Here is a 55188-nt window from a genome sequence, read left to right on the forward strand (position 1 = left end):
GTCTCGTTCTGGCTGAGCTGACTGCGTTCCAGGCGAGCGCTGAGATCCGCCGCCTGGACGAGTGGCGCGAGCAGCGCCAGGGGCAGCAGCAATGGATAGGACTTCATTGCAGCGCGTTCTCCTCGCGTTGTTGCTGCTGATACCAGAACTTGCGGCGCAGTAGCTCGGCCGGGTTGTCGGGGATTTCCCGCAGCCACTGTTCGGCGGCCTGGTGCTGTTCTTCCGCCAGGGAGTCGTCAGGCACGGACGGGCTGACGAGCCAGTCCGCACCGGGCTGGGCCTGCTGCTGCGGGTTGGCCGCAGCAGTGGCGTCCGGGGTAGCGGTGCTGGCGCTGGCAGGTTCGTCGGCTTGGGCGCTGCTCTGGTTGGCGGCTTGGGCCTTGCGGCTACGCGCGGCGGCGTCGGCCTGCGCCGCGGCGGCGCGCTGGGCAAGCAGACGCTCGAGGCGGTTGCGATTGCGCAGTGCCGCGGTCAGATCCGGACGCAGCACCAATGCCGCACGATAGGCGAGCAGGGCTTCTTCCAGGCGACCGGCCATGGCCAGCGCATTACCACGATTGTAGTGACCGTCCGCCGAGGGATCCCGGGCGAAAGCCGCGGCGGCGCCAGTGAAGTCACCGGCCCGGTAGAGCGCCACACCGCGCCAGCGCTCGTCGGTAAACCGCTCGACGGCCGCACCGGCCTGGTCGTCGCTGAGCAGCTGCAAGCCCTGCTGGTCACGGCGCAGCCAGAGATCGTCCCAGCTACCCGCGTGGACCGGAGGTGGCGTCAACAGCAGGCAGAAGGGCAGGCACAGCAGCCAGCCGCGGCGTGCGCCGCAGGCCACCAGCACCAACAGGGGCAGGAGCAGCAGGTAACCCTGGTCGCGCCAGTCGGAAGGCCCCTGGCCAGCGCTGGCGCGGACATCATCGGGCCGCTCCAGCAGTCCGAGCCGGCGCAGATCGCCGTCATCGCGCTGCAGACGCTGATAGCGTCCGCCCAGTTCGCGGGCGATGCCTTGCAGGCGACCCTCGTCCAGTCGCGCGATGCGGATGCCGCCTGCGGCATCGCTCAGATAATTGCCTGTCTCGGCGGCCACCGGGGCACCCTGGGGCGTACCTGGTCCGAGGATGGCCAGTTGACGCAGACGGCCTTCCAGCTGGCGTTCGATACCCAGGCGCTCACGGTCGTCCAGCTCGCTGGTGATGAGCAGCAGCCGGGCGCTGGCACTGGGCGCAGGGCCGAGCAGCTCCAGCGCCTTGGCGATCCCCAGATCGGCGCGCTGGCCGGGCACCGGCATGATCGAGGGGCGCAGCGCTTTGAGCAGGTTGTCCATGGTCGGCAGGTCGTCGGTCAGGGGCACCAGGGTATGGGCGCTACCGGCATAGACGACGATGGCGGTCTCACCGTCCTGGCGCGCCTTGAGCAGGTCCTGCAGCTTGCGCTGCACGGCCAGCAGGCGGTTGGGGACGACATCGGTGGCGAGCAGGTCCGGCGTCAGGGCCAGGACCACCACCAGGGGATCGTTGCGCCGGAAGTTCTGGGGTTCGCCCTGCTGCCAGCTGGGGCCGGCCAGGGCCAGGCAGGCCAGCAAGCCCGCCAGGCCCAGCAGGATCAGTCCGAGGGGGGAGCGCTGGCGCTCGCTGTCGGCGAGCAGCCAGGGATGCAGCGCTGGCGGCAGCAGCACCTCCCAGCGCCCGTGACGATGGCGACGCTGGCGCAACGACCAGATCACCAGGGCGACTGGCAGCAGGGCCAGCAGCCAGTAGGGACGCAGGAACAGCGGTAGCCAATCGCTCATGTGGCCTTGCCTCCGCGCCGCCAGCGGCGGGGCCACGGCAGGCGCCCGAGCGCTAGGGTCAGGCCGAGCAGCAGCGCCGCGGCCAGGGGCCAGGCATAGAGCTCGCGAGTGGGACGGGCCTGGTCGGGTTGCTGACGGATGGGTTCGAGGCGGTCGAGTTGCCGCGACACGGCTGCCAGTTCGGCGCTGGATCTCACCCGGAAGTAGGCGCCGTTGGTGAGGTCGGCGAGATGCCGCAGCATGGGTTCATCGAGATCGCTGGACGTTGCGCCAACGCCCAGGGCATCCGGTTCGGCGCCGATCCCCAAGGTATAGACGCGCACCCGCTCACTGGCGGCCAGGGTCGCCGCGACCTCGGGTGTCACCACGCCGCCATTGCTGGCGCCATCGGTGACCAGGATCAGGGTCCGACTGTTGTCCGGGCGCTTGCGCAGGTGCTTGACCGCCAGGCCCACCGCGTCACCCACCGCCGTATTGCGCCCGGCCAGGCCAATCTGGGCTTCCTCCAGCAGGGCATGCACGGTACGCCGGTCGGCGGTCAGGGGCGCCTGGAGATAGGCCTGGGAGCCGAACAGGATCAGCCCGACGCGATCACCCTGGCGGCTTTCGATGAAGCGCCCCAGCAGCTGCTTGACCAGAGTCAGGCGGCTGACGCTTTCGTCGCCCAGCTGCATGTCCTGGGTATCCATGGAGCCGGAGACGTCCACCGCCAGCAGCAGGTCGCGCCCGCTCACGTCCAATGGCTGGGGCGGCCCCACCCACTGCGGGCGGGCGGCGGCGGCCAGCAGCAGCAACCAACCCAGCAAATAGGGCAGCAGGCGTCGGGCCCCGACCAGGCCGCCGGCGCGACTGGTGCGTCCGCCCAGGTGTTCGAGTTCGCTGAGGAAGTCGACCCGCAGGGCTGCCTGGCCGCTGTCGGCGGTCGGCAGCAGCAGGCGCAGCAGCCAGGGCAGGGGCGCCAGCAGCCACAGCCAGGGCCAGGCGAATTCAAACATGCTTGCGGATCCAGGTGGCGACGGCATCCTGCAGGCCGTCGATGGTGCGGTCGTCCAGCCGACAGTCCGGGCGATAGCCGCCGTCGACCAGGATCATGTAGCGCGTCAGGCCGGCGGCAGGGCAGCGGGAGTCGAGAAAGGCCAGCCAGTCCCGCCCGCTCAGGGTCTGGCTGAGCTGATCCGGATAGCTGGCGCGGCTGAGCCGCTTGAGCAGGGCGTTCAGCGCCTGCAGCCAGGGACCGGCCGGGCCGCCGTAGGGGCGGGGCAGCTGGGCCAGTTCGGCCAGCGCGGTGGCGCGCAGATCCTCTTCGGTGGTCGGTTCCGCCACGGTGATGCGGGTCAGCGGTCGCCGGCCGCGGCGATGACGGAGAAAGAAGGCCAGCGCCACCAGGATCAGCGCCAGCAGCCACCAGCCCGGCGCCGGCGGCCACCAGACGGGTTCCGGGGGCAGCCGCAGCGGCTCCAGGTTGGGTGCGCCGGGGCTCACGAGGCATACCCCGGGCGATGTTGCCGCAAGAGATGCCGCAACTGCTCGACCAGGTCGTCCGCCGTGGACAGCGGCAGCAGTGGAATGCCCAGGCGCAGGCTGAGTTCCGTCCAGCGCTCGCGGCGCTGCGCGGCCTGCTCGGCATAGCCCTGACGCACGTCGCTGCGGTCGGTATCCAGTTCCACTTCGGCCTGGCCGCTGGTGAAGCGCAACAGGCCGGCCTGGGGCAATTCGTGATCGAGCGGATCGGAAAGCGGTAGCAGGACCAGGTCGCTGTGCCGCGAGAGCAGCGTGAGGTGCTGTTCGGTGGCCACGTCCAGACTGCGCTCGTCGCAGATCACCAGCGCCAGGCTGCCCGGACGCAGCACTTCGCGGGCGCGGCGCAATACCTGGTTGAAGCTGATACGCGGCACCTGAGCCAATGCCGGATCCCGCAGCGCCCGGTTGGCATTGACCAGGTGATCGAAGAAGCGCAGCAGATTCTGCTTGCTGCGCCGCGGCCGCACCTCGTGCAGGCGCTCGCCACCAAAGATCATGCCGCCGATGCGGTCGTTGTGCTCCAGCACCGCCCAGCCGATCAGCGCGGCCAGGCGTCCGGCCAGCACTGACTTGAATTGCTGGCAGGTGCCGAAGAAGGTGCGCGGACTCTGCTCCAGCAGCAGATAGACCGGCCGCTCGCGTTCTTCGTGGAACAGCTTGGTGTGGGGCTCGCGGGTGCGGGCGGTGACGCGCCAGTCGATGGCCCGTACGTCGTCACCGGGCTGATAGGCCCGTACCTGGTCGAAGTCCACGCCGCGACCGCGCAGGCGCGAATGGTGCAGGCCGATCAGCGGGCTGCGCCGTCCGGCAGCGGAAAACAGCTGCACCTCGACTACCCGGTGGCGCATCTCGATGAGCTCGGCCAGGCCCAGGGTCACGCCGTCGCGCTCGGCCATCTCAGGCCACGGCCACCAGATCGAGGATGCGCTGCACCACCCGGTCATGGTCGATACCGGCGGCCTCCGCCTCGAAGGACAGGATGACGCGATGACGGAGGACGTCGAAGACCACCGCCTGGATGTCTTCCGGGCTGACGAAGTCCCGCCCCGCCAGCCAGGCATGGGCGCGAGCGCAGCGATCCAGGGCGATGGAGCCGCGCGGACTGGCGCCATAGGTGATCCAATGCGCCAGGTCCTGGTCGAAACGGCCCGGGGTACGGGTCGCCATGATCAGCTGGACCAGGTACTCCTCCACGGCGTCGGCCATGTACAGCCCGAGCACCTCGCGGCGCGCGGCGTTGATGGCCGCCTGGGTGACGCGCTCGGTCGGCAGGGTCTCGCCGTCCAGGGCCTCGCCACGGGCCTGCGCCAGGATGCGGCGCTCCACCGAGGCGTCCGGATAGCCGATCTTGACGTGCATCAGGAAACGGTCGAGCTGGGCCTCGGGCAGGGGATAGGTGCCTTCCTGCTCGATGGGATTCTGGGTGGCCATCACCAGGAAGAGGTCGGGCAGGGGATAGGAGGTGCGGCCGATGCTCACCTGGCGCTCGGCCATGGCCTCCAGCAGCGCGGACTGCACCTTGGCCGGTGCCCGGTTGATCTCGTCGGCCAGGACCAGGTTGTGGAAGATCGGCCCTTGCTGGAAGGAGAAGGTCGCCGTGTCCGGGCGATAGATCTCGGTGCCGGTGATGTCGGCGGGCAGCAGGTCGGGGGTGAACTGGATGCGGTGGAAGTCTGCCTCCAGGCCTTCGGCCAGGTCCTTGATGGCCTTGGTCTTGGCCAGCCCCGGGGCGCCTTCCACCAGCAGGTGACCATCCGCCAGCACGGCGATGAGCAGGCGCTCCACCAGGGTTTCCTGGCCAAGGATCTGGCTGGTCAGGTAGGTGCGAAGCACCTGCAGAGCGTCACGGTGAGCCATGGGGCATCCTGAATACGGCGCTGGAGCGGTCAAAGTTGCGCAATTTTACTGCAAGCGGCGGCTGCCGCCCATGCCTGCGCTGACGTCGCATTCAGAGCAGTTTTTGACGAAATTTTGACGCGGGTCTGGTCAGGCTGGGCGGCTGCCGGCGCGGCCAAGGTCTCGCTTCGCTCAACCAGTGCGTGCCAAGACTGGCGTGATCGCGCCGGAGGGTTAAACTCCCACGCCTGCCGACCGCGCTCGAGGCCTCTGCGTGGCCGATCTCGTGCCGCTGGCCATTCGCCGCGAATCCCTGCTGCTTTTGACAAGGTGTTTTCATGTCGCAAACGGAAGTCCCCCAATCCCCACGCGCCGCTGGCGTCCGGCCGGTGCCGACGCTGGGCAGCCACCTGAGTTTCGTCCTGGGCTGCGGCCTGGCGCTGATGGTCATGTTCACCCTGCTGCGCCTGGCGATGCTGGGCTACAACACCGATCTGATCGGTGAGTCGCCCTTCGCGACCTTTGCCGAAGCCTTCTTCAACGGCGCCCGCTTCGACCTGCGCCTGGTGGTCTATATCTGCGCGCCCTCGCTGTTCTGCCTGTTCAGCCTGCGAGCCATGGCCGCACGCCGGCTGCAGGCCAGCTGGTTCACCCTGGCCGCCAGCCTCTGTCTGTTGCTGGGCGTCGGCGAGCTGAATTTCTATCGGGAATTCCACCAGCGGTTGAACAGCCTGGTCTTCCAGTACCTGCAGGAAGACCTGCACACCGTCACCAGCATGATCTGGAACGGCTTCCCGGTGGTACGCCTGCTGCTGGCCTGGGCCGTGGCGACCCTGCTGCTGGGACTGGTGTTCTTTGGTATCGAGCGGGCTACCCGCCGCCATGCCGCGCCAAAGCCTGCGGCCTGGTATCGCCGGGGTGCGGTATTCATGCTCTGCCTGGTGGTGGCCGTCATCGCCGCGCGTGGCACCCTGAGATCCGGTCCGCCGCTGCGCTGGGGCGATGCCTATACCACGGACTCCATGTTCGCCAACCACCTCGGCCTGAACGGCACCCTGACGCTGATCGATGCGGCCGAGAACAGCTTCTCCGATCACCGCGACAACAGCTGGAAGGCGACCATGCCCGCCGCCGATGCGCTGGCGGTTACCCGGCAGATGCTGCTGACCCCGCGCGATGAGCTGATCGACGCCGACAAGGCTGCCATTCGCCGGATCTACACCCCGCCTGCCGACGGCCAGTTGCCCAAGGTGCGTAACGTGGTGGTCATCCTCATGGAAAGCATGGCCGGGCGGTACATCGGCGCCCTGGGCAACGAAGACGGCATCACCCCGAACTTCGACGCCCTGGCCAAGCAGGGCACCCTGTTCACCCGCTTCTTCTCCAACGGCACCCATACCCACCAGGGCATGTTCGCCACCATGGCCTGCTTCCCCAACCTGCCGGCCTTCGAGTACCTGATGCGCATGCCCGAGGGTGCCCACCAGTTCTCCGGCCTGCCGCAGCTGCTCAGCACCCGTGGCTTCGACGACGTCTATGTCTACAACGGCAACTTCCAGTGGGACAACCAGTCCGGCTTCTTCAGCAACCAGGGCATGACCAGCTTCGTCGGGCGTGAGGACTTCGTGAATCCGGTGTTCATGGATCCGACCTGGGGCGTGTCCGACCAGGACATGTTCGACCGCTCGGTGCAGGAACTGGACAAACTGGCCAAGGCGCCGGACGGCAAGCCCTTCTATGCGCTCTTGCAGACCCTGTCCAACCACACCCCCTATGCGCTGCCCAAGGACCTGCCGGTCGCGCCGGTCACCGGCCATGGCTCGCTCGACGAACACCTCACCGCCATGCGCTACGCCGACTGGTCGCTGGGCCAGTTCTTCGCCAAGGTCAAGCACGAGCCCTGGTACCAGGACACCCTGTTCGTGATCCTTGGCGACCACGGCTTCGGCAACAACGAGCAGATCACCGAGATGGACCTGTCGCGCTTCAACGTACCGCTGCTGCTGATCGGTCCGGGCGTGCAGGAAACCTTTGGCGCCCGTCGCGATACCGTGGGCAGCCAGATCGACGTGGTGCCCACCGTGCTGGCGCGCTTCGGCAAGCCGACTCAGCACCAGTGCTGGGGCCGTGACCTGCTGGGCCTGCCCCAGGGCGATCAGGGCGTGGCCGTGATCAAGCCGTCGGGCAGCGACCAGACCGTGGCCCTGGTGACCGGCGATCACATCCTGGTCAAGCCGCGTGACCGGGACGCCGTGCTCTATCGCTATCACCTGGGTACCCAGGCCGGCGGCGAGGTGATCAAGGGTGACGCCAATGCGCCCGAGTTGCAGAAACGCCTGGAAGCCTTCATCCAGACCGCCACGGCCAGCCTGCTCGGCAACACCACCGGCATGAACGACAGCAAGGCCGCCGCCGCCCAGCGGCAGTGACGCTCGTCTAAAAAGAAAGGCCGCCCGAGGGCGGCCTTTCTTTTTGCTGACAGAGATCAGGCCGCGATGACCACGTCCTCGGCTTGCAGGCCCTTGTCCCGCTGGATCACCGAGAACTCCACGCGCTGGCCTTCCATCAGCACCCGATGACCTTCGCCACGGATCGCGCGGAAGTGCACGAAGATGTCGTCGCCGGTATCGCGGGAGATGAAGCCGAAGCCCTTGGAGGTGTTGAACCACTTCACCGTGCCACGCTCGCGGTCATCGGCCAGCGGACGTGCCGGGGCGGGGGCTGCAGCCGCGCGTGCCACCGGGCGTGGACGCGCCTCGGCATCGGCCGTGGGAGCGCTGCCGGCCGGTCCACGAAACTTTTCCGGCAGGCTGGCCAGGGCGGCGACCAGGGTCAACCCCAGCGGCAGCAGTTCAGCCGGCAGGCCGCCGATCTGCTCGAGGGGCGCCAGCAGGATGAAGGTCTGGGCCACGACGGCGATCACCAACAGGGCGCTGGCGAGTTTCTGGGCGCCACTGCTGCGGCTGCGGGAGAAGGGCGTGAAGAGAAGGGTGGCAAGACCCAGCAGGGCCAGATGGATGGACTCGGGTTGATCGAAGGACGAGGTGTCGGACTGCAGTCCGGGAATAGCCGATAACAGGAGCGCGGCAGCGCCCACCACGACATGGACAGTAGATAACGTGTTCAATGTGAAATCACCTTGGGTTCAAGAACACGGGTCTGCCGAAACTGCCGGTATGTTGCCCGACAGCGGAGTGACCCGGCGCAAAACGCGCATCCTTATTAAACCCAAAAGGTGAGGGCTGCTCAATCGTGGCACCGTCGCCGGTCGTGGCCGGCGACGGTGCTCTGACTCAGGCGGCGAGCAGGCTGCGCAGCATCCAGGCGGTCTTCTCGTGGGTCTGCATGCGCTGGGTCAGCAGATCGGCGGTGGGCTCGTCATTGACCTTGTCCAGCAGCGGGAAGATGCCCCGGGCAGTACGCACCACGGCCTCCTGACCCTGCACCAGCAGGCGGATCATCTCCTGGGCGTCCGGTACCCCTGCTTCCTCCTTGATGCTCGACAGGCGCGCATAGGCGGCGTAGGTGCCCGGTGCCGGGAAGCCCAGGGCGCGGATACGCTCGGCGATGTCGTCCACCGCGACCGCCAGCTCGGTGTACTGGGTCTCGAACATCAGGTGCAGGGTGTTGAACATCGGCCCGGTGACGTTCCAGTGGAAGTTGTGGGTCTTCAGATAGAGGGTGTAGGTGTCGGCCAGGAGGCGCGACAGGCCCTCGGCGATCTCGGCGCGATCCTGTTCGGCGATTCCGATGTTGATTTCCATGCTGACGGCTCCTGTGCGTCGGTTGCGAAGGGCTTCGAGGCTATCACAGAACCGCTGGCCGTTTAGCCAGTGTTGGCATGTCGAGCTGCGTGCCCGGCTACGGTAAAATCGTGACGGATGATATAGAATCTCCCGTTCAGTCGAGCGCCCGGTCCTGCTGGCCCGGCGCCTCCACGCATTCAGCCTGTTCTAGAGAAGCGAAAACACGACCATGATGCGCAGCCACTATTGCGGCCAGTTGAACGAGAGCCTGGACGGCCAGGAAATCACCCTCTGCGGTTGGGTCCACCGCCGCCGTGACCACGGCGGGGTCATCTTCCTCGACATCCGCGATCGCGAAGGCCTGGCCCAGGTGGTGTTCGATCCGGATCACGCCGAAACCTTCGCCAAGGCCGACCGCGTGCGCAGTGAATACGTGGTCAAGCTCACCGGCAAGGTGCGCCTGCGTCCCGAAGGTGCCCGCAATGCCAACATGGCCTCCGGTGCCATCGAGGTACTGGGCTATGAGCTGGAAGTGCTCAACGAAGCGGAAACCCCGCCGTTCCCGCTCAACGAGTACACCGATGTCGGTGAAGAGACTCGCCTGCGCTATCGGTTCATCGACCTGCGTCGTCCGGAGATGGCCGAGAAGCTGAAGCTGCGTTCGCGCATCACCTCCAGCATCCGCCGCTACCTGGACGAGAACGGTTTCCTCGACGTGGAAACCCCGATCCTGACCCGTGCCACCCCCGAGGGTGCTCGCGACTATCTGGTGCCCAGCCGCACCCATCCCGGCAGCTTCTTCGCCCTGCCGCAGTCGCCCCAGCTGTTCAAGCAGCTGCTGATGGTCGCCGGCTTCGACCGCTACTACCAGATCGCCAAGTGCTTCCGTGACGAAGACCTGCGCGCCGACCGCCAGCCGGAATTCACCCAGATCGACATCGAGACCAGCTTCCTCGATGAAAAAGACATCATGGACATCACCGAGACCATGGTGCGCAACCTGTTCAAGGAAGTGCTGGACGTCGAATTCGGTACGCTTCCGCACATGACCCTGGCCGAAGCCATGCGTCGCTTCGGTTCGGACAAGCCGGACCTGCGCATTCCGCTGGAACTGGTGGACGTGGAAGACCAGCTCAAGGCCGTCGACTTCAAGGTCTTCGCCGGCCCGGCCAACGATCCCAAGTGCCGCGTCACTGCCCTGCGCGTACCGGGCGGGGCGAGCATGCCGCGCAAGCAGATCGATGACTACACCAAGTTCGTTGGCATCTACGGCGCCAAGGGCCTGGCCTACATCAAGGTCAACGAGCGCGCCGCTGGCGTCGAAGGCCTGCAGTCGCCCATCGTCAAGAACATCCCGCTGGACAATATCAATGTCATCCTGGACCGCGTTGGTGCGGTGGATGGCGACATCGTGTTCTTTGGTGCGGACAAGGCCAAGATCGTGTCCGAAGCCCTGGGTGCCCTGCGCATCAAGCTCGGTCACGACCTGAACCTGCTGACCTGCCAGTGGGCGCCGCTGTGGGTTGTCGACTTCCCGATGTTCGAGGAAAACGACGACGGCAGCCTGACCGCCATGCACCACCCCTTCACGTCGCCCAAGTGCAGTCCCCAGGAGCTCCAGGCCAACCCCGGTGCCGCGCTGTCGCGTGCCTACGACATGGTGCTTAACGGCACCGAACTGGGCGGCGGCTCCATCCGTATCCATGACAAGAAGATGCAGCAAGCCGTCTTCGAGGTATTGGGTATCAGCGAAGAGGAACAGGAAGAGAAGTTCGGCTTCCTGCTGGACGCCCTGAAGTTTGGCGCACCGCCCCATGGTGGCCTGGCCTTCGGCCTGGATCGCCTGGTGATGCTGATGACCGGCGCCTCGTCGATTCGTGAAGTCATTGCTTTCCCGAAGACCCAGAGCGCGGCCGACGTCATGACCCAGGCGCCCGGCGCCGTCGACGCCAAGGCCCTGCGCGAGCTGCACATCCGCCTGCGCGAGCAGCCCAAGGCGGAATAAGCCTTACCGGAGGAGGGTGCCCAAGTCGGCGCCCTCCGTTTCCCTTTTTCATTGCGTCGCGGCCATCGCGGCCGGCGCAGTCTTCGTCAAGACATTGGAGTAGCTTATGGCCGGTCATTCCAAATGGGCCAACATCAAGCATCGCAAAGAACGCCAGGATGCCAAGAAAGGCAAGATCTTCACCAAGATCATCCGTGAGCTGACCGTGGCCGCGCGCCAGGGCGGTGGCGTTCCGGCCGACAACCCCCGTCTGCGTCTGGCGGTGGACAAGGCGCTCACCGCCAACATGACCCGCGACACCATCGACCGGGCCATCGCCCGTGGCGTGGGCGCCGGCGAAGGTGAGAACGTCGAGGAACTGACCTATGAAGGCTACGCCCCGAGTGGCGTCGCCATCATCGTCGAGGCCATGACCGACAACCGCAACCGCACCGCGGCCGAAGTCCGGCATGCCTTCAACAAGTGCGGTGGCAACCTGGGCACCGATGGTTCGGTCGCCTATCTGTTCGAGCGCAAGGGCCAGATCAGCTACGCCCCCGGCCTGGACGAAGACGCCCTGATGGAAGCCGCTCTGGAAGCGGGTGCCGATGACGTGGTGGCCAACGATGATGGCTCCATCGACGTCTTCACCAGCTTCGCCGACTTCATCGCCGTCAACGAAGCCCTGACCGCTGCCGGCTACAAGGCCGACGAAGCCGAGGTGACCATGATCCCCTCGACTTCCGCGACCCTGGACCTGGACACCGCGCAAAAGGTGCTCAAGCTGATCGACATGCTCGAAGACCTGGACGACGTGCAGAACGTCTATTCCAACGCCGAAATCCCCGACGACGTCATGGCGCAGCTCGGCTGATGTCCCTCTACGAGCGCCTGCCGCCAGATGCTCCGGGCACCCTGGTCCTGGGTATCGATCCGGGCTCCCGGCTGACCGGCTTTGGCGTGGTGCGCGACACCGGGCGCGGCTGCGAATACGTGGCCTCGGGCTGCATCCGTACCGGTAACGGTCCGTTGCCGGAACGGTTGCAGATCGTCTATCGCGGGGTGCGCGACGTCATCGCCCAGTATGGGCCGGTCACCATGGGCATCGAGCAGGTGTTCATGGCACGCAACGCCGATTCGGCGCTCAAGCTGGGTCAGGCCCGCGGCGCGGCCATCGTGGCCGGCGCCGAGGGTGGCCTGGAGATCTCCGAGTACACCGCGAGCCAGGTCAAGCAGGCCGTGGTTGGCAACGGCGGGGCGGACAAGCAGCAGGTGATGCTGATGGTCATGCACCTGCTGCGGCTGACCGAAAAGCCGCAGATCGACGCCTCCGACGCCCTGGCCATCGCCCTGTGCCATGCCCATACACGGCAGAGTCTGGTGCCCCATGGCCTGTTGGCGACCCGTCGACGCGGCGGCCGGCTGCGTCTCTAGCTTCATCCGTTCAAACATCTCGCTCCAGAAGTAGGAAGGTATCCCTGTGATCGGTCGTTTACGTGGCACCCTGGCGGAAAAGCAGCCGCCCCATCTCCTGCTCGACGTGGGCGGAGTCGGCTACGAGGTCGAAGTGCCCATGACGACCCTTTATCGGCTGCCGGCCCAGGGCGAGGTCGTCACATTGCATACCCACCTCGTGGTACGGGAAGATGCGCACCTGCTGTACGGGTTCGGTGAAAAACGCGAGCGTGAGCTGTTTCGCGAGCTGATCCGGCTCAACGGTGTCGGTCCCAAGCTGGCCCTGGCGTTGATGTCCAGTCTCGAGGTGGATGAATTGGTTCGCTGTGTGCAAGCCCAGGACACGGCCGCCCTGGTCAAGGTGCCCGGGGTGGGTAAGAAGACCGCCGAGCGCCTGCTGGTCGAGCTGAAGGACCGTTTCAAGGCCTGGGAAAATCTGCCCGCGATCGCTCCCCTGGTGTTGCCGAACCAGGCCACCGTCGCGGCCAGCGCCGAGGCCGATGCGGTCAGCGCCCTGGTCTCCCTGGGCTTCAAGCCGCAGGAAGCCAGTCGCGCCGTTGCCGCCGTGGAAGGGGAAGACCTTTCCAGCGAGGAACTCATCCGTCGCGCCCTGAAGGGCATGGTCTGATCCCATGATAGAAACCGATCGAATCATCTCGGCCGGCGGCCGCGACCGCGAGGAGGTCCAGGATCGCGCCATTCGCCCGGTGCGCCTGGCGGACTATATCGGCCAGCCCGTGGTGCGCGACCAGATGGGCCTGTTCATCCAGGCGGCGAAGGGCAGGGGAGAGGCACTCGACCACACCCTGATCTTTGGTCCGCCCGGTCTGGGCAAGACCACCCTGGCCAATATCATCGCCCAGGAAATGGGCGTTTCCCTGAAAAGCACCTCTGGTCCCGTGCTGGAGCGCCCGGGCGATCTCGCCGCCTTGCTGACCAATCTGGAAGCGGGCGACGTGCTGTTCATCGACGAGATCCATCGGCTGTCGCCCATCGTCGAGGAGGTACTCTATCCAGCGATGGAGGACTACCAGCTCGACATCATGATCGGCGAGGGCCCGGCCGCGCGCTCCATCAAGCTGGATCTGCCGCCTTTCACCCTGGTGGGCGCGACCACCCGCGCCGGGATGCTGACCAACCCCCTGCGTGACCGCTTCGGGATCGTCCAGCGCCTGGAGTTCTACGGCACGGCGGACCTGGCTACCATCGTCACCCGTTCGGCCGGCATCCTCGGTCTCGCCATCGAAGCCGAAGGCGCTCTGGAAATCGCCCGCCGCGCGCGCGGTACGCCACGGATCGCCAACCGTCTGCTGCGCCGGGTGCGGGACTTCGCCGAAGTACGCGGGCAGGGCCATATCAGCCACGACATCGCCAGTCGCGCGCTTGATCTGCTGGATGTCGATGCCCAAGGCTTCGATCATCAGGATCGCCGCCTGTTGCTGACCATGATCGACAAGTTCGATGGCGGTCCGGTCGGGGTCGACAGCCTTGCTGCTGCCATCAGCGAAGAGCGTCACACCATCGAAGACGTGTTGGAACCCTATCTGATCCAGCAAGGCTATATCATGCGCACGCCGCGCGGGCGGGTAGTGACCCGACATGCCTATCTGCATTTCGGGCTCAATCTGCCCTCTCGTCTGGTCCAGGGTGGTACGCCCGATCTGTTCGAGGTCAATGGTAACTAAATGCAGTTGCGAACATTTCTGATTGGCAACGGCGAGGCTAGGTTCTAGAGTATGCACGCGCAATCGCGGAGCCCGTCGCCGTCCGTCCTCAGGTGTCGTGTCTACTACGAAGATACCGATGCCGGCGGCATCGTCTACTACGTCAACTACCTCAAGTTCATGGAACGCGCCCGCACCGAGCGACTGCGCGCGCTGGGCTATGCCCAGTCCGAACTCGCTCGGGACAATCTGCTCTTCGTCGTCCACAGCAGCGAAGCGCGCTACCATGCGCCCGCGCGCCTGGATGACGAATTGTTGATCGGTGCCGAGGTGGTCGAAGCGAAGCGTGCCAGCCTCAGGTTTCACCAGGAGGTTCGGCGAGCTAAGGATGATGTCCTGCTCTGTGAAGGGTGGGTGACGGTCGCCTGTGTGCGTGCCGACAGCTTCAGGCCCAGGGCCATGCCCCAGGCCATGCGAACGGTTCTTGCCGGAAATCCGGCGTCAATTCAATCAGGAGATTAAGCGTGCAACCCAACGTCGACCATACGTCCATGTGGAGCCTCATCGCCAACGCCAGTCTGGTGGTGCAATTGGTGATGCTCATCCTGGTCGCAGCCTCTGTCACGTCCTGGATCATGATCATCCAGCGTAGCAATGCCATGCGCGCCGCCAAGCGTTCCCTGGATACCTTCGAAGAGAAATTCTGGTCGGGCATCGATCTGTCCAAGCTGTACCGCCAGGCCGGCAGCAACCCCGATCCGGATTCCGGCGTCGAGCAGATCTTCCGCGCCGGTTTCAAGGAGTTCTCCCGTCTGCGTCAGCAGCCCGGTGTGGATCCCGATGCCGTGATGGAAGGCGTCTCGCGCGCCATGCGCGTGGCTATCTCCCGTGAGGAAGAAAAGCTCGAGCAAGCCCTGCCGTTCCTGGCCACCGTCGGTTCTACCAGCCCCTATGTCGGTCTGTTCGGTACCGTCTGGGGCATCATGAACTCCTTCCGCGGCCTGTCCACGGCGCAGCAGGCGACCCTGGCCACCGTAGCGCCCGGCATCGCCGAAGCCCTGATCGCCACAGCCATCGGTCTGTTCGCCGCCATTCCCGCCGTCGTGGCCTACAACCGCTTCGCCGCCCGTTCGGAAATGCTGATCAACCGCTACTACACCTTTGCGGACGAATTCCAGGCCATCCTGCACCGCAAAGTCCACACCAGCGACGAATAAAGAGGTATCCCATGGTCCCTCGCCGCAAGAAACGCAAGCCCGTCGCCGAGATGAACGTGGTGCCCTACATCGACGTGATGTTGGTGCTCCTCGTCATCTTCATGGTGACGGCGCCCATGCTCAATCAGGGCGTCAAGGTCGACCTGCCCAAGGTCGACAGCCAGGCCCTGCCGCAGGACAACGACAAGCAGATCCTCACCGTCTCGGTGAAGGCCGACGGCACCTACTACTGGAACGTCGGTTCCGAGGTGGATACCGATCAGAAGGCCAAGTCCTCTACGGCGGTGTCCCTCCCACAACTGAGTCAGCAGGTCGGTGCCATCATGCGTCAGCGTGCGGACACCCAGGTGTTCATCCGGGGTGACAAGGCCGCCAACTATGGCGTCGTCGCTGGCGCCATGGGTGCCTTGCAGCAGGCCGGCGTGCCCAACGTCGGGTTGATTACCGAGGCGCCTTGATGCGACACCGCGAGCGTTCGTCGTCCGAAAGTTATTTCTGGCCGGCCATCTGGGCAGTCGCCCTGCATGTGCTGATCTTCGGCCTGCTGTTCGTCAGCTTCGCCTTCACGCCTGAATTGCCCCAGTCGCGCCCGGTCGTCCAGGCGACCCTGGTCCAGCTTAAATCCAAGAGCTCGGCCCAGGTCCAGACGGAGCAGAAGCTGGCCGGTGAGGCGAAGAAGACCGCGGCCAAACAGTACGAGCAGGAACAACTGGAGCAGCGTCGCCAGCAACAGGAAGCCCAGCGTGAAGCGGCGGCGGCCAAGGCGGCTCAGCAACAGAAGGAAGCCCAGCAACAGGCCGCGGAACAAAAGAAAGCCGACGACGCTCGAAAGGCGCAGCAAGCGGAAGCGGCGGCCAAGGCCGCCGAAGCCAAGGCTGAGGCTGAGAAACAGTCCGAAGCCGCCAAGGCGGCCGCAGAAGCCAAGCAGGCCGCCGAGCAGAAGAAGCAGGCGGACATCGCCAAGAAGAAGGCCGACGAAGCTGCCAAACAGAAGGCAGCCGAGGAAGCGGCAAAGAAAGCCGCAGCAGAAGCGGCCAAGCAGAAGTCGGCGGAAGAAGCCAAACAGAAAGCTGCGGCCGAAGCTGCCAAGAAGGAAGCGGCAGCGGAAGCGGCGAAGAAGAAAGCGGCTGACGACGCCAAGAAGAAGGCCGCCCAGGCGGCTGCTCGCAAGGCAGCGGAAGACAAGAAGGCGCAGGCACTGGCCGAGCTGTTGTCCGATGATACCCAGCGGCAGCAGGCACTGGCCGAAGAGCAGGGCGACGAAGTGGCATCGAGCTTCGATGATCTGATTGTGCGTCTGGTCAGCGAGCAGTGGACGCGTCCGCAGTCGGCGCGCAATGGCATGAGCGTCGAGGTGCAGATCAACATGCTGCCGGATGGCACCATTACCAGCGCGACGGTGACCCGCTCCAGTGGCAACAAGGAATTCGATAATTCAGCGGTGTCGGCCGTGCGTAACGTCGGTCGTATCCGTGAGCTGCAGCAGCTGGATCGCAAGACCTTCGACCAGCTGTACCGCCAGCGCCGCATGATCTTCAAACCGGAGGACCTGAGTCTGTGAACACCCTGATCCGTTACATTCTGCTGGGCCTGGTCCTGGTGGTGGGCTCCGCCCAGGCGGCCGATCCGCTGGTGATTTCCAGCGGTAGTGATCGCGCCATCCCGATCGCCGTCGTGCCCTTCGGGTGGCAGGGTGGTCAGCCGCTGCCCGAGGACCTGGCCAACATCGTCAGCGATGACATGCGCAATTCGGGCGTGTTCTCGCCGATTCCGCGCCAGAACATGCTGAGTCAACCGACCCAGGCCAGCGAAGTCATCTTCCGTGACTGGAAAGCCCTGGGCGCCAACTACGTGCTGGTCGGCAGCGTCGTGCCCAATGGCGGTCGGCTGCAGATCCAGTACGCGCTGTTCAACGTCTCCACCGAGCAGCAGGTCCTCACCGGCAATGTCGGCGGCAGCACCGATCAGCTGCGCGACATGGCGCATTTCATCTCCGACCAGGCCTATGAAAAGCTGACCGGCGTGAAGGGCGCCTTCTCGACGCGCATCCTCTATGTCACCGCCGAGCGCTTCTCCGCGACCAATACCCGCTACACCCTGCAGCGCGCCGACTACGACGGTGCTCGCTCGGTAACCCTGCTGCAGTCTCGCGAGCCGATCCTGTCGCCGCGCTTCGCGCCGGATGGCAAGCGCATCGCCTATGTCTCCTTCGAGCAGCAGCGTCCGCGCATCTTCATGCAATACATCGATACGGGTCGTCGCGAGCAGCTGACCAACTTCGAAGGCCTCAACGGTGCCCCGGCGTTTTCGCCTGATGGCAATCGCCTGGCATTCGTGCTGTCCAAGGACGGCAACCCCGAGATCTACGTGATGGACCTGGGATCCCGTGCCATCCGTCGTGTGACGAATGACTCCTCCATTGATACCGAGCCGTTCTGGGGCAAGGATGGCCAGACCATCTACTTCACCTCCGACCGCTCCGGCAAGCCGCAGATCTACAAAACCGGCGTTAATGGCGGAGGCGCTGAGCGCGTGACTTTCGTCGGCAACTACAACGCCAACCCGAAACTTTCGGCGGACGAAAAGACCCTCGTCATGGTGCATCGTCAGGAAGGTTTCACCAACTTCCAGATCGCTGCTCAGGACCTTCAACGCGGCTCTGTTCGGGTACTTTCCAACACCAGCCTGAACGACTCGCCCACTGTTGCGCCCAATGGCACCATGCTAATCTACGCCACCCGCCAGCAGGACCGAGGCGTACTGATGCTTGTATCCATCAATGGTCGCGTCCGGATTCCTCTTCCCACCGCCCAGGGTGATGTGCGCGAGCCTTCCTGGTCTCCTTACCTGAACTGACGGCTAATTAGAAAAGTCCTTAGATACACCAACATTGCGGTTCTTTTAGGAGTTACATGATGGAAATGCTGAAATTCGGCAAGTTCGCTGCACTGGCTCTGGCCATGGCCGTCGCCGTGGGCTGTTCCTCCAAGGGCGGCGACGCCTCCGGTGAAGGCGCTGGTGCTGGCGCTGGCGCCGGTGCTGTCGACCCGAACGCTGGCTACGGCGCCAACGCCGGTGCCGTTGACGGCAGCATGGGCGACGAAGCCGCTCTGCGCGCCATCACCACCTTCTACTTCGAGTACGACAGCTCCGATCTGAAGCCGGAAGCCATGCGCGCTCTGGACGTTCACGCTCGCGACCTGAAGGCCAGCGGCCAGCGCGTCGTTCTGGAAGGTCACACCGACGAGCGCGGTACCCGCGAGTACAACCTGGCACTGGGCGAGCGTCGTGCCAAGGCCGTTCAGCGCTACCTGGTACTGCAGGGCGTGTCCCCGGCTCAGCTGGAACTGGTTTCCTACGGTAAAGAGCGTCCGGTTGCCGTCGGTCACGACGAAGCTTCCTGGGCTCAGAATCGTCGCGTTGAGCTGAAGAAGTAATAAACGATGTCCAAGCGCCTGCAGTTCTTGATCGCCCTGACCCTCGGTGTACCGGTTGTCGCCGGGGCTCAGGTTCCCGTACAGGATGGTAGCTATGGCACTGCCCAGTCCGCTGGGCAGGCTTATGGCGGTGCAGGCGCGACCAGTGCCGGAAACGGGGCTCCCGTTTCCGGTATGGGTCAACTGTTCATGCAGTTGCAACAGATGCAGGACGATATCGCTCGCCTGCGTGGCCAGGTCGAGGTTCAGGAAAACGAGATCCGCCAGCTCAAGCAGGAAGGATTGGATCGTTACCAGGATCTGGATGGCCGAATTTCCCAGCTTTCTTCCGCCCCTGCCAACGCAGGTGCCGGAGCCGCTGGAGGTGCCGCCCAGGGTGGTGCCATCGCGGCCAACAACACGCCGACTCCGCCTGCCTCCGCAGGTGCACCGGCTGCCAGTAGCGAACCGGGCGATCCGGCGAAGGAAAAGCTGTACTACGACGCTGCCTTCGATCTGATCAAAGCCAAGGATTTCGACAAGGCCAGCCAGGCGTTCAATGCGTTTCTGCGCAAGTATCCCAACAGCCAGTACGCGGGTAATGCCCAGTACTGGCTGGGTGAGGTGAATCTGGCCAAGGGTGATCTGCAGGCTGCGGGTCAGGCCTTCGCCAAGGTCAGCCAGGCCTATCCCACCAGTAACAAGGTGCCGGATTCTCTGTACAAATTGGGTGGCGTCGAGCAGAAGCTCGGCCGCACCGACCGGGCCAAGGGCATGTACCAGCAGGTCATCAGCCAATATCCCGGAACCTCCGCTGCGCAGCTGGCGCAGCGGGACCTGAAAAGCCTGCCCTAGCGCAGGCTTTTTTCTTCTATCTACCGCAACGGAGGCGGATGGCCTGTGTAGCCGTCACGCCCGTGGCTTCTATGCAAAAAGATACCTTACGTCTTACCGAAATCTTCTATTCGCTCCAGGGTGAAGCCCGCACTGCCGGCCTTCCCACGGTCTTCGTCCGCCTCACCGGCTGCCCATTGCGCTGTCAGTACTGCGACACGGCCTATGCGTTCACCGGTGGCGAGATCCATCACCTCGATGCCATCCTCGAGCAGGTCGCCAGCTACCGCCCGCGACATATCTGCGTAACGGGCGGCGAGCCACTGGCCCAGCCCAATTGCCTCAAACTACTTGAGCAACTCTGCGATGCAGGCTACGAGGTGTCCCTGGAAACCAGCGGTGCCCTGGATGTCAGTGGGGTAGACGTCCGCGTCAGCAAGGTGATGGACCTCAAGACCCCGGCATCGGGCGAAGTCGGGCGCAACCTTTACGCCAACATCGCTCAGCTCACACCGAACGATCAGGTGAAATTCGTCATCTGCTCGCGTGAAGACTACGACTGGGCCGTTTCCAAGCTGATCGAGTACCGCCTGGACCAGCGAGTGGGAGAAGTGTGGTTTTCGCCCAGCCACGGCCAGGTGGTGCCCCGCGAACTGGCGGAGTGGATCGTGGCGGATAACCTTCCCGTGCGTTTTCAATTGCAACTGCACAAGATTCTCTGGAACGACGAGCCGGGACACTAAGCATGAGTCAGCCTAAAGCGGTCATCCTTCTCTCCGGCGGCCTCGATTCCGCCACCATCGTCGCCATGGCCAAGGCTCAAGGCTTCGCCTGCTACACCATGAGCTTCGACTACGGCCAGCGGCATAGAGCCGAACTGCAGGCGGCCGAGTGCGTAGCTCGCCAGCTTGGCGTGGTCGAACACAAGGTGATCGGCCTGGACCTCAATGGCATCGGTGGCTCAGCGCTCACCGATCCGGACATCGCCGTGCCGGAAACGCCTGGCGAGGGCATTCCCGTTACCTATGTACCAGCGCGCAACACCGTGTTCCTGTCGCTGGCCCTGGGGTGGGCCGAGGTGCTTGGTGCTCGTCATCTCTTCATTGGGGTGAACGCGGTGGACTATTCCGGCTATCCGGATTGCCGACCGGAATTCGTCGAGGCCTTCGAGCGCCTAGCCAATCTCGCCACCAAAGCCGGCGTGGAAGGGGATACCTTCAAGATCGAAGCCCCGTTGCAGTTCCTGTCCAAGGCGCAGATCGTCCAGGCCGGCACCGATCTGGGTGTGGACTACGGACTGACCGTGTCCTGCTATCAGGCCAACAGCGAAGGGGAGGCCTGCGGCCGTTGCGACAGCTGCCGCCTGCGTGCCGACGGCTTCAAGGCAGCCGGAATTTCCGACCCTACCCGCTACCAGTAAAAAAAAATTTATCTAGGGTGTTGATTATCCAGAGAAAATCGCTAGAATGGCGGCCACTAACGGGTCGTTAGCTCAGTCGGTAGAGCAGTTGGCTTTTAACCAATTGGTCGTAGGTTCGAATCCCACACGACCCACCATCTTCACCAAAAACCCTCCGCAATGGAGGGTTTTTGCGTTCCCTCAGCTCAGAAAAGCAGCTGTCTGTGGCGGAATCTAGCGTCAGCGTAGCCGCCCATCAGCGTGCCCGTTAGCAGCAGCGTCTTGCGCGCTGTTTGATGCCAGCACTCCCATGGCCTGGCCCTGGGCCGAACCGCTGTTCTTGTACTCGTGTCCCTCGTCCACCACCAGCAGGTCGAAGTAGCCGTCCGGGAGGTAGCGCTTGATGAGCTCGGTCGGTTGGTAACCGCCCTCGCCGAAGCCGAATTCCAGGTTGGCCATCGCCCGCTCCATGCGCTTGGCCTGGCGGTCACTGAAGACGAAGTTGCCCTTGGCGTCCATCAGGTTGATGAACTCATGGACGTTGTCAGCCAGCATCGTGGCGAGAAACTCTTCGCCGAAGTCCGCCACCAACTTCTCGGCCCGGATGGGGCCAATGGTCGGTATGCGGCACATTGACTTGAGGATCACGCTGCGCCTGTCACCGCCTGCGGCCTTGCCCGGGCGCATCAGCGTCCAGAGGGGCGCCTTGCACTTCGGGCACTGCCGGCGTCGCTCCCCGCGCTGGAAGTCCTCCAGGGTGAGGTAGTTGCCTTCCTCGTCCTCGAGCACGCGACACCCCCGAGCGCTGTTGGGCGGCGAGCTGAAGGTGTTGCATTGAAGGTGCTCCGAAGTAAGGCAGCGCGTAGGGGGTATCACACCTCATACTAGTGCTACAAAACATGCAAGAAAAAGCAATACCACGCCTGACCGTGCATTTCCTATTGATGCCATGGAAGAGGGCAGCCAGGGTTGACCGGAGCTGTATTGGTGGACTCGTGACTTCGGGCGACTAAGTAGATGATGGCAAAATGCTATATTGATAGGTAATGGTCATAACTTTCGGGTTATCCTAAGCGATCCTAGCGCCATCTCAGCACTTCTTCCCCGTATGACCGCCTCACGAAGACCTCCTCGCGGCGCAGGCCGCACGGCCAAGCCCGATTCGCTCCGCGCTGCTCATGAGCAGATCACCCGCAACAGCGGCACTCTCGCCGACATCGCCGGCCTCATCGAGATGGAAGGCAGGGCCACGCCCTCCCGTGGTCAGGGCATTCAATCCCCGCGCGCCAAGGCCGACACCGGGAGTCCTTCGAATACCTCCAGGACCGATGTGCTCGAGGCCAACGGATCTGGCTCTTTTCTGGGACAGCGGGTGTTCGGAGTACCGCTCTTGGCCGTCTTGGGGTGTGCCTTGATCCTGGGCGCCGCGGTTGGGGTACCGCTGGGCGTACTGACCTATGGCACCGCTATCTGCACGGCGGTGCTGGACGGGTTGGCCGGCCTCTAGTCGGGCCCTGTCTGAGCGCTTTCGGGACGTACCTAGAACGAAAGGCAAGTGCCTTAGTAATTCTCGATTTCCAGGGGCAATCTCTCCTGGGAAACGGGATCTGCCTCGGGTCTGCCGAGCAGGTAGCCCTGTGCGAGCCGAACGCCCAGCTGTTGCAGCAGCGCCAGCTGCGCCGCGTTTTCCACGCCTTCGCAAAGTACTTCCAGCTTCATCGCCTCGCCTAATAACAGCAACGAGGTCAGGACCTGCCCGCGTTGATCCTCGTCCTGGATGGCCAGGATCCGGCGATCAAGCTTGATCAGCTGGAAGGGTAGCTCCAGGATGGGGCCCAGCCCGGCATAGCCACTGCCGAAATCATCCAGGGCCATGCGGATGCCCAGCAGCTGGAGGAGGGCAAAGGATTGGCGGGTCTTGGTATCGATGACCAGTTCCACACCTTCGGTGACTTCCAGGACTAGCCGACTAGGCGCGAGACGGGAGAGCCTGAGCGCCGCGGATACCCGTTCGTGCAGCATGGGGTCGGCAAACTGCAACGGTGAAAGATTGATGGAAATGCTCAGGTGAGGCGGCCACTGGCTGGCTGCCAGGCAGGCCTCCTTCACCACCCATTCGCCCAGGGCGATGATGAAGTTGCCCTGTTCGGCCAGCGGAATGAAGATGTCCGGCGATACCATGCCGAGGGTAGGGTGCTTCCAGCGCAGCAGCGCCTCGTAGCCGATCACCTGCTGCGGCTGAACGCGATAGATGGGTTGGTAGTGCAACAGGAATTCATTACTGGCGAGTCCCTTGCGGACATCGTCCGGCGTGAGCAGATCCGCATGCTCCAGAGGCTCACCCAGGACGGCCTCGACCCCACCTTCGAACACCCGATCACGGCCATCGCGTTTGGCGCGGTAGAGGGCTCGATCCGCGCAATCCAGCAGATCGTCCGCAGTACTCAAGCCGACGATGCCGCTGCGCGCGATGCCTATGCTGACGGTGACATAGGTCTTGTCGTCCTGCCGCCCCTGATGCGGAATCTGCAGGTCACGAATACGGTGCAGGATGGTCTCCGCCGCAGCGAGTGCCTGGGCCGGACCGACGTGCCTGAGGATGACGACAAACTCTTCGCCACCGTAACGGCCAACCAGGTCGCCAGTGCCCAGGCCGACCGCCAAGGTGGTAGCCACGGTGCGTAGGCATTCATCGCCGGCGAGGTGGCCATAGTGATCGTTGTAGCGCTTGAAATGATCCACGTCGATCAGGAGCACGGCGCCTTGCTCACCTGCCAGGCGCGATTGCCAGAAGGCTTCGAGCAGCGGACGCAGCTGACGGCGATTGGCGAGGCCAGTGAGCGAGTCCGTTTCCGAGAGGATCTGCAGGTCCTGGTTGGCCAAATTCAAGGACGCCAGGCGGACTTCTTCGCGCAACTTGTACAGATAGGTGCGACGACCCTCGACATTGAGCCAGTAACTGGCCAGGAGGGAAAAGAACGCCATCACGACGGCATTGGTGATCATCAAACCGCCCACGATGGTCGACACAGGGGCCTCGTGAACGGCGATGCAGATGACTGTTAGCGCGAAGCCGTTGAACGCAAGGGCAGGCGGCAGAGCGCTCTTCATGCAGGTGTTGACGAAGGTGAGCATCAGCGGCCAGGTGAAAATGAACAGCGTCTGGTTCATTTCCTTGCCGGCCGGGCCATTGATCACCAGGTTGTAGACCACCAGCAGGCCGACGTAGAACGGCAGCAGGGCCAGGGCTTCGCGCCAACGAATGGGGGCCACCCGCAGCAGGCAGATGACCAGCAGCGTGAAGGGGGTGGCTATTCCCAGCATCTGGCCGGCTGCCCACGGCAGGGCATCTTCCATCAGCAGCCACCACCAGAGCAGAAAGCTGTTGTAGCTCAAGGTCCCGATGAGGAGGCAGCGGGTGAGATGGCGGCTGCGCTGTTCATGGATGTCCTGATGAAACAGGCGCTCCAGCACCGGCGCGAAGGAAAAGGGCCCCACGGGCACGGCAAGCGTCTGATCGACAAGCCGACCAAGCTCTGGAGAGGTTTTCATAGGGGGCCCAGACTGCTGACAGGGTGGATATCAACGTCTGACGAATGACGTTGTAGTATCAATATAATGGCACTTAGTGACCTGCCACCCGCATCAGGATTCACCCGGAATGACCGGCGGTTGAGTTGGAGAGCCTGGCGGTGTCAGACGGTCCTAATCATCGGTTTCGTTCGGTGAGCGGGGCGGTCCTGCGGTTGCAATGGGGTAGGGCGCCGGGAATCCTTTGATAGCATGACGAAGGCTGAATGCCTTGATCCCTTACCTGAGCCGGTGATCGATGGATGCTTATCCGACTTTCCCTCACGATCGAGGCGCGATGAAGATTCACCGTCTGGGACCTGAATTCGCGCCGGCCTATAGGCAACTGATGCTGGAGGCCTATGCCAGTTACCCGGAGGCCTTTACGTCCAGCGTGCAGGAACGAGAAGGGCTGCCACTCGATTGGTGGAAGCGTCGGCTGCAGGTCGGCGATCAGGTGCAGGAGCTGGTCTGGGGAGCGACGGAAGGAAAGGCCTTGCTGGGCGTGGCCGGGCTCCGGCTCGAAACGCGGGAGAAGGTGCGGCACAAGGCGACGCTGTTTGGTCTGTACGTGCCTGATCGGCATAGACGGCTGGGAATAGGCGGAGCCTTGCTGGCCGAGCTGCTGACGTATGCGAAGGATATTGCCACGCTCAAGGTCGTTCAGCTGACGGTGACCGAGGGTAATCAGGCTGCCCAGGCGCTGTATGAGCGGGCGGGTTTCCTGACCTTTGGCGTGGAGCCGATGGCGGTGGCAGTAGGGGGCACCTTCGTCTCAAAGGTGCACCTGTGGTGTGACGTGCGCCTACTGCGCAGGAAGACGAATTGCCTGGATGAAGTTCTTGGCTGAACGCCAAGACAGCGGTGTGCGGCAGGCTCGACCTGAGAGGCACACCTCAAGTCACAAGGCGGGCAGGGCCGACCAGAAACCAACGTGCACCCGGCCGGGTCTCTGAGAAGTCTCCATTGCCAGGAATACCCAATGTCGAAAGCTCTGTTGTCGTCCCTCGTACTGGTCAGCGCCGTCACCCTGGCGGCCTGTGACAAGACCTCCGAAGACCATGCCCGGGACGCCCAGACGCATGCCCAGCATGCCCAGGAAAAGGCCGCCGAGGGCAAGGTCGATCGTGCCTCCCAGGAACAGGCCAAGGCGGCGGAGGATCGCGCCCAGGCCAATGGGGCCGCGGCTACCGAAGGGCGCCATACGCCGCCGGATTCCGTGGTACCCGGCTACATCAAGACCCCTGCCAAGGAAAATCCCTGAGGAGAGGCGACTGCCGGTCTGAGCTCCTGGATAACGACCAGGCAGATCGGCTGGGCGCGGGATGACCGTGGCGCAGAGCTTGATCGCGCCTTTCTACCCAAGGATGCCCGGGTCTGAAAGCCCGCGCTCTGGCTTGTCCAATAGGGCAGGGCGATTGGGCGCAGGGTTTGTCTCCACCGAGCGCCGGTGTAAGCGCCAGCAGGTGAACCGCGACGCTCAGGCCTCCACCGAGTAATGGCTGTTTACATTCATGGCAGGGCGATTAGAGTAGGAAGCCCTGCAGCCGACGCTCGCCCCCCTTCCTGGAGCCGCCATGAGCCTTTCGCGACCGATCCATTGGTATCGTACCCGCAGCACGCTCGAAATCGTTGCTCTGGGCCTGGGCATCATCGCCCTGGTAGTCGCGGTCGATCAGGGGCTGCGCAATTCGCCTTCCGAACACCTTGCCGACTACCACGCCTGCAAGGGTGACGGTGGCCTTGCGCGGATGAATGCCATCGGCGAGATCGTCTGCCGGCTGCCCAGCCCGGTGATTGGCCAGGTGGCCGCCAAGACGCCCGCGGTTTCCGGCCTCTAACGCGCGACGAGCCGGCTGCGGCGCGCCCTGTCGGGACGTCGCCTGACCTCTTCCCGCCGGACCGATCTGGTCCGCTCGATACGTTCCTAGTCTTCTTCCTGATTCCGCCCCGGCCTCTGGGCGCGGATCACGGCTGCCTGTGCGCTGCGATGCAAACGACTATTGCTTAACGTAACATTTGATAATGAGAGTTTTTATCATTTAAAGTGCTGGCCCTCGCGCGATGCCGCGAAGAGCAGCCTTCAAGTGCACGGCGTCGGCTGCAACGCCACGGTCACAAGGATCACCATGAACCCCCAAGGAACCCTCTGCCAGCCCGTCCGCCAACCACGTGGAGCGCTTCGTCAGCTACTCCTGATCGGCGCCCTGATTCCCTTTCCCCTGACGGTGCTCGCCGCCTCGGTCGCGGAGCAGAGCGCCACGGAACTGGACACCCTGACCATCGAAGGCAATCGCCTCTATGACATGGCGCCCTCGGAGCAGACCGGTGGCTATACCGTGGATTCGGCGACCGTGGGCACCAAGACGCCAGCCGCCCTGCGCGACATTCCCCAGTCGATCACCTCCTACACCAGCGAGTACATCAAGGATCGCAACTTCAACACCCTGGACGAGCTGGCCAAGTCCACCGCCGGGCTGCGGGTGCTCACCAACGACAGCGGGCGTTCCTCCATCTATTCGCGTGGTTACGAATACGACGAATACAACGTCGACGGGCTGCCGGCGCCCATGACCAGCATCTTCGGCACCGTGCCCATCCTGTCGCCCTTCGACCGGGTCGAGATCATGCGTGGCCCCTCGGGGCTGTTCAACAGCACCAGCGAGCTGGGCGGTATCGTCAACATGGTGCGCAAGCGCGGCACCGAGGATTTTCAGGGCCATATCACCGGGCGCTACGGCTCCTGGGACACCAACTACCAGGAAATCGACCTGGCCGGCCCGCTCACCGCGAGCAAGAACGTTCGCGGTCGTTTCGTCGCCTCGCGTGCCGACAGCAATGGCGAGGTGGACTACAACGCCAATACCGACCAGAGCTACTACGGCGACCTGGACATCGATCTGTCGGACGCCACCCAGCTTTCTTTCGGCCTGATCCATCAGGTCAAGAACCTCACCCCGCACAATGGCTATCCCACCGACGCCCAGGGCAATCTGCTGGACTTCAGCCAGTCGCGCTTCCTCGGGGCGGATTGGAACTACTTCGATGGCAAGACCACCGACGGCATCTTCGAGCTGACCCACAGGTTCGATAACGGCGGCTATGGGCGGATCGCCGCTCGGGCCTCGCACCGGGAGGCGGATTACCTCTATGCCTTCACCGGTGGGGCGGTGCAGAGCAATGGCAACGTCAATATTAACGGCACTACGCGGAGTTTCGATCAGGATGCCTACTCGCTAGACGCCAGCTACAGCCAACCTTTGGAGGTGCTGGGGCAGGTGAGTGAGTTTGTCGTCGGGACTGACTACAAGCACTACGATACCGATTACCAGAGTGGTAACTACAACAGCTCGCGCACGGGAGCGCCGCGCCTGGCTGTTGCCAACGTCAATACCTATCGCCCGACGTCTATCGCCAAACCGGCTCGTATCTATCAGACCGATTTCAGTGGCGAGGATCGCGAGTTCGGTCTTTATTCCAAGGTCACCTTCCGGCCCATCGAGCGCCTGGCGCTGATCGGCGGCGCCCGCGTCTCCTGGTACAAGGGTGAGGCTTACACCACCACCCTGGCCAGCGGCGCCGAGGCGGGTGAAAGCCAGAAGCATAGTGGCTTCGTCACCCCCTATCTGGGCACCGTCTACGACCTAGACGACTATCACTCCCTCTATGCCAGCTATTCCAAGGTCTACAAACCGCAGAGCGAGCTGGATGGCCAGGGCAAGGCGCTGGATCCGCGCGAGGGTGACCAGTACGAGGTCGGGATCAAGGGCAGCTATTTCAACGGCGATATGAATGCACGGCTGTCGATCTTCCAGCTGACCGATGAAAACCGGGCTGCCCGGCCCTTCGACGCCAATGGCGTGGCCATCACCGACTATTTCGACAGCTCCGGCAAGACGCGGGTGAAGGGTGCCGAGATCGAGGTCAGCGGCAAGCTCACCGAGCAGTGGGAGATGCTCGCTGGCTACACCTACATGGATACCCAGAACCTCAGCGGCGATGGCAACACCCTGTTCGAAGCCATGCCCAAGCACATGGCCTCGCTGTGGACCAAGTACACCCTGGCGGGCGGTCCACTGACCGGTCTGAGCATCGGCGGCGGGGTGACCGCGATGAGCGATTTCTCCCAGACCAACCAGACCTCTGGAGTCACCGTGTCCGCCCCCGGCTATGCCACGGTGGATGCCAAGTTCTCCTATCCGGTCACCAAGCAGCTCACCGCGACCCTGGACGTGAACAACCTCCTCGACAAGGAATACTGGTCGCGCGTAGGTTCGGTCTCCACCTTCAACTTCCAGGGCCCCTCGCGCAGCGTGATGGTCGGGGCGCGTTACGACTTCTGAGGTTTAAGCCGACCGGGCCAGGCTCGGGTCGGTCGGCGCGATGCAGGCCATGAAGATCTCTTCCACGATGCACTGAGATGCGATGAAAGATTCACTCTTCCAGCGGGACGATGTGGGCAGCGAGTCCTGGTGGCAGGCCGTCGCCTGCCGCGGCACGCCGCTGATCGAACCCACCGTGGGTGGGCGCTATCGCCTGACCTTTGTCTGGCGCGATCCCGAGGGTTTGGCCGAGCGCTCCAGTACCCAGCGGGTCTGGCTCAACATCACCGGCGTCACCGACCATCACCAGCCGGGCTTGCCGCAGAGCCTCACCCGCTTGCCGGGCACCGATGTCTGGGCCTGGGAGACTGAGCTGGACGGAGGTTGGCGCGGCAGCTACTGCCTCATCCCTACCGGGGAGCCGGCTGCTTTCGAAGACGAGTCCCAGCCTGACCTCCAGGGTATCCGTCTGTGGTGGCGCAGCGTCTTTCCCCTGGCCCAGGCCGATCGGCTCAATCCCCGCCGCGCCTGGCAGGGTGGCCGAGGACTGGCGGTATCCGGCGTGCATCTGCCAGAGGCACCAGTGCAGCCAGCCTGGGCGTCCTTCGATGACCGCAGTCTGTCTCCGGCTGCCCCGTCAAGAATGCAGCAGTATCAGTGGGACAGCATCCAGTTGGGTAACAGTCGCCCGGTCTGGGTCTTCACGACCGGTAATACCACCCCTACGGAGCGACCGCTGGCCATCCTGCTGGATGGTCAGTTTTGGGCGGAGGCAATGCCTATAGGTACGCCGCTGCAGCAGCTCACCGATGCCGGTCAGCTCCCGGAGGCGGTTTATTTGCTGATCGACAACAGTGACCGTGCCCTACGCGGCAGCGAGCTGCCCTGCAATCCCGCTTTCTGGCAGGCGGTCCATGAAGAGTTGCTGCCTCAGGTGCGCGACTGGGCGCCCCATGCCCAGTCAGCGTCCTCCACTGTCGTCGCCGGGCAAAGTTTTGGCGGCTTGGCCGCGCTCTATGCGGCGCTGCACTGGCCGGAGCGCTTCGGTTGCGCCCTGAGCCAGTCCGGCTCCTTCTGGTGGCCGCAGCGCGGCGCGCCGGGACGGCTGTTCGAGGCGCTGGAAAGCGGGCAGGGGAGCAGGCATCCCTTGCGGCTGTTCATCGAGGCGGGACTGCGCGAACCGACCATCCTCGAAGCTTCCCGCGCCTTGGTCGAGCGCCTGCGCGAGCAGGGCCATGACCTCGACTATCGCGAGATCGATGGGGGCCATGATGCCCTCTGGTGGCGTGGGGGCCTGCTCGATGGCCTGGTCCGGCTCTGGCAACCCCTGGTCGCAGCCGACGCCCACCGCTAATCCCTACTGCCAGGAGGTCCGATGGACGCTCTCAATCCCTTCGACGATCCCGCGCAGGTGATGCTGATTCTGCGCAATGCCCGGGGCCAGTGCAGCCTCTGGCCGGAGGCCATGACCGTTCCCGCCGGCTGGGAGCCGGTGTTCGGGCCCGCGCTGCGCGCGGCTTGTGACGATTGGCTGGCCAGCCACTGGCGCGATATCCGCCCGGTCGCCTCTCTGCTTTCCTGACTGGAGTTCCTGTGTCCTCTACGCCCTCTTGCGCCTTTTCCGAACTGCCCCTGGTCGCCGCCCAACCCGGCATCTGGCTGGCCGATCAGCTGTCGCCCCATGCCAATGCCTTCGCCGTGGCCCATCTGGTCGAACTGCGCGGGCCGCTCAAGGCCGAGGCGCTGGTGGCGGCCATCGTCCAGGGCCTGGGCGAGCTGGATAGCCTGCGGCTCAACTTCGCTGAACGCGAGGGCGAGCTGGTGCAGTGGATAGATACCGACGCTGCTATCCCCACACCCGAGTGGCTGGACCTGCGCGGGGCAGCCGATCCGGAAGGTACCGCGCGGGCATCCATTCGCGCCGATCTCGACGGCGACCTGAGGGCTACCAGCGGCGGTCCGCTGTGGCTCAATCGGATTTACCAGCTGGGTGACGATCACCTGTTCTGGTACCAGCGCTATCACCACCTGCTGATCGATGGCTATGGCTTCGCCGCCTTGGCCAAGCGGGTGGCCGCCCTGTACAGCGCCGCGGGGCGGGGCGAGACGGCCGAGGCCTCGCCCTTCGTCTCCTTTGCCGAGGTGGTGCGTGAATACCAGGACTATCAGCAGTCGGCCGTTCGCGAGCGCGACGAAGCCTTCTGGCGCGAGCGGGGGGCTGCGCTGCCACCGGCGGCGTCCCTGGCGCCCGGGGGGCTGGCCGGGCAGGTGCCCACGCCGCGGGTGGTGGAAGCCCGTGCCCGGGTACCTGCCGAGGTCTTCGCCAGGTTGGCCGAGCAGGGCAAGGCCCAAGGGGTGACGCCAGCCGATCTGGCGGTGGCCCTTGCTGCAATATGGTTCGCCCGCCTCAGTGGCCAGCCGGCCTTCAGCGCCGGTTTCATCTTCATGCGGCGCATGGGCTCGGTGGCGCTCAAGTCAGGTGGGGCGACGCTCAACGTCCTGCCCCTGGGCGTGCGCACGACTACCGGCCAGACGCTGCCGGAGCTGGCCACGGTGCTGGCCGCCGAGCTCAAGAAGGTACGTCGTCACCAGTGCTACGACGCCGAGCAGATCGCCCGCGATCTCGGCCGGCCGGGCGATGCCGAGCCCCTGACCGGGCCGGTCATCAACCTCAAGCTGTTCGATTTCGCCCTGGATTTCGCTGGGGTGCCGGGCATCACCCACGAACTGGCCTCGGGGCCGGTGCGCGACCTGGAGATCGCCCTCTACCTGGAGGCCAGCGGCGCCCTGGACATCAAGCTGCTCGGCAACGCCGAGCGCTACGCCGCCGACCTGCTGCAGGGCCACGCCGAGCGCTTCGGGCTGCTGGCGGACCAATTCGCCGCGCAGCCCGGGCTCCCTCTGGGCGATGCCGACCTGCTGGCGCCGATGGACCGCAGTTGGCTGGCCGAGATCAACGCCACCGAACGCCCGCTGCCAGCGGTCACCCTGGCGACCCTGCTGGCCGACCAGGCCGCGCGAACCCCCCTGGCACCGGCGTTGGCCGATCTGCAGTATGCCTTCAGCTATGCCGAGACCCGCCAGCAGGTGCTGGCCCTGGCCCAGCGCCTGAGCGCGGCCGGGGTAGGGCGGGGCGACATCGTCGCGGTGGCGCTGCCGCGCTCGGTGTTCCTGTCCCTGGCGCTGCTGGCCACCGTCGAACTGGGCGCCGCCTATTTGCCACTCGATAGCGGCTATCCTGACGAGCGCCTGCAACTGATGCTCGACGACGCCCGACCACGGGTGCTGGTGACCGATGCCAGCCAGCGCGGGCGCTTCCCGACGCTGAGCGAGGGCCAGGTGCTGATCCTTGACGCGCCCCTGGAAGTGCTTGATCGAGATCCGGTGTTCGAGGGGCCGCGGCCCAGCGATCCGGCCTATGTGCTCTACACCTCCGGTTCCACGGGCCGGCCCAAGGGCGTGGTGGTAGGTCATGCCGCCATCGTCAATCGCCTGCTGTGGATGCAGGACAGCTATCCGATCGGCGCTGGCGACACCGTCTTGCAGAAGACACCAAGCAGCTTCGATGTCTCGGTGTGGGAATTCTTCTGGCCGCTCTTGGTGGGGGCTCGCCTGTACTTGGCCCCGCCCGAGGCCCACCGCGATCCCGAGGCGCTGCAGGAGCTGTTCGCCCGGGAGCAGGTGACCACGGTGCACTTCGTGCCCTCGATGCTGGCGGCCTTCGTCGCCGCCCTGGACGAGCCCGCGGCCGTCGCCCGGTGCGCCAGCCTGCGCCAGGTCTTCTGCAGCGGCGAGGCCCTGCCCACCGAGCTGGCCCGCACCTGGGAGCGCCGGGTCGGCGCGCCCCTGCACAATCTCTATGGCCCCACCGAGGCGGCGGTGGACGTTTCCTACCATCCGGCCCATGGTGCTGCCCTGGCGGCCGTCACCGGCAGCAGCGTGCCCATCGGCAAGCCGGTGTGGAACACCGGGCTGCACATCCTCGATGAACGCCTGCGGCCAGTACCGCCAGGTGTGGCGGGGGAGCTCTATCTGAGCGGGGTGCAGCTCGCCGATGGCTACCTGGGGCGCCCGGACCTGACCGCTGCACGCTTCATCGCCGCGCCCGATGGACAGGGCGAGCGCCTCTATCGCACCGGCGACGTCGCCCGCTGGCTGCCCGAAGGCGTGGTCGACTACCTGGGCCGTAGCGATGACCAAGTCAAGATCCGTGGCCAGCGCATCGAACTGGCGGAAATCGATCATGCCCTGCTCGCGCTGCCAGGCGTCGCCCAGGCCGTCACCCATGCCCGGGTGCTGGGCGAGGCGGCCAATGGCGCCGGGGGCGATGCCCGCCAACTGGTGGGCTATCTGCTCGCCCAGCCGGGTGCGGTGCTGGACCTGGAGCGCCTGCGCGCCCGCCTCGCGGATCAGCTGCCGCCACATCTGGTGCCCGTGGCCCTGGTGGAGCTGGAGGAATTTCCCCTGGGTGCCACCGGCAAGCTGGATCGCAAGGCGCTACCGGCGCCCCAGGGCGCGGCAAGGGCCGCGAGTCGACCGCTGGCGCCGGGGTTGGAAAGCGAGCTGGCGGCGGCCTTCTCCGAGGTGCTCGGTTGCGCCATCGTGGGCGCGGATGACGACTTCTTTGCCCTTGGCGGCCATTCTTTGCTGGCCATGACCCTGGCGGCCAACCTGCGGCGACGTCTGGCGCAACCGGTGTCCATCGGCCAGATCATGGTGGCGTCCAGTGTCGCCCGCCTGGCACGGCAGCTGGAGCAGGACGCGGCCCGCGAGACCCGCGCCGGCTTCGAGACCCTGCTGCCGCTGCGCCCGGGCGACGGCCCCACCTTGTTCTGCTTCCATCCGGCCTCGGGCTTCGCCTGGCAATTCAGCGTGCTGCAACGGCATCTGGATCCGCGCTGGTCGCTGCTCGGCATCCAGTCACCGCGTCCTGACGGCGCCCTGGTCCAGGGCGCCGATCTGGACGCCGTCATCCAGCGCCATCTGGACACCCTGCGCGAGGTGCAGCCGCAGGGGCCTTATCATCTGCTCGGCTACTCCCTGGGCGGCACCCTGGCCCAGGGGCTGGCGGCGCGGTTGCAGGCGGCCGGAGAGGAGGTCGCCTTCCTGGGCCTGCTCGACACCTATCCGCCGGAAACCCAGAACTGGCAGGAGCGCGAGGGCCAGCGCGAGCTGGACCCGGAGGTGCTGGCCGAGGTGAACCGCGAGCGCGAGGCCTTCCTCGCCGCCCAGCAGGGCCTGGCCGACCCGGCGCTGGGCGAGGGGGCCGAGTTGTTCGCCACCATCGAAGGCAACTACGCCGACTCGGTACGCCTGCTGGCCACGGCGCACAGCGCTCGCTTCGACGGCGAGGCGCTGATGTTCGTCGCCCGGCGCACCCTGCCGGTGGGAATGGACGTCAAGGCTACCTGGGCGCCCTGGATCACCCGCCTGCAGGCCCACGAGGTGGACTGCGCCCACGTCGACATCATCGCCCCGGCCCAGCTGGCGCAGATCGGTCCGGTGCTCAATCGGGCGCTGAAAGGGCTCTAGCCGCCCGAACGCCGCGCCAGGGGCACCACCATGGGCGTCCCGGCCACCGGGTCGTCGATGATCAGGCAGTCCAGGTCATAGACCGCCTTGATCAATTCGGGGGTGACCACGTCGCGCGGGCGGCCGGTGGCCAGTACCTTGCCGTCGCGCATGGCCACCAGGTGGGTGGCGTAGCGACAGGCGTGGTTGAGGTCGTGCAGCACCATCACCAGGGTATGGCCCTGCTGGCGGTTGAGGTCTTCCAGCAACTCCAGGAGGTCGATCTGGTGGGTGATGTCGAGCCAGGTGGTGGGCTCGTCGAGCAGCAGCAGCGGGGTCTCCTGGGCCAGGGCCATGGCGATCCATACCCGCTGGCGCTGGCCACCGGACAGGGTGTCCACCGCCCGGTCGGCCAGTTCGAAGACGCCGGTGGCCTGCATGGCGTGGGTCACGGCGCGCTCGTCGTCGGCGCGCACGCCACCGAACAGTGTCTGGTGCGGATAGCGTCCGCGGGCTACCAGGTCGCGCACCGAGATGTCCCCCGGCGCCTGGGAGCTCTGTGGCAGAAGGCCCAGGCGGCGCGCGACCTCCTTGGTGCGATAGCTCTGGATCGCCTGGCCGTCCAGCCAGACCTGGCCCTGGCTGGGCGCCAGTAGCCGGCTCAGGGTGCGCAGCAGGGTCGACTTGCCGCAGCCGTTGGGACCGATGATGACCGTCAGTTCGCCATCGGGAATGGTCAGTGAGAGGTCTTCGGCGATCAGCTTGCGGCCATAGCCCAGGGTCAGGCGCTCGGCGTGCAGGCGCGAGCAAGGGGCGTCGTTCATGAGCGGCGGGACTCCCAGATGAGCAGGCCGATCAGGTAGAGCCCACCCAGGCTCACCGTGACCAGGCCCACCGGCAGGACATAGGGCAGGAACAGGCGCTGGGCGATGAGGTCCGCGCCCAGCAACAGGACCGCGCCGGTGAGGGCGGCGGCGGGAAGCGCCAGGCGCTGGGTACCGGTCAGGCGGCGGGCGATCTGGGGTGCGGCCAGGGCGATGAAGGAGATCGGCCCGGCCACCGCGGTACCGGCGGCGGTGAGCACCACGCCGAGGCCCAGCAGCGACAGCCGGGTGCGCTCCACCGGGACGCCCAGGGCGCAGGCGGTGTCGTCGCCCATCTCCAGCAGGAACAGCCGGCGACTCAGCGCCAGGCTGGCCGCACCCGCCAGCAGGATGAAGATCACCGCCGGCCAGGCCTTGGCCCAGGTCACCCCGTTGAGTGAGCCGGCGCTCCACAGGCCCGCGCTGAAGGCGGCTTCCAGGGAGGCATGCACGATCAGCCAGGTGTTGAGCGCCATCAGCAAGGCGCGCACGCCGATGCCGACGATGATGAGTCTCAGGGTATCCACGCCGCTGCCGCGCCAGGTGAGGGCATAGACCAGGGCGGCGCTGGCCAGGCCGCCGATCAGGGCGGCGGTGGTGCTCCAGAGGATGCTGGCCTGGAACAGCACCAGCGCGACCAGCACCCCGCTGTAGGCGCCGGTGTTGAAGCCCATGATGTCCGGGCTGCCCAGGGGATTGCGCAGCAGCGACTGGAACAGCGCGCCGCTCAAGCCCAGGGCGGCGCCGATCAGCAGCGCCAGGGCCACCCGCGGCAGGCGCCACTGGGTGACCACCAGCTCGATGCCGCGCGGAGCCTCGCCGAACAAGGCGGCCAGTACCTGGGAAGGACTCAGGGTCAGGCTGCCGCTGCCCAGGGCGAACGTCGCCAGCAGCAGGGCGCCGCCAAACAGGGCGAGCAGCACCCCGGGCAGGCGCAGGCGATCAGGGCGGTTCATGCCCGACCTCCCTGGCGCTGGCGGCGCGCCAGCCAGATCAGCAGCGGTGCGCCGAGGAAGGCGGTCACCACCGAGACGCGCAGCTCATTGGTCACCAGCAGGCGACCGACGATGTCGGCGGTCAGCAGCAGGCTGGGGGTGAACAGCAGGACGAAGGGCAGCAGCCAGCGATGGTCTTCGCCGATGGCCCGGCGGCCCAGGTGCGGCACCATCAGGCCAACGAAGGCGATGGGACCCACTGCCGCGGCTGCCGCGCCGCAGAGCAGGGTGATGGCCAGCAGGCCGAGCAGTTGGGTCTGGCGGACCCGGGTGCCGAGGGCTACGGCCAGATCGGTGCCCAGGCTCAGGGCATTCAGTGCCGGAGCCAGCAGCAGGGCTATGACCACCCCACCCAGCACCGGCACGCTGGCGCTGCGCAGCAGCTCGAACTGGCGCACGTCCAGGGAGCCGAATTGCCAGAATCTCAGCTGGTCGTACACCAGCGGATCGAGCAGGGCGATACCGGAGCTGACGCCTTCGAGCATGGCCCCCAGGGCTACCCCCACCAGCACCAGGCGCATGGGGTTGAAGCCGCCGCCACCGGCGATGCCGGCCAGCAGCACCACCAGGCTGGCGAGCAGGGCGCCGCCGAAGGCATAGCCCAGGTAATGCTCGGGACCGCTGGCGCCGAACAGGGCGATGCCCAGCACCACGGCGAAACTGGCGCCGGCATTGACGCCGAGGATGCCCGGGTCGGCGAGGGGGTTGCGCGTCAGCGCCTGCATCAGGGTGCCGGCCACGCCCAGCGCCGCGCCGGCGAGCAGGCCGGCGAGGGTTCGCGGCAGGCGCGCCTCGCGCACGATGAGGCAGGCGGGATCGCTGCAGCCGTGGCCCAGCGCCTGCCAGACGTCGGCCAGCGGTATGGCGGTGGAGCCGAGCGCCAGGCTCGCGGCCATCACCAGGAGCAGCGACAGACCCGCACAGCCGAGGATAAGGAAGCGGCGCATGATCATCCGCGACGGCAGGCAGGAGAGGGGGTGGATGAGAACAAGGCGTATTAACACATGATAGTCTGTATTACATGCTAACAGCCTTGCCTCGGCGGCTCGATAGCGTCCCCTGTGTTTTTCCGGTGATTCATGTCCAAGACGTCCTTCCTGCTCGACTTCGGCCTGCTCAGGTCCCACGCCGCCTTTCGTACCCTGTTCATCGCCCGTCTGGTGTCCGTACTCTCTCTCGGGCTGCTCGCCGTGGCGGTGCCCATCCAGGTCCAGGCCCTGACCGACTCGCCGCTCAAGGTAGGCCTGGCACTGAGCATGGCCGGCATCGGCATGTTCGTTGGCCTGCTCACCGGCGGGGTGCTGGCCGACCGCCTGGAGCGGCGCCGGCTGATCCTCGCCGCCCGCTCCATTTGCGGCCTGGGCTTCATCGGCCTGGCCATCAACGCCAGCCTGCCCGAGCCATCGTTGACGGCCATCTACCTGCTGGCGCTGTGGGATGGCTTCTTCGGCGCCCTGGGCGTCACCGCGCTGCTGGCGGTGACACCGATCCTGGTCGGCCGGGAATCCATGGTGCAGGCCGGCGCCTTGAACATGCTCAGCGTGCGGGTGGCCGCCATCATCGCGCCGCCACTGGGGACGCTGCTGATCGCCCAGAGCGGTGTCGTCTGGAATTACGGGCTGACGGCCTTCGGTACCCTGATCACCCTGCTGGTGCTGCTGCGCCTACCGCCGCTGCCGCCGCCGGAGCAGCCGCGCGAATCGCCCTGGCAGGCCCTGGGTGGCGGCATTGCCTTTCTGTTCGAGAACCGGCTGCTGGGTGCCGTGGCCCTGGTCGGCGCCCTGGTGACCATGGCCAATGCGGTGCGGGTGCTCTATCCCGCGCTGGGGGAGAGCTGGGGGCTGGATACCGGACACCTGGGCTGGCTCTATGCCGCCGCCCCCCTGGGCGCTGCCCTCGGCGCCCTCACCAGTGGTCGACTGAACCAGGCGCCACGCCCTGGGCGTACCCTGCTGATGAGCGCGGTGGCCACCTTTCTGGCGGTAGCGGTCTTCGCGCTATTACCCGGCTTCTGGTTGTCCGCGCTGTGCCTGGTGCTGTTCGGCTACCTGGGCGCGCTCAATTCGCTGGTGCAGTACGCGCTGATCCAGCGCCTGACCCCGGATCGCCTGCTGGGGCGGATCAATGCCCTGTGGACGGCACAAAATATTGGTGGCGAGGCCATCGGCGCGGCGCTGTTCGGCGGCCTGGCCAGCCTGATGTTGCCGGCGCAGGCAGCGTTCGTCTTCGGTCTGGTCGCCATGCTGGTGGCTGCCCTGTGCTGGGCGCTGGCCAGCGGTCTGCGTCGAGCTGAAAGCCTCGGCGCCTGATCCGCTCCAGTGCGCCTGGCGTAGCGTGGAAAACCGCGCAGCGTTTTCCACTGGGGTTCACGGCAGGGAGTGGTGGACAAGGCTGCGCCGTTGTCCACCCTACGGATAGCTAAAGGTTTGGCGTAGCGTTTTCCGCGATTGCCCGGTTCAGGGCTTGGCGTAGCGCTTTTCCAGTCGATCCAGCAGCAGGTTGGCGCTGTAGGGATCGAGGCGGAAGGTCTCGGCGCCCAGCGCCTCCACGCGGTTCTCCTTGACCGCCGGCAGGTGTGCCAGCAGCGGATTGCTGCGCACCGCCTCGGCCTCCTTGGCGTCCGCAGCGAACAGCAGGAAGGTCTGGCCGTTGAGACCGGTGGCGACGTTCTCGCCGGCCAGCTGCAGGATGTCATGGCGCTGACCCTGGCTGTGGCCCGTGGCGAGACCGACTGGCAGCGCGGCGAGTTTGAAGCCCAGGCTTTCCAGCAACTGACCCTGGGAGGAGGCGGCGGTCCAGAGATTGGCCTGCCGCGTCGCCGGGCTGTAGACGAAGGCGGATACCGGTTGCGGCGGCAGTTGCAGGCGCGCCTTGAGGTCGGTGACGCGCCCGGCGAAGTCGTTGACCACCTTGGCGGCGGCGTCCTCGCGACCGGTAGCCTGGCCCAGCAGCTCCACCACCTGTTGCCAGCTGCGATTGTCGTAACCCACCACCAGCACCGGAGCGATGGCCTTTAGTTGATCGACCAGACGCAGGGCCGAGTCGTTGCCGGCGGCGCTGACCAAGATCAGATCAGGGGCCTCGGCGGCCACTGCCTCGGCATTGGCTTCGCCGATGTACAGCCGCTTCACGTCGCGCTCCTTGGCGACCTCGCCCCATTGGCGGAGGAAGCCCTGGTCATCGGCGAATCTGTTGTTGGGCGAGGTGGCGCCACTGGCTACCACCGGGGCGCCGATGGCCAGCAGGGAACCGGTAAGGGTGACGCTGGTGGAGACGATGCGCTGTGGCTTGGCGGGCAGGGTCACCTGGCTGCCATCGGCGTTGATCTCTCGCGGCCAGTCCGCCGCCTGGGCGGTACCGCCCAGCGCCAGGGTGGCGACAGCCAGGGTGGTGAGAATGCGAAACAATGACGACAAGCTGAACATGAACGCTTTCCAGTTGTAAGATAATCACTCTCATTTTCAAAGAAGCACTCGGAGCCGGCAAGCCATTCCAGTGATCAGGTATCGAGAGGGCAGCCGCTATCGGACTGGATCTGGCTTATGTAGTCACCGCCGCATGGCAATAAACGAGCTATATCAAGGGCTTGCATGCCCATCGAGAAAATCGTTTGGTCCCTAACGAATTGACTTTTCGTCAGACAAAAGTTAGCTTCCGATTATTGATAAGCATTATCATTCGTGTAGAGGTTCATCGAAATGACGAGCAAGAGGGCTGAGAGGGTCGAGCAGGTAGCTGCCGATCGTCGGGAACAGGCCGCGTTCCTGTTCCAGTCGGGTGATCGCGTCCTGCAGGGACAGGGCATCTGCGCCCGGGTCGAGACACCGGCCAGCGGCGGCGCGCACCGGGACAGCCTGTTCCTGCACGCCGTGGAAGAGGCCTTCGCCCGTGCCAGCCAGGCCGGCATCGCCGAGCCGGTAATCATGGGCGCCATTCCCTTCGATACCACCAGGCCCTCTTGCCTCTATGTCCCTCGGGAGCATGCCTGGGTGGCCCGCTCGGCGCCGGTCAGCCCTGCGCCGATCACACCGGCGCAGGTGCGTGAGGTGCGCAACCTGCCCAGCGCGGACGGCTTCTGCCTGGCGGTGGAGGAGGCCATCGAGGCCTTCCGTCGCGGTGAACTGAGCAAGGCGGTGCTGTCGCGGATTCAGGAGATTCGTCTGGCCGAACCCGCCGCTGTGGACGTCATCCTGGCGAACCTGGCGCGGCAGAATCCCACTGGCTATCAATTCCGCATCCCGACCGCCGAGGGCGGTGAGCTGGTCGGGGTCAGCCCCGAGTTGCTGGTGCGCAAGCAGGGCGCCCGGGTATACACCAATCCCCTGGCGGGCTCCGCCAAGCGCCAGGCCGATCCGGTGGAGGACCAGCGGGTGGCCCGCGACCTGCTGGATTCCAGCAAGGACCACTACGAGCACCGCCTGGTGATCGAGGACATCCGCCAGCAGCTGGCGCCGTTGTGCAGCCGGCTGGACGTCCCCGAAGCGCCGTCGCTACTCAGCACCAATGCCATGTGGCACCTGTCCACCGCCATCGACGGCGAACTGGCCGACAGCCGGACCTCGGCGCTGCAGCTCGCCTGCCGCCTGCATCCGACGCCGGCCGTCTGCGGCTATCCCACGGCCGCGGCGCGCCAGCTGATCGAGCGCATCGAGCCCTTCGACCGCGGCCTGTTCACCGGCATGGTGGGGTGGTGCGATGCCCAGGGCAATGGCGAGTGGGTGGTCACCATCCGCTGCGGTACGGTGCAGGACGACTGGCTGCGGCTGTTCGCCGGCGCCGGCATCGTCGAGGCATCCGACCCCGCGGCGGAATGGGCCGAGGTCACCGCCAAACTGGGCACCATGCGTGCCGCCTGTGGTTTGCTCGACGAGGAGAGCCCTACGTGAGTCTGGAATTCACCCCCTGGCCGGACGATCTGGCCGCCCGCTATCGCGCCCTCGGCTACTGGCTCGACCTGCCCATGACCGAGATCCTGGCCCGCAGCCGCGCGACGCTACCCCAGGCACCGGCGATCCTCTGCGGCGAGCGGCAATTGAGCTACGCCGAGCTGGACGAGCGCTCCAGCCGCCTGGCCGCCCACCTGCAGGCCGCCGGTCTGCGCCGCCACGACACGGCGCTGGTGCAGCTGCCCAACGTGGCCGAGTTCTATGTGGTGTTCTTCGCCCTGCTCAAGGCCGGCATCGCGCCGGTCAACGCCCTGTTCAGTCACCAGAAGCTGGAACTGCTGGCCTATGCGCAGCAGATCCAGCCCAGGTTGCTGATCGCTTCCCGCGAGCACAACCTGTTCCGCGACGACAACTTCCTCGGTGAGCTGCGCGACGTGGCACCGGGCCTCGGCGAGGTGCTGCTGGATGGCGCGGACGACGCGCGCAGCTTGCAGCAACGCCTGGATACCCCGCTGGCCGGCTATCAGCTGACGCCCACCGCGGGTGGCGAGGTAGCCTTCTTCCAGCTCTCCGGTGGCAGCACCGGTACGCCCAAGCTGATCCCGCGTACCCACAACGACTACTACTACAGCCTCAGGCGCAGCGTCGAAATCTGCCAGCTGACCCCCGCGACGCGCTTTCTCTGCGCCTTGCCGGCGGGGCACAACTACACCCTCAGCTCGCCGGGCGCCCTGGGCGTGTTCATCGCTGGCGGCTGCGTGGTCATGGCCCGCGATCCTGAGCCGCTGCGCTGCTTCGAACTGATCGAGCGCCATCAGGTGGACTGGGTGGCCTTGGTGCCGCCGGCGGTGGCGCTCTGGCTGCAGGCCGCTGCCGCACCCGAGCAGCGTGCCCGCCTGGCCAGCCTGCGCATGGTGCAGGTGGGCGGTGCCAGCTTCGCCGAGGCCCAGGCCCGACGGGTGCCGGCGGAGCTGGGTTGCCAGCTGCAGCAGGTATTCGGCATGGCCGAGGGCCTGGTCAACTACACCCGCCTGGACGACGAACCCGAGCGCATCTTCACCACCCAGGGCTGCCCCATGAGCCCGGATGACGAGGTGCGCATCACCGACGAAGACGGCCAGCCGGTGCCCGATGGCCAACCCGGTCTGCTGTCCACCCGTGGCCCCTATACCTTCCGCGGCTACTACCGCAGCCCCGAGCACAATACCCAGGTGTTCGACGCCGAGGGTTTCTACTTCTCCGGCGACGTGGTCCAGCGCGATGGCGCCGGCTACCTCAAGGTGGTCGGCCGGGTGAAGGACCAGATCAACCGCGGGGGCGAAAAGATCGCCGCGGCCGAGATCGAGGGCCTGCTGCTGCGTCATCCCGGTATCACCCACGCGGCCCTGGTGGCCATCGCCGATGAGCTGATGGGTGAGAAGAGCTGCGCCTGCCTGGTGGTCAGCGATCCGGCGCTCAAGCCAGTGGCCCTGCGTCGCTACCTCCGCGAGCAGGGCGTAGCCGAGTACAAGCTGCCCGACCGTTTCCAGTTCCTCGACCAGCTGCCGCTCACCGCCGTCGGCAAGATCGACAAGCGCCGTCTGCGCGAGCAGCTGCAGACCCCCTCCACCGAACGTCCCTAAGGTTTCCCATGGCTATTCCCCGTCTTGCGTCCTATCCCTTGCCCCAGCCCGCCGGCTTTCCCGCCAACAAGGTCGCCTGGACGCCTGTGGCCGATCGCGCCGTGCTGCTGATCCACGACATGCAGCGCTATTTCGTCGAGTTCTATGGCGACAACAGCCCGCTGATCGCCCAGGTGGTGACCAACATCGCCGCGCTGCGTGCCTGGGCCGATGCCCAGGGCGTGCCGGTGGTCTACACCGCCCAGCCCACGGACCAGCCGCCAGCCGATCGTGCCCTGCTCAACGACATGTGGGGCCCTGGCCTGACCCAGGCCGATCCTGCGCTGCAGCAGGTGGTAGAGGAGCTGGCCCCCAAGGGCGATGACGTGGTCCTAACCAAGTGGCGCTACAGCGCCTTCCATAGATCCAACCTGCAGGACCTGATGACCGAGTGGCGCCGCGACCAGCTGATCGTCTGCGGCGTCTATGCCCACATCGGCTGCCTGACCACCTGTACCGACGCCTTCATGCGGGATATCCAGGCCTTCCTGATCGGCGACGCCGTGGCCGACTTCAGCGAAGAAGAGCACCGCATGGCGCTGCGCTACGTGGCTACCCGCTGCGGCAGCACCCTCAGCACCGCCCAGGTCACCGGCGCGGGTGCGGCGGTGCTCGACGAAGCCTGGCTGCGTGCCCAGGTCCAGCCGCTGCTGGACGCCGACGACGAGGAGCCGGCGCTGGACGACAATCTGACCGATTTCGGTCTGGATTCGGTGCAGGTCATGACCCTGGTGGGGGAATGGCAGAAGCGCGGCCTGCCGGTCACCTTTGCCGATCTCGCCGCCCAGCCGACCCTGCAGGGCTGGCTGGACCTGCTGCGCGCTCGCGCCTAGGGAGCCCTTGATGACGCAACTGGATTTCACCGGCAAGCGCGTCTGGGTGACCGGCGCAGGGCAGGGCATCGGCCTGCAGGTGGCACGCCGCTTCCAGGCGGCCGGCGCCGAGGTGATCGGCCTCGACCGGCAATTCGCCGAGAGCAGCTATCCCTTTCGCACCCAACTGCTGGATGTTGCCGACGCGGCTCAGGTCGAGGACGTCTGCCAGGCCCTGCTGGCCGAAGAGCGGCGCCTGGACGTGCTGGTCAATGGCGCCGGTGTGCTGCGCCTGGGCACCAGCGACAGCCTGAGCCTGGACGACTGGCAGGCGCTGCTGGACGTTAACGTCTCCGGCCCCTTCTACCTGTTCCGCCAGCTGGTGCCGCTGTTCAAGGCCCAGGGCCGCGGCGCCATCGTCAACATCGCCTCCAACGCCGCCCATGTGCCGCGCCTGCAGATGGCCGGCTATTGCACCTCCAAGGCGGCGCTGGTGTCTCTGAGCCACTGCGTGGCCCTGGAACTGGCGGGCTCGGGCGTGCGCTGCAACGTGGTTTCGCCCGGCTCCACGGCGACCCCCATGCTGGCCGGCATGCTCGGCTCGCCCGAAGGCTATCAGCGCCTGGTGGACGGCCTGCCGGAGGACTTCAAGCTCGGCATCCCGCTGCGCAAGATCGCCCAGCCCGACGAGATCGCCAACACCGTGCTGTTCCTCGCCTCGGACCTGGCCAGCCATATCACCATGCAGGACATCGTGGTGGACGGCGGCGCGACCCTGGCGGCGTGAGGGATTTCTGTAGGTTGGGTTGAGCGCTAGCAAAGCCCAACAGGAGTTATCCGGCGATCGCGGTGTGTTGGGCTTCGACGGTGGGGCCGTCTCAGCCCAACCTACGGCTAGGCGCGGCGACCGATCACGAGCTTGCCGGAGCTGATGCAGCTGAACGCCTGCTCGTATAGCTCCCTCCCCCCTTGGGAGAGGGTTGGGGTGAGGGCGCCCTTGGCTGGGACGCCCAGTGGAAAAGGCTACGCCGTTTTCCACGCTACGGGACTGAGCGGTTCCGTAGGTTGGGTTGAGCGCCAGCGAAGCCCAGCATTGATTCCCAGTTAAAGCACTCGCGGCCATGGGCCGCTCCTACAGAACTGTAGGAGCGGCCCATGGCCGCGATAGGTATCGCTAAAGGGCTTCGCTAACGAAGCCCTTCCACTCAACCCGCCACCAGCACCCGAATGGCTTCCAGGCGCAGCGAAGCCTTGTCCAGGTAGGTCAGGCCTTCTTCGCGCTGCTGGCGCAGCCGGTCGATCTCGTCCTGGCGGACGCTGGAGTTGACCGCGCGCAGGGCCTCCAGGCGGGCGATTTCCTCGTCCATGCCCGAGAGGTACGCCTGGCGCGCCTTGGCGACGCGTTCCTCGTGGCGGGGCAGGGCCTTGCCTTCGCCGCCGCCGATCAGCTTGGCCAGGGAGTCGCGCTGGGCCTGGACGAACTTGTTGGCGCTGGTGCGCGGCACGCTTTCCAGTTGATCGTTGAGGGTCTCGAAGGCCACCCGGGCGGCCAGGTCGTTGCCGTTGGCGTCCAGCAGGCAGCGAATCGCCAGTGGTGGCAGGTAGCGACCCAGCTGCAGGGCGCGCGGCGCCACCGCCTCGCTGATGTAGATCAGTTCCAGCAGCACGGTGCCCGGCTTGAGCGCCTTGTTCTTGATCAGCGCCACGGCGGTGTTGCCCATGGAGCCGGACATCACCAGGTCCATGCCGCCCTGGGCCATGGGGTGTTCCCAGGTCAGGAACTGCATGTCCTCGCGGACCAGAGCCACGTTACGGTCGTAGGTGATGGTCACGCCTTCGTCGTCGCCGAGGGGGAAGCCGGCGTCGAGCATCTTCTCGCTGGGCTTGAGGATCAGGGCGTTGTCGGAGTGGTCCTCGCTGTCGATGCCGAAGGCGTTGAACAGCTCTTCCATGTACATCGGCAGAGCGAACTGGTCGTCCTGTTCGAGGATGTCCTCGACCAGTTGCTCGCCGGCACCGGCGCCGGAGGAGTTGAGTTCCAGCAAGCGGTCACGGCCGTTGTGCAGCTCGGTTTCCAGGGTGGCACGGGCCTCGGCGCCCTGTTCCAGCAGGGTCTGCCAGGCGGCGTCGTCGCCACCGGCCAGTTGTTCGTCCAGCTCGCTGGCGAAGCGCGCCTGCAGGGCACTGCCGGTGGGCGAGGTGGCCAGGAAGGCGTTGAGCGCCTGGTGGTACCACTGGAACTGCCGCTCCTGGCGGCTGCCTTCGAGGTAGGGCACGTGCAGCTGGATGGTGTGGCGCTGGCCGATCCGGTCCAGACGGCCGATGCGCTGCTCCAGCAGGTCCGGGTGGGCCGGCAGGTCGAACAGCACCAGGTGGTGGGCGAACTGGAAGTTGCGGCCTTCACTGCCGATCTCGGAACAGATCAGCACCTGGGCGCCGAATTCCTCATCGGCGAAGTAGGCGGCGGCGCGGTCGCGTTCGAGGATGCTCATGCCCTCGTGGAACACCGTGGTCGGGATGCCGGACTTCAGGCGCAGGGCATCTTCCAGATCCAGGGCGGTTTCCATGCGCGCGCAGATGACCAGCACCTTGTGCGGCTTGATCGCCTTGAGGGTGTCGATCAGCCATTCGACGCGGCCGTCGTGGCGCCACCAGCGATCGTTGTCGTCTTCCGGCGCGAATTCGGTTTCCGGTTGCAGCGACTGGCCGGGCATGACGCCTTCGTCCAGATAGGCATCCGGGAAGGGCAGGGCATGGGCATGCAATTCGCGCTCGGGAAAGCCCTTGACCGCGGCGCGGGTGTTGCGGAACAGCACGCGGCCGGTGCCGTGGCGATCCAGCAGTTCGCGGACCAGGCGGGCACGGGCATCGGCATCACCGGCTGCGGCGGCGGCCAGCAGGGTCTCGCCTTCCTGGCCGAGGAAGCCACCGATGGCATCCTGGGCCGCCGGGCTCAGGGCACCGGCATCGAGCAATTCCTGCACGGCTTCGGCGACCGGGCGGTAGTGCTGGGACTCCTGCTGGAAGGCGGCGAAGTCATGGAAGCGGCTGGGATCGAGCAGGCGCAGACGAGCGAAGTGGCTGTCCTGGCCCAGCTGCTCGGGGGTCGCGGTGAGCAGCAGCACGCCGGGAATGACCTCACCCAGTTGTTCGACCAGGCTGTATTCGCGGCTGGCGCCCTCGGGGTGCCAGACCAGGTGGTGGGCTTCATCGACCACCAGCAGGTCCCAACCGGCGGCGAAGGCGGCATCTTGGGCCTTTTCGTCGCGCACCAGCCAGTCCAGGGAGACCAGGGCGAGCTGGGCATCCTCGAAGGGATTGCCGTCTTCGCTGGCCATGAAGCGCTCGGCGTCGAACAGCGCGACTTCCAGGTTGAAGCGGCGGCGCATCTCCACCAGCCACTGGTGCTGGAGATTTTCCGGGACCAGGATCAGCACCCGGCTGGCGCGACCGCTAAGGAGCTGGCGATGGATCACCAGGCCAGCCTCGATGGTCTTGCCCAGGCCCACTTCGTCGGCCAGCAGGACACGTGGCGCGACGCGGTCGGCCACACTGCGGGCGATGTGCAGCTGGTGCGGGATCGGTTGGGCGCGGACACCGCCCAGGCCCCAGAGGCTGGACTGCAGCAGGCGGTTGCGGTGCTCGTGGGTGTGGTAGCGCAGGCCGAACCAGGGCAGGGGATCGATCTGCCCGGCGAACAGGCGATCGCTGGCCAGGCGGAACTGGATGAAGTTCGACAGCTGGGCCTCGGGCACGCTGCGTGCCTCGCGCTCCGCGGTGAAGCCGTGATAGGTCAGCAGGCCATCCTCCTCGGAGACCTCCCGCACGGTGAGCTTCCAGCCCTCGAAATGCGTCACCTCGTCGCCCGGGGCGAAGCGCACCCGGGTCAGGGGCGCATTGCGCTGGGCATACTGGCGCGTCTCACCGGTGGCTGGATAGAGCACCGTGAGCAGGCGGCCGTCCAGGGCCAGGATGGTTCCCAGGCCCAGTTCGGCCTCGCTGTCACTGATCCAGCGTTGTCCCGGTTGATGTGACGCCATGTAGAAGCTTCTCCCCAGCTATCAAAAAGCCGGCTATTTTAGCGAAAGCGGAGTCATAAGCCCAACCCCAGGGCGGTGCTCTTTGCCGCAGTCCGTCAGGCGCCGCTCCAAATTCGAGGCCCCCGTCATGATTCCCATCGTTCCGCCTGTGGGCGTAACCCCGCCCAACCAGCTGGACCCGGCGCCGGTACGACCGCCGGTCGCTCCCGTTGCACCGGTGGAATCGGCCGCGCAGACCGGGCAGACCCCCTTGGAAGACGAGGCCACCCTGGATCGCGAAGCCCGCCGCCGGCGCCGTCGGCGCGAAGCCCTGCGCCAGGGGCTCGGCGCCGAACGGGCCCAGGTCCTGGAGGAGCCGGAGCAGATGGGCGTCCAGGTGGATTTGCGCGTCTAGCCATGGCCGATGTCCTGCACCTGGCCGATGCCGAGCTGGATTTTCATCCGCACTGGCTGCCGGCGGACACCGCCGACGCCTGGCTGCGGCAACTCGACGCCGAGACGCCCTGGAGCCAGCCGCAGGTGCGGGTGTTCGGCCGCTGGCATCCGGTACCGCGACAGGTCGCCTGGTACGCCGATGCAGGGGTCGTCTACGGCTATGCCGGCCTGGATCATGCCGCCTTGCCCTGGACGCCACTGCTGCAGCGGATCCGCGAAGCCGTCGAGGCGGCTTGTGGCCACGGCTTCAATGGCGTGCTGCTCAACCGCTATCGCGACGGCCAGGACTCCATGGGCTGGCACAGCGACGACGAAGCCAGTCTCGGCCCCAATCCGCTGATCGCCTCGCTCAACCTGGGTGCTGCGCGACGTTTCGATTTCCGCCGCAAGGGCAGCAGCCGCATCGGCCATTCCCTGGAACTCGGTCACGGCAGCCTGCTGGTCATGGGCGGCGCGACCCAGCATCATTGGCAGCACCAGATCGCCAAGACCCGCAAAGCCAGCGGAGTACGGCTGAATCTCACCTTTCGCCGGATAGCCACATGAGCGACGACAGCAACCTCATCGACTTCACTACCGAGCGCGGCAAGCGCATCCACAACCTCAAGGAGCGTCGCCTGCAGGAGGTGCGCTCAGCCTTCGAGCAGGCGCTGCCGCTGGCTGCAGCCAAGAAGAAAAAGCGCAAGCCGAAGAAGAAATAGCGTCACTACCGTTCGTCGGGATTGGGCCTTGAAATTTGTTGGGGAATTCCTATCTAGGTTCGTGCGGGATGCCGAAGTCGGGTCCCGCAGGCAATACCGAAACTTGCTGAACCTATCAGGAGATTCACCATGAGCAACGTACTGTCCCTGGCCCCGCTGTTCCGTCATTCCGTTGGCTTCGACCGGTTCAACGACCTGTTCGAGTCCGCCCTGCGCAACGACGCTGGCAGCTCCTATCCGCCCTACAACGTCGAGAAGCACGGTGACGACCAGTATCGCATCGTGATCGCCGCCGCCGGTCTCCAGGAAGATGACTTGGAAATCGAAGTCGAGCGTGGCGTTCTCACCGTCAAGGGCGGCCGGCGCGAAAACAGCGCCGAGAGCGTGACCTTCCTGCATCAGGGCATCGCCCAACGCGCCTTCAAGCTGTCCTTCCGCCTCGCCGACCATATCGAGGTGCAGGGCGCCGATCTCAAGCATGGCCTGCTGAGCATCGAGCTGGTGCGGGTGATCCCGGAAGAAGCCAAGCCCAAGCGCATCGCCATCTCCGGCCAGCGCCCGGCCCTGGACAACTGATCGTCCAGGCGTCCTGCCCCAAAGCCCCACCCCTGAGCTGGGGCTTTTTCGTTTCCGGCCCTGTGCTAGCGCCCGTGGCCGAAGAGCTCCATCAGCACCCCACGTAGCCAGCGATTGCCGGCATCCTGGTGATAGCGCGCATGCCAGTGCTGCCTGACCGCGAAGCCCTCGATCGGCACCGGGCACTCATGGACCTTGAGACCATAGGTGGCCGCGAGGGTGGTGCCGATATGCCGGGGCAGGGTGACGATGAGATCGGAGCTACCCACCACCGCGCCGACGCCGAGAAAGCCGGGTAACTCCAGCACGATCCGGCGCTGCACCTCGGCTCTGACCAGGCCGGCTTCCAATAGCTTCTGCCCGGTTCCGGCACTCACCAGGACATGGCCCTCCCGGGCATAGGCCGCCGCCGTCAGTCGCGCTCCAAGCCGGGGATGGCTGGCGCTGACCAGGCAGACCCAATCCTGGGGAAAGAGCACCTGCTGATAGAGACTGCCACCCAACCAGGGGATGAAGCCGATTGCCAGGTCGGCTTCGCCGATCTCCAGCGCCTGTTCGGTATTGCCATCGATCCGCGCGACCTCCAGGCGTACGCCGGGCGCCACCTCGCGCAGGTGCGCCAGTATCCGTGGCAGCAGGGTGATGTGGCTGGCATCGCTCAGGCAGAGGCGAAACAGCCGCTGGGCGGTGGCGGGCTCGAAGGCGACCTCCCAGGCGACCAGGCGGCGTAGGGATTCGAGGACTTCGCGACAGGGCGTGATCAGGGCTTCGGCCTGGGGCGTGGGCTTCATGCCGCCCGGGGTGCGCACGAACAGCGGGTCGCGCAGCTGGCGGCGCAGCTTGCCGAGCCAGAGGCTGATGGTGGGCTGGCTCTGGCCCAGTTGCTCGGCGGCGCGGGTGACGCTGCCGGTGCGATAGAGCACCTCGAACAACATCAGCAGCTTGGGTTCGGGCAGGCCGTCCGTGGGGAGCATTATCAGCTTTCCTGATAGGCGGATTGAGGTCTTTGTATAGCTCAATAGGATCCCCAGGCCTAGGGTAGGGCGCTAATCAGGAGCCTCTGCCATGAAAATCTGCATCCTCGGAGCTGGTGCCCTGGGCAGCACCTTTGGTGCCTGGCTGAGCGAGGCCGGGCATGACACCTGGCTGCTCAACCGGCCCAATGCCCATCTCGACGCGATAGCGCACGATGGCCTGGAAGTCACGACTATCGACGGCACGCGCCGGCTTCAGGTGCGGACCGCAGTGGATGCCGAAGCGGTCGGCGTGGTCGATCTGGTGGTGGTGCTGGTCAAGTCCTTCGCCACCACCGCGGCCATGAACCAGGCCCGGGCGCTGGTCGGTCCCCATACCCTGGTGCTGTCGCTGCAGAACGGTCTCGGTCACGAAGAACTGCTGGCGGAGATCGTCGGGCAGGAGCGGGTGATCGCCGGCAAGACCTATGTCGGCGGCGTGCTGCTGGGGCCCGGTCAGATCCGCAGCGGGGTCGTGGGCAAGCGCACGATCGTCGGTGAGCTCGATGGACAGCTCTCGGCGCGCGTCCAGACCGTCGCCGCGGTCTTCGACAACGCGGGACTGGCCACTACCGTCAGCGGCAACATCCTCGGCACCCTCTGGGACAAGCTGCTGGTCAACGTCGCCACCGGCGCCCTCACCGGCATCACCCGACTCACCTATGGCCAGCTTTACAGCGAGCCGCTGCTGCGCGACGTGGCGCTGCAGGCGGTGGGCGAGGCCATTGCGGTGGCGCGCGCGGCCGGCGTCGAGTTCGGCCTGCGGGAGCCGCAGGCTGCCTGGGAGCTGGCGCGCGAAGGGTTGCCGACGTCGTTCAAGACCTCCCTGCTGCAGAGCTTGCAGAAGGGCTCCATCACCGAAATCGACTTCATCAACGGCGCGGTGGTGCGGCTCGGCCAGCAGTACCGCGTGCCCACACCGGTCAACGCCACCCTGGTCGCCTGCATCAAGGGCATCGAGCGCGCCCTGGCCGACCGACAACGAGAGGACGCGACAGCATGAGCATTCCCAAGGCCTATCTGGAACACGTGGCCATCTGGGTCAAGGACATCCACTGGCACATCCGCTTCTTCCACGAGGTGTTCGGCATGACCCTGCGCGAGGTGCAGGGCACGGTCGAGGAGCCCAGTCAGTACTGGACGCTGGGCGGGATGCAATTCATGAGCAAGCCTGACTTCGAAGGCCCCGAGGGGCGCCTGGGTCATCTGGGGCTGATGTGCGAGGACCTCGATGCCGCCCTGGCCGCCGCCCGGCGCTTCGAGGGGGTGGAGCAACTGCCCCAGGGCCACAACTGGCTGCGCCTGCCTGACGGCCTGGCGCTGGAATTCATCCAGGCCGTGCCGGCCCGCGCCGTGCACGACGCCCTGGCCGTCAACGCCCGCCAATCCGAGTGACAGCGACCATGACCGTAACAGAAAAATATTTCGAGGATGCCCGCGAGGGCGACGAGGCGCTCACGCCGAGCTACCAGGTCACCAGGGAGCGCATCCTGGCCTACGCCGACCTCACCGGTGACCATACCCCGGTCCATGTCGACGAGGCCTATGCCAACGCCAGTCACTTCGGCGGCCTGGTCGCCCATGGCCTGATGGGGTTGTCCATCGCCGACGGTCTCAAGACCCAGTGCGACTACCGCTTCCTGCCAGGGATGTCGCTGGGCTGGACCTGGGACTTCCTCCTGCCGATCCGCGTCGGCGACGAATTGCACGTCAGGCTGCGCGTGGGGTCCATGCGCCTGAGCAAGAGCAAGCCGGGCTGGGGCATCGTGGTGCTGCCGTCCGAGCTGATCAACCAGAAGGGCGAGGTCGTCCAGCGCGGCGAGCACCGGCTGATGGTGCCGCGGCGGGAGGGGGTGCTATGAACCAGCCACTGCCGCTGCAGGGCCTGAGGGTCATCGATTACAGCCATTTCCTCGCCGGCCCCTATGTGGGGCGCTGCCTGGCGGCGCTGGGCGCCGAGGTGATCAAGGTGGAGCGGCCCGGCAGCGGCGATGCTGGTCGCCAGCACGCCTTCGTCCTGGATGACCAGCAGAGCGGCTACTTCCTGCAACTCAACATGGGCAAGCAGGGCGTCAGCGTCAATATGAAGGACCCGCGCGGCAAGGCCTTCATGCAGCAGCTCTGCGACAGCGCCGACGTCTTCATCGAGAACTACCGACCTGGCGCCCTGGACAGGCTCGGCCTGGGCTATGCGGAGTTGTCCGCGCGCAATCCGCGGTTGGTGTATTGCTCGATTTCCGCCTATGGCCATACCGGGCCCGACGCGCACCGCGCCGGTTTCGGGCTGATCGCCGAGGCCAAGAGCGGCATCATGCAGATGGTCGGCACGCCGGGCGAGGCGCCGCCGCTGCTGCGCATCTCCCTGGGCGACATGTACACCGGCGCCCACGCGGTCGCCGCCATCAACGCGGCGCTGCTGGGACGGGTCACCAGCGGGCGCGGCCAGCATATCGACATGGCGCTGTACGACACCCTGGTATCGATGCACGAATACGCGGTGCAGTGCTACACCCTGTCCGGCGGCGAGATCCTGCCGCAGCAGACCGGTCATGACATGCCCACCTCGACCCTCTATGGCGTGTTTCGCGCCCAGGACGGCGACCTGGTCATCGCCGCCCAGGTGGACGAATCCTGGAAGCGCTTCGCCGCCCTGGTGGAGCAGGACGCGGGCCAGCCGGGCTTTGGCAGTGACGTTCGCTTCCATACCTCCACCGGCCGCAACGCCCATCGCGAAGCCATCCTGCCCATCGTCAAAGCCTGGGTGGCGGCCAATCCGGTCGCACGGCTGCTGGCCCTGCTCGACGAGATCGACGTGCCCTGTGCCAAGGTGCAGCGCATCGACGAGGTGATCGAGGATCCCCAGATCAAGGCGCGCGGCATGATCCAGGAACAACAGCACCCGCGCTTCGGCACCCTGCGCATGCCCAATCTGCCGTTCCGCTTTTCCGACTGTGACACCACCATCCAGCAGGTGGCGCCGGACCTCGGTGAGCACAACGCTGCCGTCGCCCAGAGCCTGGGCTACAGCGCGGAAGACATCGCCCGGCTGCAGGCCGACGGCGTGCTGTTCAGCCAGGAGCCCTGCGCATGACCGACCACTACGCGGTGATCGGCCGCCCGATCAACCACACCAAGTCGCCGCTGATCCATGGCCTGTTCGCCGCCGCCACCGGGCAAGACCTGGAATACGGCGCCATCGAGGGCTCGCCGGAGGACTTCGCCGGCGACGTGCAGCGCTTTCGCGCCCAGGGCGGGCAGGGCCTGAACGTGACCGCGCCGTTCAAGCTGCAGGCCTTCCAGCTGGCCACCGAGTCCAGCGAAAGGGCACGGCTGGCCCGGGCGGCCAATGCGCTGAAGTTCGAGGGCGAGCGGGTGCTGGCGGAGAACTTCGATGGCATCGGCCTGCTGCGCGACATCGAGGTCAATCTCGGTCAACCCCTGGCCGGCAAGCGGGTGCTCTTGCTGGGCGCCGGTGGTGCGGTGCGTGGCGCCCTGTTGCCCTTTCTCGTCGCCGGACCGACCGAATTGATGATGGCCAATCGCGATGGGCGGAAGGCGGCTGAGCTAGCCCAGGAGATCGGGCACCCGCTGCTGAGCGTGCGGAGCTACGCGGCTCTGGAAGGGGAGACCTTCGATCTGGTGATCAATGCCACCTCGGCCAGTCTGGTCGGCGAACTGCCGCCGGTGCCGGCAGGCGTCTTCGCCCAGGCCGCGCTGGCCTACGAGCTGGCCTATGGCAAGGGGCTGACACCTTTCCTGCGCCTGGCCCGGGAGCAAGGCGTGGCGCAACTGGCGGACGGCGTGGGCATGCTGGTGGAACAGGCCGCCGAAGCCTTCGCCTGGTGGCGCGGCGTGCGCCCCGAGACCCGGCCGGTCATCGACCGGCTGACCCTTCCGCTGCAGTGAGAAGACCCATGAAGATCCTGATGCTGCACGGTATCAACCACAACATGTTCGGCAAGCGCGACCCGTCGCAGTACGGCACCGTGACCCTGGCCGAGATCGACGCCAGGCTCGCGGCCCTGGGTGCTGAACTGGGCGTCGAGGTGGAAAGCTTCCAGAGCAACCACGAGGGGGCGATGGTGGAGCGCATCCATCGGGGCTATGAGGAGGGCGTCGACGCGGTACTGATCAACGCCGGCGCCTGGACCCACTACAGCTACGGCATCCGCGACGCCCTGGCGATCCTCACCGTGCCGGTGGTGGAGCTGCACATGTCCAACATCCATGCGCGGGAAAGCTTCCGGCATCACTCGGTGTTCGCCGAGATCGTGCTGGGCCAGATCGCCGGCTTCGGGGTGGACAGCTATCTGTTGGCGCTGCGTGCGGCAGTGAGCGCGGCCCAGGCGCGTAAAGCCTGAGCCGCCGACCCTCTCCCAAATGCAGAGGGGGTGCTCCCACAGATCCCATGTAGAGTGGAAAACCGCGCAGCGTTTTCCACGCGCAAAGGTGTTGGCCGAGGTCATGGTGGGCTTCGCTGCGCTCAACCCAACCTACGGTAGGGTTTCGTAGGTTGGGTTGAGGCGGCTCCATCGCCGAAGCCCAACGGCCGGGTAAGAAGTCTTGCGTAGGCTATCGCGGCCATGGGCCGCTCCTACACTGTAGGAGCGGCCCATGGCCGCGATAAATCCGGATAGGGAGGCGCAGGTTTTCCTGAACATGAGAGCCAAATTGCTATCCTCTGCCGGCACCTGCCCACAGCAGGGTTCCTATGCCGCCCTCTACGGCGAACCCCACCTTGGCATAAAGCCGTTGGGCGTGATGTTCGCTTTCCGCCACGATCACGAAGGCGTCCACGCGATGTCGTTGGTGCCGAAGCACCGTGCCGAGCAGGGCCTGGCAGAGTCCGCGCCGACGCCAGTCCACCCGCGTGGTAACCGCTTGGAAACGGCCCAGTCGGCCCAGGCGATAGAGGCCAAGATAGGCCAGCAGCCGCTCCTCGCCATCGAAT

Annotated in this window: 54 protein-coding genes, 1 tRNA gene and 2 pseudogenes (2 of these 57 running past the window's edge); 39 read left to right on the plus strand and 18 right to left on the minus strand. The window is 65.8% G+C overall.

The annotated features are described in order from the left end of the window. The 6 genes in view from ACUCV0_RS07880 to ACUCV0_RS07905 are tightly spaced (at most 1 nt apart) and all read right to left on the minus strand, a layout consistent with a single transcriptional unit that may run on beyond the window. On the minus strand, positions 1-107 hold the 5' portion of the coding sequence (locus ACUCV0_RS07880; protein WP_482212444.1) for a BatD family protein. 1477 nt of this gene lie to the left of the window's left edge; only the first 107 of its 1584 coding nucleotides appear in the window; its start codon is at positions 105-107; the stop codon falls past the left edge of the window. Beyond that, on the minus strand, positions 104-1780 hold the full coding sequence (locus tag ACUCV0_RS07885) for a vWA domain-containing protein (protein WP_482212445.1): 1677 nt from the start codon (positions 1778-1780) through the stop codon (positions 104-106). The genes ACUCV0_RS07880 and ACUCV0_RS07885 overlap by 4 nt, the downstream gene beginning before the upstream one ends. Next, a complete protein-coding gene (locus ACUCV0_RS07890; RefSeq protein ID WP_482212446.1) occupies positions 1777-2775 on the minus strand; it encodes a VWA domain-containing protein in 999 nt (332 codons plus the stop codon). Before ACUCV0_RS07890 ends, ACUCV0_RS07885 begins: the two co-directional genes overlap by 4 nt. Beyond that, positions 2768-3262 carry a DUF4381 domain-containing protein gene (locus ACUCV0_RS07895; protein WP_482212447.1) on the minus strand — a complete coding sequence of 165 codons (495 nt, stop codon included), beginning with the start codon at positions 3260-3262 and terminating at the stop codon, positions 2768-2770. Before ACUCV0_RS07895 ends, ACUCV0_RS07890 begins: the two co-directional genes overlap by 8 nt. Then, positions 3259-4197: a DUF58 domain-containing protein gene (locus ACUCV0_RS07900; RefSeq protein ID WP_271655455.1), complete on the minus strand. Its 939-nt coding sequence runs from the start codon at positions 4195-4197 to the stop codon at positions 3259-3261. The genes ACUCV0_RS07895 and ACUCV0_RS07900 overlap by 4 nt, the downstream gene beginning before the upstream one ends. A gap of 1 nt (position 4198) precedes the next feature. Next, positions 4199-5158 (minus strand): AAA family ATPase, encoded by a 960-nt coding sequence (locus ACUCV0_RS07905; protein WP_059315518.1) that lies wholly within the window; start codon positions 5156-5158, stop codon positions 4199-4201. 317 nt (positions 5159-5475) lie between these two features. On the opposite strand from ACUCV0_RS07905, the gene ACUCV0_RS07910 reads away from it, so the two are divergent. Beyond that, entirely contained in the window at positions 5476-7566 is a 2091-nt protein-coding gene (locus tag ACUCV0_RS07910) for an LTA synthase family protein (protein WP_323147915.1), read from the plus strand. 56 nt (positions 7567-7622) lie between these two features. Here the strand turns inward: ACUCV0_RS07910 and ACUCV0_RS07915 are convergent, their stop codons facing one another. The 3 genes and pseudogenes from ACUCV0_RS07915 to ACUCV0_RS07925 form a co-directional block, all read right to left on the minus strand. Next, a complete protein-coding gene (locus tag ACUCV0_RS07915) occupies positions 7623-7838 on the minus strand; it encodes a cold shock domain-containing protein (protein WP_160923550.1) in 216 nt (71 codons plus the stop codon). A 117-nt stretch (positions 7839-7955) separates the two neighbouring features. Then, positions 7956-8264, minus strand: a pseudogene (locus ACUCV0_RS07920) (cold shock domain-containing protein membrane protein); the annotation flags it as partial. A gap of 166 nt (positions 8265-8430) precedes the next feature. Beyond that, positions 8431-8901 (minus strand): Dps family protein, encoded by a 471-nt coding sequence (locus ACUCV0_RS07925; protein WP_059315515.1) that lies wholly within the window; start codon positions 8899-8901, stop codon positions 8431-8433. 211 nt (positions 8902-9112) lie between these two features. Here ACUCV0_RS07925 and aspS point away from each other — a divergent pair, with 211 nt between their 5' ends. From aspS to ACUCV0_RS08000, 15 genes are all read left to right on the plus strand, one after another. Beyond that, positions 9113-10888: an aspartate--tRNA ligase gene (aspS, locus tag ACUCV0_RS07930; protein ID WP_482212448.1), complete on the plus strand. Its 1776-nt coding sequence runs from the start codon at positions 9113-9115 to the stop codon at positions 10886-10888. Positions 10889-10994: 106 nt separating this feature from the next. Further along, the gene (locus ACUCV0_RS07935) at positions 10995-11741 is read left to right on the plus strand and encodes a YebC/PmpR family DNA-binding transcriptional regulator (protein WP_454253332.1); all 747 of its coding nucleotides are present in this window, start codon (positions 10995-10997) and stop codon (positions 11739-11741) included. Next, a complete protein-coding gene (gene ruvC / locus ACUCV0_RS07940; RefSeq protein ID WP_007160336.1) occupies positions 11741-12301 on the plus strand; it encodes a crossover junction endodeoxyribonuclease RuvC in 561 nt (186 codons plus the stop codon). The genes ACUCV0_RS07935 and ruvC overlap by 1 nt, the downstream gene beginning before the upstream one ends. A gap of 46 nt (positions 12302-12347) precedes the next feature. After that, positions 12348-12950 carry a Holliday junction branch migration protein RuvA gene (gene ruvA / locus ACUCV0_RS07945; RefSeq protein WP_059315512.1) on the plus strand — a complete coding sequence of 201 codons (603 nt, stop codon included), beginning with the start codon at positions 12348-12350 and terminating at the stop codon, positions 12948-12950. A 4-nt stretch (positions 12951-12954) separates the two neighbouring features. Next, the gene (ruvB, locus tag ACUCV0_RS07950; protein WP_271655451.1) at positions 12955-14007 is read left to right on the plus strand and encodes a Holliday junction branch migration DNA helicase RuvB; all 1053 of its coding nucleotides are present in this window, start codon (positions 12955-12957) and stop codon (positions 14005-14007) included. A 51-nt stretch (positions 14008-14058) separates the two neighbouring features. Next, positions 14059-14508, plus strand: coding sequence for a tol-pal system-associated acyl-CoA thioesterase (gene ybgC / locus ACUCV0_RS07955; protein WP_434774568.1), 450 nt, complete (start codon positions 14059-14061; stop codon positions 14506-14508). 2 nt (positions 14509-14510) lie between these two features. Continuing rightward, entirely contained in the window at positions 14511-15203 is a 693-nt protein-coding gene (gene tolQ / locus ACUCV0_RS07960; RefSeq protein WP_059315509.1) for a protein TolQ, read from the plus strand. Between the two features lie 11 nt (positions 15204-15214). Beyond that, positions 15215-15661, plus strand: coding sequence for a protein TolR (gene tolR, locus ACUCV0_RS07965; protein ID WP_059315508.1), 447 nt, complete (start codon positions 15215-15217; stop codon positions 15659-15661). Then, a complete protein-coding gene (tolA, locus tag ACUCV0_RS07970) occupies positions 15661-16764 on the plus strand; it encodes a cell envelope integrity protein TolA (RefSeq protein WP_059315507.1) in 1104 nt (367 codons plus the stop codon). The genes tolR and tolA overlap by 1 nt, the downstream gene beginning before the upstream one ends. Next, positions 16761-18059, plus strand: coding sequence for a Tol-Pal system beta propeller repeat protein TolB (tolB, locus tag ACUCV0_RS07975; RefSeq protein ID WP_059315506.1), 1299 nt, complete (start codon positions 16761-16763; stop codon positions 18057-18059). The genes tolA and tolB overlap by 4 nt, the downstream gene beginning before the upstream one ends. A gap of 59 nt (positions 18060-18118) precedes the next feature. Next, positions 18119-18640, plus strand: a complete 522-nt coding sequence (pal, locus tag ACUCV0_RS07980; protein ID WP_058791633.1) for a peptidoglycan-associated lipoprotein Pal — start codon at positions 18119-18121, stop codon at positions 18638-18640. Between the two features lie 6 nt (positions 18641-18646). Further along, a complete protein-coding gene (ybgF, locus tag ACUCV0_RS07985) occupies positions 18647-19474 on the plus strand; it encodes a tol-pal system protein YbgF (protein ID WP_059315505.1) in 828 nt (275 codons plus the stop codon). 71 nt (positions 19475-19545) lie between these two features. Beyond that, positions 19546-20196 (plus strand): 7-carboxy-7-deazaguanine synthase QueE, encoded by a 651-nt coding sequence (queE, locus tag ACUCV0_RS07990; RefSeq protein ID WP_174523142.1) that lies wholly within the window; start codon positions 19546-19548, stop codon positions 20194-20196. 2 nt (positions 20197-20198) lie between these two features. Next, a complete protein-coding gene (gene queC, locus ACUCV0_RS07995; RefSeq protein ID WP_482212449.1) occupies positions 20199-20873 on the plus strand; it encodes a 7-cyano-7-deazaguanine synthase QueC in 675 nt (224 codons plus the stop codon). A 61-nt stretch (positions 20874-20934) separates the two neighbouring features. Next, positions 20935-21010: transfer RNA gene (locus ACUCV0_RS08000), tRNA-Lys, on the plus strand. A gap of 72 nt (positions 21011-21082) precedes the next feature. Here ACUCV0_RS08000 and ACUCV0_RS08005 read toward each other — a convergent pair. Further along, positions 21083-21644 (minus strand): annotated as a pseudogene (locus tag ACUCV0_RS08005) (DEAD/DEAH box helicase); the annotation flags it as partial. Between the two features lie 316 nt (positions 21645-21960). Here ACUCV0_RS08005 and ACUCV0_RS08010 point away from each other — a divergent pair. Continuing rightward, the gene (locus ACUCV0_RS08010; RefSeq protein ID WP_482212450.1) at positions 21961-22359 is read left to right on the plus strand and encodes a hypothetical protein; all 399 of its coding nucleotides are present in this window, start codon (positions 21961-21963) and stop codon (positions 22357-22359) included. A 53-nt stretch (positions 22360-22412) separates the two neighbouring features. On the opposite strand, the gene ACUCV0_RS08015 is transcribed toward ACUCV0_RS08010, so the two are convergent. Beyond that, on the minus strand, positions 22413-24404 hold the full coding sequence (locus ACUCV0_RS08015; protein ID WP_482212451.1) for a putative bifunctional diguanylate cyclase/phosphodiesterase: 1992 nt from the start codon (positions 24402-24404) through the stop codon (positions 22413-22415). 316 nt (positions 24405-24720) lie between these two features. Between ACUCV0_RS08015 and ACUCV0_RS08020 the strand changes: the two genes are divergently transcribed. The 7 genes from ACUCV0_RS08020 to ACUCV0_RS08050 all read left to right on the plus strand — a co-directional run bounded on the left by ACUCV0_RS08020 (position 24721) and on the right by ACUCV0_RS08050 (position 34276). After that, entirely contained in the window at positions 24721-25272 is a 552-nt protein-coding gene (locus ACUCV0_RS08020; protein WP_482212452.1) for an N-acetyltransferase family protein, read from the plus strand. A 132-nt stretch (positions 25273-25404) separates the two neighbouring features. Then, on the plus strand, positions 25405-25686 hold the full coding sequence (locus ACUCV0_RS08025) for a hypothetical protein (protein WP_482212453.1): 282 nt from the start codon (positions 25405-25407) through the stop codon (positions 25684-25686). Positions 25687-25999: 313 nt separating this feature from the next. Further along, positions 26000-26263, plus strand: a complete 264-nt coding sequence (locus ACUCV0_RS08030) for a hypothetical protein (RefSeq protein WP_059315476.1) — start codon at positions 26000-26002, stop codon at positions 26261-26263. Positions 26264-26551: 288 nt separating this feature from the next. After that, positions 26552-28765, plus strand: coding sequence for a TonB-dependent siderophore receptor (locus ACUCV0_RS08035; protein WP_482212454.1), 2214 nt, complete (start codon positions 26552-26554; stop codon positions 28763-28765). An 82-nt stretch (positions 28766-28847) separates the two neighbouring features. Next, on the plus strand, positions 28848-30098 hold the full coding sequence (gene fes, locus ACUCV0_RS08040; protein ID WP_482212455.1) for an enterochelin esterase: 1251 nt from the start codon (positions 28848-28850) through the stop codon (positions 30096-30098). 21 nt (positions 30099-30119) lie between these two features. Then, complete coding sequence (locus tag ACUCV0_RS08045) at positions 30120-30326, plus strand: MbtH family protein (RefSeq protein ID WP_482212456.1); 207 nt, start codon at positions 30120-30122, stop codon at positions 30324-30326. A gap of 11 nt (positions 30327-30337) precedes the next feature. Continuing rightward, on the plus strand, positions 30338-34276 hold the full coding sequence (locus tag ACUCV0_RS08050) for an amino acid adenylation domain-containing protein (RefSeq protein WP_482212457.1): 3939 nt from the start codon (positions 30338-30340) through the stop codon (positions 34274-34276). Here the strand turns inward: ACUCV0_RS08050 and ACUCV0_RS08055 are convergent. From ACUCV0_RS08055 to fepD, 3 genes are read right to left on the minus strand one after another with little or no spacing between them, the layout of a single operon-like run. Beyond that, positions 34273-35079, minus strand: coding sequence for an ATP-binding cassette domain-containing protein (locus ACUCV0_RS08055; RefSeq protein WP_482212458.1), 807 nt, complete (start codon positions 35077-35079; stop codon positions 34273-34275). The genes ACUCV0_RS08050 and ACUCV0_RS08055 overlap by 4 nt on opposite strands. Then, on the minus strand, positions 35076-36074 hold the full coding sequence (gene fepG / locus ACUCV0_RS08060) for an iron-enterobactin ABC transporter permease (RefSeq protein ID WP_323150219.1): 999 nt from the start codon (positions 36072-36074) through the stop codon (positions 35076-35078). The genes ACUCV0_RS08055 and fepG overlap by 4 nt, the downstream gene beginning before the upstream one ends. Next, on the minus strand, positions 36071-37066 hold the full coding sequence (fepD, locus tag ACUCV0_RS08065; protein ID WP_482212459.1) for a Fe(3+)-siderophore ABC transporter permease: 996 nt from the start codon (positions 37064-37066) through the stop codon (positions 36071-36073). The genes fepG and fepD overlap by 4 nt, the downstream gene beginning before the upstream one ends. Before the next feature lie 126 nt (positions 37067-37192). Between fepD and entS the strand changes: the two genes are divergently transcribed. Continuing rightward, on the plus strand, positions 37193-38422 hold the full coding sequence (gene entS / locus ACUCV0_RS08070) for an enterobactin transporter EntS (RefSeq protein ID WP_323149317.1): 1230 nt from the start codon (positions 37193-37195) through the stop codon (positions 38420-38422). Positions 38423-38569: 147 nt separating this feature from the next. On the opposite strand, the gene fepB is transcribed toward entS, so the two are convergent. Further along, positions 38570-39538, minus strand: coding sequence for a Fe2+-enterobactin ABC transporter substrate-binding protein (gene fepB / locus ACUCV0_RS08075; RefSeq protein WP_313649860.1), 969 nt, complete (start codon positions 39536-39538; stop codon positions 38570-38572). Between the two features lie 273 nt (positions 39539-39811). Here fepB and ACUCV0_RS08080 point away from each other — a divergent pair, with 273 nt between their 5' ends. From ACUCV0_RS08080 to dhbA, 4 genes are read left to right on the plus strand one after another with little or no spacing between them, the layout of a single operon-like run. Next, positions 39812-40999: an isochorismate synthase gene (locus ACUCV0_RS08080; protein ID WP_482212460.1), complete on the plus strand. Its 1188-nt coding sequence runs from the start codon at positions 39812-39814 to the stop codon at positions 40997-40999. Beyond that, positions 40996-42621, plus strand: a complete 1626-nt coding sequence (locus ACUCV0_RS08085) for a (2,3-dihydroxybenzoyl)adenylate synthase (RefSeq protein WP_482212461.1) — start codon at positions 40996-40998, stop codon at positions 42619-42621. The genes ACUCV0_RS08080 and ACUCV0_RS08085 overlap by 4 nt, the downstream gene beginning before the upstream one ends. An 8-nt stretch (positions 42622-42629) precedes the next feature. After that, on the plus strand, positions 42630-43493 hold the full coding sequence (locus ACUCV0_RS08090) for an isochorismatase (protein WP_482212462.1): 864 nt from the start codon (positions 42630-42632) through the stop codon (positions 43491-43493). A gap of 10 nt (positions 43494-43503) precedes the next feature. Then, positions 43504-44259, plus strand: coding sequence for a 2,3-dihydro-2,3-dihydroxybenzoate dehydrogenase (gene dhbA, locus ACUCV0_RS08095; protein WP_059315463.1), 756 nt, complete (start codon positions 43504-43506; stop codon positions 44257-44259). Between the two features lie 418 nt (positions 44260-44677). Here dhbA and rapA read toward each other — a convergent pair whose 3' ends face one another. Continuing rightward, positions 44678-47512 (minus strand): RNA polymerase-associated protein RapA, encoded by a 2835-nt coding sequence (gene rapA, locus ACUCV0_RS08100; RefSeq protein WP_454253313.1) that lies wholly within the window; start codon positions 47510-47512, stop codon positions 44678-44680. A gap of 127 nt (positions 47513-47639) precedes the next feature. On the opposite strand from rapA, the gene ACUCV0_RS08105 reads away from it, so the two are divergent. The 4 genes from ACUCV0_RS08105 (at position 47640) to ACUCV0_RS08120 (ending at position 49224) form a co-directional block, all read left to right on the plus strand. Then, a complete protein-coding gene (locus tag ACUCV0_RS08105) occupies positions 47640-47906 on the plus strand; it encodes a hypothetical protein (protein WP_482212463.1) in 267 nt (88 codons plus the stop codon). Positions 47907-47908: 2 nt separating this feature from the next. After that, positions 47909-48493, plus strand: coding sequence for an alpha-ketoglutarate-dependent dioxygenase AlkB family protein (locus ACUCV0_RS08110; RefSeq protein ID WP_059315460.1), 585 nt, complete (start codon positions 47909-47911; stop codon positions 48491-48493). Further along, positions 48490-48648 (plus strand): hypothetical protein, encoded by a 159-nt coding sequence (locus ACUCV0_RS08115; RefSeq protein ID WP_313649684.1) that lies wholly within the window; start codon positions 48490-48492, stop codon positions 48646-48648. Before ACUCV0_RS08110 ends, ACUCV0_RS08115 begins: the two co-directional genes overlap by 4 nt. 129 nt (positions 48649-48777) lie before the next feature. Next, complete coding sequence (locus ACUCV0_RS08120) at positions 48778-49224, plus strand: Hsp20 family protein (protein WP_059315459.1); 447 nt, start codon at positions 48778-48780, stop codon at positions 49222-49224. Between the two features lie 65 nt (positions 49225-49289). On the opposite strand, the gene ACUCV0_RS08125 is transcribed toward ACUCV0_RS08120, so the two are convergent. After that, positions 49290-50198 (minus strand): LysR family transcriptional regulator, encoded by a 909-nt coding sequence (locus ACUCV0_RS08125; RefSeq protein ID WP_482212464.1) that lies wholly within the window; start codon positions 50196-50198, stop codon positions 49290-49292. Positions 50199-50289: 91 nt separating this feature from the next. Here ACUCV0_RS08125 and ACUCV0_RS08130 point away from each other — a divergent pair, with 91 nt between their 5' ends. The 6 genes from ACUCV0_RS08130 to aroQ are packed head-to-tail and all read left to right on the plus strand — an operon-like array spanning position 50290 to position 54598. Continuing rightward, positions 50290-51240: a ketopantoate reductase family protein gene (locus tag ACUCV0_RS08130; protein WP_482212465.1), complete on the plus strand. Its 951-nt coding sequence runs from the start codon at positions 50290-50292 to the stop codon at positions 51238-51240. Beyond that, on the plus strand, positions 51237-51632 hold the full coding sequence (locus ACUCV0_RS08135) for a VOC family protein (RefSeq protein ID WP_454253309.1): 396 nt from the start codon (positions 51237-51239) through the stop codon (positions 51630-51632). The genes ACUCV0_RS08130 and ACUCV0_RS08135 overlap by 4 nt, the downstream gene beginning before the upstream one ends. An 8-nt stretch (positions 51633-51640) precedes the next feature. Further along, positions 51641-52099, plus strand: a complete 459-nt coding sequence (locus tag ACUCV0_RS08140; RefSeq protein ID WP_482212466.1) for a MaoC family dehydratase — start codon at positions 51641-51643, stop codon at positions 52097-52099. Continuing rightward, positions 52096-53328 carry a CaiB/BaiF CoA transferase family protein gene (locus ACUCV0_RS08145; protein WP_482212467.1) on the plus strand — a complete coding sequence of 411 codons (1233 nt, stop codon included), beginning with the start codon at positions 52096-52098 and terminating at the stop codon, positions 53326-53328. Before ACUCV0_RS08140 ends, ACUCV0_RS08145 begins: the two co-directional genes overlap by 4 nt. After that, positions 53325-54143 (plus strand): shikimate dehydrogenase, encoded by an 819-nt coding sequence (aroE, locus tag ACUCV0_RS08150; RefSeq protein ID WP_482212468.1) that lies wholly within the window; start codon positions 53325-53327, stop codon positions 54141-54143. Before ACUCV0_RS08145 ends, aroE begins: the two co-directional genes overlap by 4 nt. An 8-nt stretch (positions 54144-54151) precedes the next feature. Next, positions 54152-54598, plus strand: a complete 447-nt coding sequence (aroQ, locus tag ACUCV0_RS08155) for a type II 3-dehydroquinate dehydratase (protein ID WP_482212469.1) — start codon at positions 54152-54154, stop codon at positions 54596-54598. Between the two features lie 313 nt (positions 54599-54911). On the opposite strand, the gene ACUCV0_RS08160 is transcribed toward aroQ, so the two are convergent. Next, positions 54912-55188: the end of a GNAT family N-acetyltransferase gene (locus ACUCV0_RS08160; protein WP_482212470.1), read on the minus strand. Its footprint extends 554 nt past the window's final position; 277 of the gene's 831 nt are visible here — the last part of the coding sequence; its start codon lies beyond the right edge, outside the window; its stop codon occupies positions 54912-54914.

The sequence above is a fragment of the Pseudomonas sp. VMV1 genome (assembly GCF_056790235.1).

What these genes read in the sequence shown, in the direction of transcription:
- ACUCV0_RS08145 (WP_482212467.1), top strand. Translation starts at nt 52,096, where the DNA reads ATGAACCAGCCACTGCCGCTGCAGGGCCTGAGGGTCATCGATTACAGC.
- tolA (WP_059315507.1), top strand. Translation starts at nt 15,661, where the DNA reads ATGCGACACCGCGAGCGTTCGTCGTCCGAAAGTTATTTCTGGCCGGCC.
- ACUCV0_RS08035 (WP_482212454.1), top strand. Translation starts at nt 26,552, where the DNA reads ATGAACCCCCAAGGAACCCTCTGCCAGCCCGTCCGCCAACCACGTGGA.
- ACUCV0_RS07890 (WP_482212446.1), bottom strand. Translation starts at nt 2,775, where the DNA reads ATGTTTGAATTCGCCTGGCCCTGGCTGTGGCTGCTGGCGCCCCTGCCC.
- queC (WP_482212449.1), top strand. Translation starts at nt 20,199, where the DNA reads ATGAGTCAGCCTAAAGCGGTCATCCTTCTCTCCGGCGGCCTCGATTCC.
- ACUCV0_RS08080 (WP_482212460.1), top strand. Translation starts at nt 39,812, where the DNA reads ATGACGAGCAAGAGGGCTGAGAGGGTCGAGCAGGTAGCTGCCGATCGT.
- ACUCV0_RS08120 (WP_059315459.1), top strand. Translation starts at nt 48,778, where the DNA reads ATGAGCAACGTACTGTCCCTGGCCCCGCTGTTCCGTCATTCCGTTGGC.
- ACUCV0_RS08105 (WP_482212463.1), top strand. Translation starts at nt 47,640, where the DNA reads ATGATTCCCATCGTTCCGCCTGTGGGCGTAACCCCGCCCAACCAGCTG.
- ACUCV0_RS07885 (WP_482212445.1), bottom strand. Translation starts at nt 1,780, where the DNA reads ATGAGCGATTGGCTACCGCTGTTCCTGCGTCCCTACTGGCTGCTGGCC.
- ACUCV0_RS08055 (WP_482212458.1), bottom strand. Translation starts at nt 35,079, where the DNA reads ATGAACGACGCCCCTTGCTCGCGCCTGCACGCCGAGCGCCTGACCCTG.
- entS (WP_323149317.1), top strand. Translation starts at nt 37,193, where the DNA reads ATGTCCAAGACGTCCTTCCTGCTCGACTTCGGCCTGCTCAGGTCCCAC.
- ACUCV0_RS08115 (WP_313649684.1), top strand. Translation starts at nt 48,490, where the DNA reads ATGAGCGACGACAGCAACCTCATCGACTTCACTACCGAGCGCGGCAAG.
- ACUCV0_RS08125 (WP_482212464.1), bottom strand. Translation starts at nt 50,198, where the DNA reads ATGCTCCCCACGGACGGCCTGCCCGAACCCAAGCTGCTGATGTTGTTC.
- ACUCV0_RS07935 (WP_454253332.1), top strand. Translation starts at nt 10,995, where the DNA reads ATGGCCGGTCATTCCAAATGGGCCAACATCAAGCATCGCAAAGAACGC.
- ACUCV0_RS08025 (WP_482212453.1), top strand. Translation starts at nt 25,405, where the DNA reads ATGTCGAAAGCTCTGTTGTCGTCCCTCGTACTGGTCAGCGCCGTCACC.
- ACUCV0_RS08020 (WP_482212452.1), top strand. Translation starts at nt 24,721, where the DNA reads ATGAAGATTCACCGTCTGGGACCTGAATTCGCGCCGGCCTATAGGCAA.
- ACUCV0_RS08030 (WP_059315476.1), top strand. Translation starts at nt 26,000, where the DNA reads ATGAGCCTTTCGCGACCGATCCATTGGTATCGTACCCGCAGCACGCTC.
- ybgF (WP_059315505.1), top strand. Translation starts at nt 18,647, where the DNA reads ATGTCCAAGCGCCTGCAGTTCTTGATCGCCCTGACCCTCGGTGTACCG.
- ACUCV0_RS08090 (WP_482212462.1), top strand. Translation starts at nt 42,630, where the DNA reads ATGGCTATTCCCCGTCTTGCGTCCTATCCCTTGCCCCAGCCCGCCGGC.
- ACUCV0_RS08045 (WP_482212456.1), top strand. Translation starts at nt 30,120, where the DNA reads ATGGACGCTCTCAATCCCTTCGACGATCCCGCGCAGGTGATGCTGATT.
- aroE (WP_482212468.1), top strand. Translation starts at nt 53,325, where the DNA reads ATGACCGACCACTACGCGGTGATCGGCCGCCCGATCAACCACACCAAG.
- rapA (WP_454253313.1), bottom strand. Translation starts at nt 47,512, where the DNA reads ATGGCGTCACATCAACCGGGACAACGCTGGATCAGTGACAGCGAGGCC.
- aspS (WP_482212448.1), top strand. Translation starts at nt 9,113, where the DNA reads ATGATGCGCAGCCACTATTGCGGCCAGTTGAACGAGAGCCTGGACGGC.
- ACUCV0_RS08135 (WP_454253309.1), top strand. Translation starts at nt 51,237, where the DNA reads ATGAGCATTCCCAAGGCCTATCTGGAACACGTGGCCATCTGGGTCAAG.
- ruvB (WP_271655451.1), top strand. Translation starts at nt 12,955, where the DNA reads ATGATAGAAACCGATCGAATCATCTCGGCCGGCGGCCGCGACCGCGAG.
- ACUCV0_RS07910 (WP_323147915.1), top strand. Translation starts at nt 5,476, where the DNA reads ATGTCGCAAACGGAAGTCCCCCAATCCCCACGCGCCGCTGGCGTCCGG.
- pal (WP_058791633.1), top strand. Translation starts at nt 18,119, where the DNA reads ATGGAAATGCTGAAATTCGGCAAGTTCGCTGCACTGGCTCTGGCCATG.
- ACUCV0_RS07900 (WP_271655455.1), bottom strand. Translation starts at nt 4,197, where the DNA reads ATGGCCGAGCGCGACGGCGTGACCCTGGGCCTGGCCGAGCTCATCGAG.
- tolR (WP_059315508.1), top strand. Translation starts at nt 15,215, where the DNA reads ATGGTCCCTCGCCGCAAGAAACGCAAGCCCGTCGCCGAGATGAACGTG.
- fepG (WP_323150219.1), bottom strand. Translation starts at nt 36,074, where the DNA reads ATGAACCGCCCTGATCGCCTGCGCCTGCCCGGGGTGCTGCTCGCCCTG.
- fes (WP_482212455.1), top strand. Translation starts at nt 28,848, where the DNA reads ATGAAAGATTCACTCTTCCAGCGGGACGATGTGGGCAGCGAGTCCTGG.
- ACUCV0_RS08010 (WP_482212450.1), top strand. Translation starts at nt 21,961, where the DNA reads ATGACCGCCTCACGAAGACCTCCTCGCGGCGCAGGCCGCACGGCCAAG.
- queE (WP_174523142.1), top strand. Translation starts at nt 19,546, where the DNA reads ATGCAAAAAGATACCTTACGTCTTACCGAAATCTTCTATTCGCTCCAG.
- ACUCV0_RS07925 (WP_059315515.1), bottom strand. Translation starts at nt 8,901, where the DNA reads ATGGAAATCAACATCGGAATCGCCGAACAGGATCGCGCCGAGATCGCC.
- fepB (WP_313649860.1), bottom strand. Translation starts at nt 39,538, where the DNA reads ATGTTCAGCTTGTCGTCATTGTTTCGCATTCTCACCACCCTGGCTGTC.
- ACUCV0_RS08130 (WP_482212465.1), top strand. Translation starts at nt 50,290, where the DNA reads ATGAAAATCTGCATCCTCGGAGCTGGTGCCCTGGGCAGCACCTTTGGT.
- ybgC (WP_434774568.1), top strand. Translation starts at nt 14,059, where the DNA reads ATGCACGCGCAATCGCGGAGCCCGTCGCCGTCCGTCCTCAGGTGTCGT.
- aroQ (WP_482212469.1), top strand. Translation starts at nt 54,152, where the DNA reads ATGAAGATCCTGATGCTGCACGGTATCAACCACAACATGTTCGGCAAG.
- ACUCV0_RS08140 (WP_482212466.1), top strand. Translation starts at nt 51,641, where the DNA reads ATGACCGTAACAGAAAAATATTTCGAGGATGCCCGCGAGGGCGACGAG.
- fepD (WP_482212459.1), bottom strand. Translation starts at nt 37,066, where the DNA reads ATGATCATGCGCCGCTTCCTTATCCTCGGCTGTGCGGGTCTGTCGCTG.
- ACUCV0_RS08110 (WP_059315460.1), top strand. Translation starts at nt 47,909, where the DNA reads ATGGCCGATGTCCTGCACCTGGCCGATGCCGAGCTGGATTTTCATCCG.
- dhbA (WP_059315463.1), top strand. Translation starts at nt 43,504, where the DNA reads ATGACGCAACTGGATTTCACCGGCAAGCGCGTCTGGGTGACCGGCGCA.
- ACUCV0_RS08015 (WP_482212451.1), bottom strand. Translation starts at nt 24,404, where the DNA reads ATGAAAACCTCTCCAGAGCTTGGTCGGCTTGTCGATCAGACGCTTGCC.
- ruvC (WP_007160336.1), top strand. Translation starts at nt 11,741, where the DNA reads ATGTCCCTCTACGAGCGCCTGCCGCCAGATGCTCCGGGCACCCTGGTC.
- ACUCV0_RS07905 (WP_059315518.1), bottom strand. Translation starts at nt 5,158, where the DNA reads ATGGCTCACCGTGACGCTCTGCAGGTGCTTCGCACCTACCTGACCAGC.